This is a genomic window from Arthrobacter arnarulunnguaqae (assembly GCF_051262515.1).
Classification (GTDB): Bacteria; Actinomycetota; Actinomycetes; order Actinomycetales; family Micrococcaceae; genus Arthrobacter_N.
The window spans coordinates 1-56,540 of the sequence record NZ_JBIMER010000004.1; the positions used below are offsets into that span (position 1 = coordinate 1).

At 67.8% G+C, this 56,540-nt stretch carries 55 protein-coding genes and 1 pseudogene (1 of these 56 running past the window's edge); 31 read left to right on the top strand and 25 right to left on the bottom strand.

Translation table 11 applies throughout. The features are described from left to right. Window positions 1-381 precede the first annotated feature (381 nt). The 3 genes from ACHAAJ_RS05345 to ACHAAJ_RS05355 form a co-directional block, all read right to left on the bottom strand. The gene (locus ACHAAJ_RS05345; RefSeq protein ID WP_435726963.1) at window positions 382-591 is read right to left on the bottom strand and encodes a hypothetical protein; all 210 of its coding nucleotides are present in this window, start codon (window positions 589-591) and stop codon (window positions 382-384) included. Between the two features lie 99 nt (window positions 592-690). After that, window positions 691-3,807, bottom strand: a complete 3,117-nt coding sequence (locus ACHAAJ_RS05350) for a DEAD/DEAH box helicase (protein WP_435726964.1) — start codon at window positions 3,805-3,807, stop codon at window positions 691-693. A gap of 105 nt (window positions 3,808-3,912) precedes the next feature. Further along, the gene (locus tag ACHAAJ_RS05355; protein WP_435726965.1) at window positions 3,913-4,236 is read right to left on the bottom strand and encodes a hypothetical protein; all 324 of its coding nucleotides are present in this window, start codon (window positions 4,234-4,236) and stop codon (window positions 3,913-3,915) included. Between the two features lie 191 nt (window positions 4,237-4,427). Between ACHAAJ_RS05355 and ACHAAJ_RS05360 the strand changes: the two genes are divergently transcribed. Further along, a complete protein-coding gene (locus ACHAAJ_RS05360; RefSeq protein ID WP_435726966.1) occupies window positions 4,428-5,237 on the top strand; it encodes an IclR family transcriptional regulator in 810 nt (269 codons plus the stop codon). Here ACHAAJ_RS05360 and ACHAAJ_RS05365 read toward each other — a convergent pair. Both ACHAAJ_RS05365 and ACHAAJ_RS05370 read right to left on the bottom strand, forming a co-directional pair. Beyond that, window positions 5,234-5,862: pseudogene (locus tag ACHAAJ_RS05365) on the bottom strand (SRPBCC family protein); the annotation flags it as partial. The gene ACHAAJ_RS05360 and the pseudogene ACHAAJ_RS05365 overlap by 4 nt on opposite strands. 49 nt (window positions 5,863-5,911) lie before the next feature. Then, entirely contained in the window at window positions 5,912-6,604 is a 693-nt protein-coding gene (locus ACHAAJ_RS05370) for a BRCT domain-containing protein (RefSeq protein WP_435726967.1), read from the bottom strand. A 230-nt stretch (window positions 6,605-6,834) separates the two neighbouring features. On the opposite strand from ACHAAJ_RS05370, the gene ACHAAJ_RS05375 reads away from it, so the two are divergent. Further along, window positions 6,835-7,311, top strand: a complete 477-nt coding sequence (locus ACHAAJ_RS05375) for a DUF6650 family protein (protein ID WP_435726968.1) — start codon at window positions 6,835-6,837, stop codon at window positions 7,309-7,311. 86 nt (window positions 7,312-7,397) lie between these two features. On the opposite strand, the gene ACHAAJ_RS05380 is transcribed toward ACHAAJ_RS05375, so the two are convergent. Beyond that, window positions 7,398-8,324, bottom strand: coding sequence for a hypothetical protein (locus tag ACHAAJ_RS05380; RefSeq protein ID WP_435726969.1), 927 nt, complete (start codon window positions 8,322-8,324; stop codon window positions 7,398-7,400). Between the two features lie 309 nt (window positions 8,325-8,633). Here ACHAAJ_RS05380 and ACHAAJ_RS05385 point away from each other — a divergent pair, with 309 nt between their 5' ends. Together ACHAAJ_RS05385 and ACHAAJ_RS05390 are read left to right on the top strand one after the other, a co-directional pair. Further along, complete coding sequence (locus tag ACHAAJ_RS05385; protein ID WP_435726970.1) at window positions 8,634-8,897, top strand: hypothetical protein; 264 nt, start codon at window positions 8,634-8,636, stop codon at window positions 8,895-8,897. Window positions 8,898-9,022: 125 nt separating this feature from the next. After that, window positions 9,023-10,225: a DUF7453 family protein gene (locus ACHAAJ_RS05390; RefSeq protein WP_435726971.1), complete on the top strand. Its 1,203-nt coding sequence runs from the start codon at window positions 9,023-9,025 to the stop codon at window positions 10,223-10,225. A 32-nt stretch (window positions 10,226-10,257) separates the two neighbouring features. Here ACHAAJ_RS05390 and ACHAAJ_RS05395 read toward each other — a convergent pair whose 3' ends face one another. The 4 genes from ACHAAJ_RS05395 to ACHAAJ_RS05410 are packed head-to-tail and all read right to left on the bottom strand — an operon-like array spanning window position 10,258 to window position 13,652. Continuing rightward, complete coding sequence (locus ACHAAJ_RS05395) at window positions 10,258-10,659, bottom strand: hypothetical protein (RefSeq protein ID WP_435726972.1); 402 nt, start codon at window positions 10,657-10,659, stop codon at window positions 10,258-10,260. Continuing rightward, on the bottom strand, window positions 10,659-11,438 hold the full coding sequence (locus ACHAAJ_RS05400) for an ABC transporter permease (RefSeq protein WP_435727163.1): 780 nt from the start codon (window positions 11,436-11,438) through the stop codon (window positions 10,659-10,661). Before ACHAAJ_RS05400 ends, ACHAAJ_RS05395 begins: the two co-directional genes overlap by 1 nt. Window positions 11,439-11,463: 25 nt before the next feature. Further along, entirely contained in the window at window positions 11,464-12,417 is a 954-nt protein-coding gene (locus tag ACHAAJ_RS05405; protein ID WP_435726973.1) for an ABC transporter ATP-binding protein, read from the bottom strand. Continuing rightward, a complete protein-coding gene (locus tag ACHAAJ_RS05410) occupies window positions 12,414-13,652 on the bottom strand; it encodes a LolA family protein (protein WP_435726974.1) in 1,239 nt (412 codons plus the stop codon). Before ACHAAJ_RS05410 ends, ACHAAJ_RS05405 begins: the two co-directional genes overlap by 4 nt. Before the next feature lie 183 nt (window positions 13,653-13,835). On the opposite strand from ACHAAJ_RS05410, the gene ACHAAJ_RS05415 reads away from it, so the two are divergent. From ACHAAJ_RS05415 to ACHAAJ_RS05430, 4 genes are all read left to right on the top strand, one after another. Beyond that, entirely contained in the window at window positions 13,836-13,991 is a 156-nt protein-coding gene (locus ACHAAJ_RS05415; RefSeq protein ID WP_435726975.1) for a hypothetical protein, read from the top strand. Between the two features lie 129 nt (window positions 13,992-14,120). Continuing rightward, window positions 14,121-14,855, top strand: coding sequence for a PspA/IM30 family protein (locus tag ACHAAJ_RS05420; RefSeq protein WP_435726976.1), 735 nt, complete (start codon window positions 14,121-14,123; stop codon window positions 14,853-14,855). A 337-nt stretch (window positions 14,856-15,192) separates the two neighbouring features. After that, window positions 15,193-15,378 (top strand): hypothetical protein, encoded by a 186-nt coding sequence (locus ACHAAJ_RS05425; protein WP_435726977.1) that lies wholly within the window; start codon window positions 15,193-15,195, stop codon window positions 15,376-15,378. A 199-nt stretch (window positions 15,379-15,577) separates the two neighbouring features. After that, window positions 15,578-15,832, top strand: coding sequence for a hypothetical protein (locus tag ACHAAJ_RS05430; protein ID WP_435726978.1), 255 nt, complete (start codon window positions 15,578-15,580; stop codon window positions 15,830-15,832). Here the strand turns inward: ACHAAJ_RS05430 and ACHAAJ_RS05435 are convergent. Next, window positions 15,829-17,580: a sensor histidine kinase gene (locus tag ACHAAJ_RS05435; protein WP_435726979.1), complete on the bottom strand. Its 1,752-nt coding sequence runs from the start codon at window positions 17,578-17,580 to the stop codon at window positions 15,829-15,831. The two genes, ACHAAJ_RS05430 and ACHAAJ_RS05435, sit on opposite strands and share 4 nt — an antisense overlap. Window positions 17,581-17,767: 187 nt before the next feature. On the opposite strand from ACHAAJ_RS05435, the gene ACHAAJ_RS05440 reads away from it, so the two are divergent. Beyond that, window positions 17,768-18,526, top strand: a complete 759-nt coding sequence (locus tag ACHAAJ_RS05440) for a response regulator transcription factor (RefSeq protein ID WP_435726980.1) — start codon at window positions 17,768-17,770, stop codon at window positions 18,524-18,526. Between the two features lie 12 nt (window positions 18,527-18,538). On the opposite strand, the gene ACHAAJ_RS05445 is transcribed toward ACHAAJ_RS05440, so the two are convergent. The 5 genes from ACHAAJ_RS05445 to ACHAAJ_RS05465 all read right to left on the bottom strand — a co-directional run bounded on the left by ACHAAJ_RS05445 (window position 18,539) and on the right by ACHAAJ_RS05465 (window position 22,706). Next, entirely contained in the window at window positions 18,539-19,414 is an 876-nt protein-coding gene (locus tag ACHAAJ_RS05445) for an excisionase family DNA-binding protein (RefSeq protein ID WP_435726981.1), read from the bottom strand. 134 nt (window positions 19,415-19,548) lie between these two features. Beyond that, a complete protein-coding gene (locus tag ACHAAJ_RS05450; RefSeq protein WP_435726982.1) occupies window positions 19,549-21,069 on the bottom strand; it encodes a signal peptidase I in 1,521 nt (506 codons plus the stop codon). Between the two features lie 100 nt (window positions 21,070-21,169). Next, window positions 21,170-21,562 carry a hypothetical protein gene (locus ACHAAJ_RS05455; protein WP_435726983.1) on the bottom strand — a complete coding sequence of 131 codons (393 nt, stop codon included), beginning with the start codon at window positions 21,560-21,562 and terminating at the stop codon, window positions 21,170-21,172. 299 nt (window positions 21,563-21,861) lie between these two features. Beyond that, entirely contained in the window at window positions 21,862-22,359 is a 498-nt protein-coding gene (locus tag ACHAAJ_RS05460; RefSeq protein WP_435726984.1) for an SRPBCC family protein, read from the bottom strand. Further along, complete coding sequence (locus ACHAAJ_RS05465) at window positions 22,356-22,706, bottom strand: ArsR/SmtB family transcription factor (protein WP_435726985.1); 351 nt, start codon at window positions 22,704-22,706, stop codon at window positions 22,356-22,358. Before ACHAAJ_RS05465 ends, ACHAAJ_RS05460 begins: the two co-directional genes overlap by 4 nt. Before the next feature lie 129 nt (window positions 22,707-22,835). Between ACHAAJ_RS05465 and ACHAAJ_RS05470 the strand changes: the two genes are divergently transcribed. The 5 genes from ACHAAJ_RS05470 to ACHAAJ_RS05490 all read left to right on the top strand — a co-directional run bounded on the left by ACHAAJ_RS05470 (window position 22,836) and on the right by ACHAAJ_RS05490 (window position 27,203). After that, complete coding sequence (locus tag ACHAAJ_RS05470) at window positions 22,836-23,483, top strand: 4a-hydroxytetrahydrobiopterin dehydratase (protein WP_435726986.1); 648 nt, start codon at window positions 22,836-22,838, stop codon at window positions 23,481-23,483. 102 nt (window positions 23,484-23,585) lie between these two features. Continuing rightward, window positions 23,586-25,190 carry an HNH endonuclease signature motif containing protein gene (locus ACHAAJ_RS05475; RefSeq protein WP_435726987.1) on the top strand — a complete coding sequence of 535 codons (1,605 nt, stop codon included), beginning with the start codon at window positions 23,586-23,588 and terminating at the stop codon, window positions 25,188-25,190. Window positions 25,191-25,251: 61 nt separating this feature from the next. Then, the gene (locus tag ACHAAJ_RS05480) at window positions 25,252-25,527 is read left to right on the top strand and encodes a TetR/AcrR family transcriptional regulator (RefSeq protein WP_435726988.1); all 276 of its coding nucleotides are present in this window, start codon (window positions 25,252-25,254) and stop codon (window positions 25,525-25,527) included. A gap of 35 nt (window positions 25,528-25,562) precedes the next feature. After that, window positions 25,563-26,027 carry a GatB/YqeY domain-containing protein gene (locus ACHAAJ_RS05485; protein WP_435726989.1) on the top strand — a complete coding sequence of 155 codons (465 nt, stop codon included), beginning with the start codon at window positions 25,563-25,565 and terminating at the stop codon, window positions 26,025-26,027. A 225-nt stretch (window positions 26,028-26,252) separates the two neighbouring features. Beyond that, entirely contained in the window at window positions 26,253-27,203 is a 951-nt protein-coding gene (locus ACHAAJ_RS05490; RefSeq protein ID WP_435726990.1) for a P-loop NTPase family protein, read from the top strand. Here ACHAAJ_RS05490 and ACHAAJ_RS05495 read toward each other — a convergent pair. Beyond that, window positions 27,178-27,975: a ZIP family metal transporter gene (locus tag ACHAAJ_RS05495; protein ID WP_435726991.1), complete on the bottom strand. Its 798-nt coding sequence runs from the start codon at window positions 27,973-27,975 to the stop codon at window positions 27,178-27,180. The two genes, ACHAAJ_RS05490 and ACHAAJ_RS05495, sit on opposite strands and share 26 nt — an antisense overlap. 205 nt (window positions 27,976-28,180) lie before the next feature. Between ACHAAJ_RS05495 and ACHAAJ_RS05500 the strand changes: the two genes are divergently transcribed. Beyond that, window positions 28,181-30,487: an FdhF/YdeP family oxidoreductase gene (locus ACHAAJ_RS05500; protein WP_435726992.1), complete on the top strand. Its 2,307-nt coding sequence runs from the start codon at window positions 28,181-28,183 to the stop codon at window positions 30,485-30,487. Window positions 30,488-30,588: 101 nt separating this feature from the next. Here the strand turns inward: ACHAAJ_RS05500 and kynU are convergent, their stop codons facing one another. Beyond that, on the bottom strand, window positions 30,589-31,878 hold the full coding sequence (gene kynU, locus ACHAAJ_RS05505; protein WP_435726993.1) for a kynureninase: 1,290 nt from the start codon (window positions 31,876-31,878) through the stop codon (window positions 30,589-30,591). A gap of 4 nt (window positions 31,879-31,882) precedes the next feature. Further along, window positions 31,883-32,680 (bottom strand): TY-Chap2 family putative peptide chaperone, encoded by a 798-nt coding sequence (locus tag ACHAAJ_RS05510; RefSeq protein ID WP_435726994.1) that lies wholly within the window; start codon window positions 32,678-32,680, stop codon window positions 31,883-31,885. Between the two features lie 150 nt (window positions 32,681-32,830). On the opposite strand from ACHAAJ_RS05510, the gene ACHAAJ_RS05515 reads away from it, so the two are divergent. From ACHAAJ_RS05515 to ACHAAJ_RS05525, 3 genes are all read left to right on the top strand, one after another. Next, the gene (locus tag ACHAAJ_RS05515) at window positions 32,831-33,412 is read left to right on the top strand and encodes a hypothetical protein (protein ID WP_435726995.1); all 582 of its coding nucleotides are present in this window, start codon (window positions 32,831-32,833) and stop codon (window positions 33,410-33,412) included. Between the two features lie 99 nt (window positions 33,413-33,511). Continuing rightward, the gene (locus ACHAAJ_RS05520; RefSeq protein WP_435726996.1) at window positions 33,512-33,724 is read left to right on the top strand and encodes a hypothetical protein; all 213 of its coding nucleotides are present in this window, start codon (window positions 33,512-33,514) and stop codon (window positions 33,722-33,724) included. Between the two features lie 143 nt (window positions 33,725-33,867). Next, window positions 33,868-34,335 (top strand): DUF4383 domain-containing protein, encoded by a 468-nt coding sequence (locus tag ACHAAJ_RS05525; protein WP_435726997.1) that lies wholly within the window; start codon window positions 33,868-33,870, stop codon window positions 34,333-34,335. Window positions 34,336-34,501: 166 nt separating this feature from the next. On the opposite strand, the gene ACHAAJ_RS05530 is transcribed toward ACHAAJ_RS05525, so the two are convergent. The 4 genes from ACHAAJ_RS05530 to ACHAAJ_RS05545 form a co-directional block, all read right to left on the bottom strand. Beyond that, window positions 34,502-35,221, bottom strand: a complete 720-nt coding sequence (locus ACHAAJ_RS05530) for a transglycosylase family protein (protein WP_435726998.1) — start codon at window positions 35,219-35,221, stop codon at window positions 34,502-34,504. Window positions 35,222-35,902: 681 nt separating this feature from the next. Continuing rightward, a complete protein-coding gene (locus ACHAAJ_RS05535; RefSeq protein ID WP_435726999.1) occupies window positions 35,903-36,157 on the bottom strand; it encodes a DUF6480 family protein in 255 nt (84 codons plus the stop codon). Window positions 36,158-36,179: 22 nt separating this feature from the next. Further along, on the bottom strand, window positions 36,180-36,731 hold the full coding sequence (locus tag ACHAAJ_RS05540; protein ID WP_435727000.1) for a DJ-1/PfpI/YhbO family deglycase/protease: 552 nt from the start codon (window positions 36,729-36,731) through the stop codon (window positions 36,180-36,182). 93 nt (window positions 36,732-36,824) lie between these two features. Continuing rightward, window positions 36,825-38,531: an SDR family oxidoreductase gene (locus ACHAAJ_RS05545; RefSeq protein ID WP_435727001.1), complete on the bottom strand. Its 1,707-nt coding sequence runs from the start codon at window positions 38,529-38,531 to the stop codon at window positions 36,825-36,827. A gap of 518 nt (window positions 38,532-39,049) precedes the next feature. Here ACHAAJ_RS05545 and nhaA point away from each other — a divergent pair. Continuing rightward, complete coding sequence (gene nhaA, locus ACHAAJ_RS05550) at window positions 39,050-40,402, top strand: Na+/H+ antiporter NhaA (protein WP_435727002.1); 1,353 nt, start codon at window positions 39,050-39,052, stop codon at window positions 40,400-40,402. 39 nt (window positions 40,403-40,441) lie between these two features. Here nhaA and ACHAAJ_RS05555 read toward each other — a convergent pair whose 3' ends face one another. Next, the gene (locus ACHAAJ_RS05555) at window positions 40,442-41,230 is read right to left on the bottom strand and encodes a M50 family metallopeptidase (protein ID WP_435727003.1); all 789 of its coding nucleotides are present in this window, start codon (window positions 41,228-41,230) and stop codon (window positions 40,442-40,444) included. A 121-nt stretch (window positions 41,231-41,351) separates the two neighbouring features. On the opposite strand from ACHAAJ_RS05555, the gene ACHAAJ_RS05560 reads away from it, so the two are divergent. From ACHAAJ_RS05560 to ACHAAJ_RS05575, 4 genes are all read left to right on the top strand, one after another. Beyond that, window positions 41,352-41,732 carry a hypothetical protein gene (locus tag ACHAAJ_RS05560; RefSeq protein WP_435727004.1) on the top strand — a complete coding sequence of 127 codons (381 nt, stop codon included), beginning with the start codon at window positions 41,352-41,354 and terminating at the stop codon, window positions 41,730-41,732. 94 nt (window positions 41,733-41,826) lie between these two features. Continuing rightward, complete coding sequence (locus ACHAAJ_RS05565) at window positions 41,827-42,528, top strand: DUF305 domain-containing protein (RefSeq protein WP_435727005.1); 702 nt, start codon at window positions 41,827-41,829, stop codon at window positions 42,526-42,528. Between the two features lie 27 nt (window positions 42,529-42,555). Further along, a complete protein-coding gene (locus ACHAAJ_RS05570) occupies window positions 42,556-43,188 on the top strand; it encodes a thioredoxin-like domain-containing protein (RefSeq protein ID WP_435727006.1) in 633 nt (210 codons plus the stop codon). Window positions 43,189-43,316: 128 nt separating this feature from the next. Continuing rightward, entirely contained in the window at window positions 43,317-44,141 is an 825-nt protein-coding gene (locus ACHAAJ_RS05575; protein ID WP_435727007.1) for an SGNH/GDSL hydrolase family protein, read from the top strand. Between the two features lie 49 nt (window positions 44,142-44,190). Here the strand turns inward: ACHAAJ_RS05575 and ACHAAJ_RS05580 are convergent, their stop codons facing one another. Further along, window positions 44,191-45,597 carry a sugar porter family MFS transporter gene (locus ACHAAJ_RS05580; RefSeq protein ID WP_435727008.1) on the bottom strand — a complete coding sequence of 469 codons (1,407 nt, stop codon included), beginning with the start codon at window positions 45,595-45,597 and terminating at the stop codon, window positions 44,191-44,193. A gap of 67 nt (window positions 45,598-45,664) precedes the next feature. Between ACHAAJ_RS05580 and ACHAAJ_RS05585 the strand changes: the two genes are divergently transcribed. From ACHAAJ_RS05585 to ACHAAJ_RS05620, 8 genes are all read left to right on the top strand, one after another. Beyond that, complete coding sequence (locus ACHAAJ_RS05585) at window positions 45,665-45,967, top strand: hypothetical protein (RefSeq protein ID WP_435727009.1); 303 nt, start codon at window positions 45,665-45,667, stop codon at window positions 45,965-45,967. 362 nt (window positions 45,968-46,329) lie between these two features. Continuing rightward, window positions 46,330-48,162, top strand: a complete 1,833-nt coding sequence (gene glsA, locus ACHAAJ_RS05590) for a glutaminase A (protein WP_435727010.1) — start codon at window positions 46,330-46,332, stop codon at window positions 48,160-48,162. Between the two features lie 38 nt (window positions 48,163-48,200). Then, window positions 48,201-48,905 carry a class I SAM-dependent methyltransferase gene (locus tag ACHAAJ_RS05595; protein ID WP_435727011.1) on the top strand — a complete coding sequence of 235 codons (705 nt, stop codon included), beginning with the start codon at window positions 48,201-48,203 and terminating at the stop codon, window positions 48,903-48,905. Between the two features lie 38 nt (window positions 48,906-48,943). Continuing rightward, window positions 48,944-49,420 (top strand): DoxX family protein, encoded by a 477-nt coding sequence (locus ACHAAJ_RS05600; protein ID WP_435727012.1) that lies wholly within the window; start codon window positions 48,944-48,946, stop codon window positions 49,418-49,420. A 195-nt stretch (window positions 49,421-49,615) separates the two neighbouring features. Further along, window positions 49,616-51,307 carry a nuclease-related domain-containing DEAD/DEAH box helicase gene (locus ACHAAJ_RS05605; RefSeq protein ID WP_435727013.1) on the top strand — a complete coding sequence of 564 codons (1,692 nt, stop codon included), beginning with the start codon at window positions 49,616-49,618 and terminating at the stop codon, window positions 51,305-51,307. 92 nt (window positions 51,308-51,399) lie between these two features. Further along, on the top strand, window positions 51,400-55,065 hold the full coding sequence (locus ACHAAJ_RS05610; RefSeq protein ID WP_435727014.1) for a TM0106 family RecB-like putative nuclease: 3,666 nt from the start codon (window positions 51,400-51,402) through the stop codon (window positions 55,063-55,065). Further along, entirely contained in the window at window positions 55,062-55,964 is a 903-nt protein-coding gene (locus ACHAAJ_RS05615; RefSeq protein WP_435727015.1) for a dihydrodipicolinate synthase family protein, read from the top strand. Before ACHAAJ_RS05610 ends, ACHAAJ_RS05615 begins: the two co-directional genes overlap by 4 nt. A 33-nt stretch (window positions 55,965-55,997) precedes the next feature. After that, window positions 55,998-56,540, top strand: partial view of an aldo/keto reductase gene (locus ACHAAJ_RS05620; protein ID WP_435727016.1) — the 5' portion only. The gene runs 453 nt beyond the window's last position; only the first 543 of its 996 coding nucleotides appear in the window; the start codon lies at window positions 55,998-56,000; the stop codon falls past the right edge of the window.

A 56,540-nucleotide genomic window follows, 5' to 3' on the forward strand; every position in this document is an offset into this window, starting at 1 on the left:
TCCCCTAGCCCTTCCAACAATCACGGGCTTACCATCGGGCCATGTCTCCGCCCCCTCGATGCATACGCGAAGGCATTGGACCGGCCGAGGTACCACGCCTTCGAATGGCTCAACTCGGTGCCGCAGCGAGGCGTCGGCCCCACCGACCCGCCCGCCGTCGTCGACGAGTTGGCAGAGCTGAGCGAGCCCGGGCTGATGGCAATGCAGTCCGGCCGGTCTTTCGGCTGGGTCATCGGCGGGACCCTGCCGGCTGCGCTCGCCGCCGACTGGCTGTCAGCGCGTGGGACCAGAACGCCGGCATGCGCTTCGCCACGCCGGCCCCGACCGCAATATCGGCGGCCCCGAACGGCAATATCAGGTGGCTTCCAACCCTTCAAATACTCACCGCGCGGCCGGACGGCAGCACGTGCTGACGGCGGCGGGCTGGGATCTCGACCGGGACGTGCTGTGCGGGGCGCCGCGCGTGCGGGTCTTCGTGGGCGCGGAGGGGCACGCGGTGATGTCGATCACGGCTTGTTCGAACGCGGTCATCCGCAGCGTCGTAAACAGTGGCATGTCATCGGCAGTGAGGTGGTGGTCATGCACGGTCATGGTCGGTGTCCTTGCTGGTGACGGACGGGTCAGCGCATCGAGGTTGAATGCCTCGGCGCCGGCAAGGTGGGCGCGGCTGGAGTCGATCGGTTTTTACACCTATCGAGCAGCCGCATTCGCAGACGTGAATACGTCGACCGGCATCTCCCGTTGCAACTTCCAAGTGATTGCGATCGGCTTTTCTCCGCGATGTTGGACATAGTCGACAGCGCCAAGACAAGTGAAGGGCTGCACCATGCCCTCCGCATCCTTAGCTACGTCTCTTGTGAAGAGGATGACGTGCGAGTCGCTGGTCTTTCGGTTCAGATAGCGGCGCCCCGTTGGGCTTTCGGAAGACGTAGCGTTCTGTGATTCCCAATGGAACAGATTCGGGCTGAGCGCGTAGTCCTTATAGAGAGTGTTCGGGGTGTGCGTTTCCTCGTCTTTGTCGAGGGTCACGAAGAGAACGTCGGCCTTCGTACGTGGGCACCAGGCGACACCCTCCCGGTGACTCACGCCCTTGCCGAGTTCCAGCGAACCGTATTCTAGGGCTGCGAGTACCTCACTGCGCCAATAGGTGGCATGTGAGTAGAGCGGGATCTGCTGCAGGCCTATTCCTAGTGACTTCGGCGCATGGCCACCGTGGGCGATGGAACGATCGAATACGCCCCTCAGTTCTTTCACTAGGTATCCGCTGGAACGAATCCGATCCAAGCCGGCGTCGTAGGACCCAAATCCGCCGGCGTCGTCCCAGAATGTGTAGAACAGCATCCTCGCGAATGTCTGTTCACGAGGACCGAGGTTTGCGTAGCGCGGCGCTTCCGCGTCCAATAGCTCGCCGTAAGCGGTTGCCCGCTCGACATCGTCTACGTGCAGGAAGCGGGAAACGCGCTTGAGTAGCGCGCGCTCAGCCTCCCTCTGGGACTCAGGAATGGGCAGACCTTCCTCCCAGGGAGACCTGGCGCGAATGAGGCCAGCCTGTCGGACCAGCTCGGTCCAGGAATCCCCGCTCTTGCGGTAGACGTCTCTGAAATCACGTCCTGATTCCTCTAGGAAATCATCAAGATCAATTTGTCCGTGCGAAGCAACCTCACGAGCCAACGCCGGTCGATTCAAGCGCAACTGGTCTCGAAGGTTTGCGAGCACGATCCCACGCGACACGCGGTCGAGGACCAGCTGACACCCGGACGGCAGGCCGGGCACTTGCCCGTCGATGACTCTTGCCAGTCCCCTACGGGAGACATTGAGAAGCGCCCGGTATTTCACGTCGAATCGGAACTCTCGCCTCTGTTGGCCGATGAAGTCCAACACGGTGAGGACGGCTTTGTTGTCGGCGCGGCGCAGGCCACGGCCCAACTGCTGCAGGAACACAGTGCTGCTCTGCGTCGGCCGGAGAAGAAGAATCGTGTCCACTTCGGGAACGTCGAGCCCTTCATTGAACAGGTCCACCGCAAAGACGCAATTGAGCTCCTTAGCTCGAAGCGCTGCCAGAGCGCCCTCCCGCTCCTCCCGCGTCGAAGAACCAGAAACAGCGACGGAAGGGATCCCTGCCGCATTGAACACTTTGGCCATGTAGTTGGCGTGTTGGACGGATACGCAGAAGCCCAGTGCCCGCATCTGCCCCGTGCTCAGGACCTTGTCGCGTAGCTCATTGATGATCTTGAAGGCCCGCGCGTCATTGCCCGTATACAGATTGTCGAGCTGTTCGAGGTCGTAGTTGCCACGCTTCCACTCGATGGCGGTCAGGTCGACATCGTCCGAAACTCCGAAGTAGTGGAACGGTACGAGCAGGTCGGCGTCAAGGGCGTCCCAGAGGCGCAACTCTGACGTGATTCGGCCCGCAAAGTATGTATCTGCCACATTGACGCCGTCCCCGCGTTCGGGCGTCGCAGTCAGGCCGAGCAGTTCCATTGGGTTCAGGAAGTCGATGAGCCGCCGATAGGAGGCCGCTTCAGCATGGTGAAATTCATCGATCACGACGACGTCGAAGGCATCTGGCTGGAGCTTGTCCAGGCCTAGAGCTGCCAGCGACTGGACGCTTGCGAACACGTGCTTCCACACCGCAGGCTTTTGGCCGTCGACAAACAACTCTCCGAAGGAACCACGCCCAAGCACCTTGCGGTATGTGAATAGCGACTGTTCGAGAATCTCTTTGCGATGTGCGACGAACAGCAGGGTCAGCTCTCGTCCCGCACTTTCGCAGAGTCGCTTGTAGTCCATGGCTGCCAGGACCGTCTTGCCGGTCCCGGTAGCCGCAACCACGAGATTCCTGTGTTCGTCGCGGTTCGTTCGCGCAGCGTCCAGTTCTTCCAGCATCTCTTTCTGATGAAGAAGCGGCACGACTTCCAGCCCTGTGGCGCCCAACGTGCGGTCGGCCGTAGTTCCGCCAGCACGCTTAAGGGCGGCATCGAGCCGATCCGCGTCGGTGTCGGGGTCATAGGGAACGAAGGAATCCTGTGCCCAATAGCTGTCGAAGGTCAGGGAGAACTTCTGGAGCAATGCCGGGGTTGCGATCCCAGAAAGCCGCACGTTCCATTCCAGACCGTCAAGCAGTGCCGGCCTGCTGAGGTTTGAGCTGCCCACGTAGGCAGTGTCGAAACCCGTGTTCCGGTGGAACATCCAGGCTTTCGCGTGCAAGCGTGTTGCATTGGTTTCGTAGTTGATGCGAACTTCCGCGCCATATCTCCGGACCAGTTCGTCGATCGCATGGCGCTGCGTCGCACCCATATAGGTCGTGGTGATGACACGCAACGGCACTCCACGACCGCGGAGTTCATCCAATGCCTCCGCAAGGAGCCTGAGCCCCTCCCATTTGATGAAGGCGCATAAGAGGTCAACGCGATCGGCCGAGGCGAGTTCAGCGCGCAGTTCAGATGCAAGATGAGGGTCCTCGCCACTGTTCGTGAGGAGAGCGGCATCGCTCAGCGGAGTGGTCGGACGCGTGAACGAACGGGGGAGCACCGCCGAGTTGCGCGTCAGTGACAGGACTTGGCGTGGCCCTTCCAGCACACGGTCATCATGGTCAATCACTTCGAGCAGGCGATTCGCGACGCGGACCATCGCTTCGGGCTCAAGACTGCCCAGCTTGTCTACGACAGCCACTGACATATATCGCACCAATGCCGCGGAGGCTGCATGCCTTGGAATGTCTTCCACGGTTCGATTGAAGTCCACTAGTGCCTCGAGTCGAGCAGCTATGCCCGTGGTCAGCAACGTCTCGTAGATACCTTCGCCCAAGTCATGAGCCATTTTTCCCCCGATGAAGTCTGTGCGGCCAGGCTACGGTGACCACCCGACAAGTTGCAATGCAAACTATCGACGGCCCGTTTGCCTTGTATGTAACTACCTGTCTGTACCGGCGACTGTCCGCATCGAAGCAGTCGACGTGGAAGCAGAGCGGACTGGTTGTGTTTCAACGAGCCAGTCGATCGCCGCCGCAGCCCGGAACAGGGTCGCAAGAGTCAGCACAAGCGTGACGATGGAAAGCACTGAGATGAGCACAAGGTAGACGGAGGCGTCGCGCACACCAGACGCGTCCCCAGTCATGACGCCGATGAGGCTTCCAGCCGAAACCGCAACGGTGATGGCTGTGACGACGCCTGTAGCAAGCCAGCTAATCAACGTCCATGCAAACAGGACAACAATGGACCTCGGCCGTTCCTTCATGAATTTCCCCCAAACAGTGAACCTACAAGTTCCGTCAGCCTAGCTCCCAAGATGCCGACCGGACGAGACACAGGTGACCTGGCAGCGTGTGTTGGAGGTGCCTACGCCGATGTGCTTCCCGGCATAGGATCGACGGATAAGTCACCAACGCTTGCTTAGGATCCAGCAGCAACCAGAGAGAACACACCACCATGTCATCGAAGAACGACCCGGACCACGAGACTGACACGGACTCCGGACAGCACGGCGGCGTGCAGTCCGTGGACCGCGCCCTCGCCATCCTGGAGATCATCGCGCGCCTCGGCGACGCCGGCGTCAGCGAGATCGCCGAGGAGATCGGCATCCACAAGTCCACGGCCTCCCGGCTGCTCGGATCCCTCGTGGCCCGGGATATCGTCCAGCAGAACAGCGAACGCGGGAAGTACCAGCTCGGCTTCGGTATCCTCCGCCTCGCCAGCTCCATCCCCGGCCGCCTCAGCCTGGTCCGCGAGTCCCGCACCGTCCTGGAGGCCCTCGCGGACGAACACAAGGAAACCGTTAACCTCGCCGTCCTGCGCTCCAACTTCGCCGTCAACGTGGACCAGGCCATGGGCCCCTCCACGCTCGCCGCCTATGACTGGGTCGGCAGCCTCACCCCGCTGCACACGACGTCCAGCGGCAAGGTCCTCCTCGCCGCGCTGCCCGCCGAGGAGCGCCAGCGGATCCTGAAGGAAACCGGCATGACGGCGCGCACGCCTAAGACCATCACCAGCCGCAAGGAACTCGAGCTCCAGCTCGTGGAGGTCGCCCGCGACGGCTACGCCATCAGCGAGGAGGAGTACGAGATCGGCATCAACGCCGTCGCCGTCCCCGTGCGCAACCACCTGGGCAACGTCGTCGGATCCATCAGCATCGCCGGCCCGGCCTTCCGCTTCGACCCCGCCCAAAAGCCCGGCCTCCTCGAATCGCTCAAGGAAGCCGGGCTCCAGGCCAGCGCCAACATGGGCTACACGCCGCGCTAACCGCGCGGGACCGCGTCCCCCACCATCTCCTGCACCCAGTCGTGGAACGCGCCGATATGGTGCTCGCTCGGGACCAGCACGCCGCCCTTCGCGTAGACCTTCGAGCCCATGGCCGGCTGGCACCGCTCGCACGCGTCGAAGTCCTGCTGGTTCACGCGGTGGAACAGCTCCACGGACGCCGTGACGTCCTTCCCGCTCTCCACCACGCTGGGCAGGTACAGCCAGTCGCACTCCACGACCGTGCGGTCCACGGCCATCGGGAACATCCGGTGGATGATCACGTGGTCCGGGACCAGGTTCACGAACACCGTGGGCTTGATGGTGATGGCGTAGTAGCCCCGGTCCTGGTCCTCCCCCACCCCGGGGATCGCCTCCAGCCCCTCGGACCCGTCGATCGTGAAGCCCTTCACCTCGTCGCCGAACTCCGCGCCGTGCCCCACGAAGTACTGCGCGGCCAGGCCGTCGGCGAACTCGGGCAGCACCTCGGTCAGCTCCGGGTGGATGGTGGAGCAATGGTAGCCGGATCCGCTTGCCCAGGGCGAGGTTCGCGACGTCGTACCCCTCGATCGCCTGGACGCTCCCGAGCCGCTCCTCGATCGCCCCCCACGATGTCCTCCTCGAACGATCGGTGGTGCTGAACCGCACGATTGGGTGGTGCTCAAAACCTCAAATACTCACTCGACCAGCGCCCCGTGCCCGATCAGCCACGGCCCGACCGCCTTCAGTCCCCCGGCGATGGTCCGCACCGGGCCGTAGACGGTGAACCGTCCGTAGGGGCGCTGCTCCACGGAGAGCGCGGTGAAGGCGTCGTCGTCGGCCGGGTGTTCGGGGCCCTCGGCGAGCGCCAGCCCGCGCAGGGACTTGTCCGGCACCCCGGCGGAGGACGCGACGGGGATTCCGCCGACCGTCCAGCATTCACCGAGCGCGGAGAGGAAGGCGGGCCCGCGGACGATATAGCGGCCGTGTTCGGTGCTCTGGATGAGCGCGTGGAAGGAGGCGCCGTCGCGCAGCGCCTTGCAGGCGGTCTTGAGGGCGGGGAGGTCGCGCTTGGCGGTGCCCTCGACGGCCGCGGCGCCCGTGGGGGCGGTGGCGGCGGCCAGGTCGATGTCCGCGGTGACCGCGCCGCCGAGGTAGGTGTCGACGTATTCCTTCTCGGAGATCACGGCGATGCCGTAGTCCCGGGCCTTGCGCGCCTTGGTGGAGTCGACGTCCGGGTCGCCGGCGACGAGCAGGGCCGTCTTCTTCGAGACGCCGGGTCCGACGACGAATCCGGCCTCCGTGGTGGCCTTGGCAAGGTCGTTCTTGTCGACCAGTTCCAGGGAGGTGAAGACAATCTGGTCGCCGGGCTGAAGTTCGGGTGCACTCATGGTGGTTGAGTCTATCGGCGGGACGCTCATGGACTTCGGAAGGATCCTTCCGAAAGGAGCCTATAACCGTGCTCTGGGAGGCCAGAAGGGGACAAATCGGAAAGATGCTTCCGTCGCTCGTGGACTCGAGGTACCGGCCGCGCTAGGAAACCTGCGTCTCAACCGCCCGTGACGACTAACCACCGGCGAGGCGCTCGCAGCAGTCGAATCCCAACGCCCATAGTGTTCTCATGGATACGCAGAACTTCCTCATGGAGCTATTACTTGTTGTCATCGGCGGCCTCATCACGGTGGTGATCGCGTACTTCACATATCGATTCGAACGTCGGCGCCAGGAAGTGGCCGGACTCCAGCTGCTTCTGGATACTGTGGCGCACAAGCGCGCACTGAGGAACCTGAAAAACCCGCGGACCCTATCCGTAGCCGAGGATAATCCGGACTTCGTGGCGTGTTCCCGGTCTATCCTGAACCTTCGAGATGTCATTCAGCAGACTCGTGCGACGACTCGCTCGGAGACACGCATCCACTCCCAGCTGGATCACATGGTAAGGGCCTGCAATAAATATCTGAGTGACTCGAGGCGCGACCGCAGCCGATACGAGCAATACCTAATGGAGTTGCGTTCCACCGTCGCCGACGGGACCCGGAACATATCAGCCACGTATAAGTCATTGCGATATAACGAGCCCGGAGAACTCGGACGATAGGCCTAAGCCATGTGGCCCACAGAGAGCCGGTGGACCGTCGGCAGGTCAACGAGCGCCTTCCGAGCGCAGCTTGTCGAGCTGACGGACTAGTCACCCGCGTCGGCCCACCGCAGGACCCGGAGCGCCCGCAGCGTGTTCCAGCGGCTCGGCTCGCCCTCGGGCGCATCGACGTGGAGGTAGGTCTCGCCGGGCCACGCTATCCCCGCTGCCCACCGTCCGTCGTCGCCGCGCCGGGAAACCAGCTCCTCCAGCGCGGGCGCGAGCCGCGGATCGACCGGGCCGCCGACGCTCCGGAAGTGGTCGAGCGCGCGCAGCACGTCGTAGAACCAGTAGGGCGGGAAGGAGAAGTTCAGGTACCGGCGCTCGACTACCTCGCCCGTCGAGAGCCGCCGGAACAGCGACCTCTCGAGCAGGTACTCCTCGCCCCGCCGTCGTGCCTCGGCCGCCCGCTCCGCGCCGGTGCCCGCCGCGCACTCGTACTCGAGCAGCCCCTCGACCACGCACAACGTGGTGTCGAACGAGGAGCGCTTCGACTCCGGCGCTTCGCAGTTCCACCCGCCGTCGTCAAGTTGCTCGTCGAAAAGCCGCGCGAGGATCCGCTCGCTGCCCTCGCCCACGACGCCGAAGTAGGCGCCTTGCGCCAGGACGCCGCCGTTGATGCAGGGCTCCACCTCTCCGTGGAAGTACGGCAGGTCGTCCCAGTAGTGCCACGTGACATTGTCGCGCACCTTCCCCACCGCGCGGACGACGGCGGGGTCGCGGGGGTCCACGCCCAGGCGGCGCAGCAGCGCCAGGGTCCACATGACGCTCCGGCGGCAGCCGTCTTCGCCGTATTCGTCGTTGTTCCAGTAGCCGCGATCGTCCTGCAGGGACAGCAGCTCCGCCCCGTGCCCCTCCCGGGCGACGCGCGCCCGCTCCACCCGGAAGACATCCTCCGGCTCGTCGAGGAGGTCTTGCATGACCTGCCAGCGGAGGGAGGGATCGGCGTCGAGCAACCAGTCGGTGATCTGCATGCCCCCATGCTCGACGACGGCGCGGCGCCGCGCCAGAGCGCACGGGAACCAACCTGGATCGGCAGAACTATATTCTTTGGCCTCACACCGACTGAGCTTGTCCTACTCTTCAATTCGATGTACCCGCCCGCCACACTATGCGCATGGCCACTCGCTGGGAGGAACGTATCGACAGCGGTATTGCGTCCCTCAACTGCAAGGAAGAATTCACGGAGGCCGTGCGCTCCTGGACCGAGACCGTCTTCGGCCATCCCAGCAAGGGCGATCCTGTCAAAGAGGCATCCGTGCTCAAGTACGGTCACCCTGCACGTGATCATGATCCCGCTGGGCGTCTCACTTGTGCGCGTCGCGGAGCGGGTGGGACTGGGCCGGCATTCCGTGCCGGAGGAGAAGATCGCGACCCGGTACGAGCGGCTCTGGATACATCGCGAAGGCACGACAGTCGCGGACACAACGAAGGTGTACGACAATTCCAGCGCTCGTCACCCTTTCCGGCTCACGGCCGAATACAGCCACGGCTCCCTGGCTTTTGAGACGCGGTGGCCAGCCTGGGCACCGGCCGCCCTGCGCTGACTCGCAAACGGCGGCGCGCGCGGATGACCCAGGCAACAACCTTTTCCCAAACTGTCCGGCGCAAGCTGTGCGGTAGCACTGGGCATTCCCGGCTCGGTGCGTTTCGCACTCTTCTGGAGGTTCCGATGAAAGCGAGTAGTCCCACCCCCGTACGCAGGCACGGGCTACGCAGTTCCATAGCCGCGTTGTCGGCGGCCGCCCTCGTTGCGGTTGCCCTTCCCGCTCCCGCCGTCGCGGCGGACAGCGGATACATCTTCACGAAAGTCCTCGATAGCGCCCAGGTCTACGAACCGAATATGTTCGGCTGCGCGGCGATCAACGAACGGGGCGACATCGTCACCAAAACCGGCCGGCTCAGGGTCGCGAACGGCGAGACCAACTCCACCGAACTCATCATCCGCGCCAATGCCAACGGTGGCATCCGGCTCATGGTCAACGAAGACCTGGCCGGGTTCCGAAGCCTGGGTCGAAACCCCAAGATCAACGATTCGGGGCAGGTGTCCTTCTGGGCCAGGGGCAGCGCCTCCGGCAGCGGTGAAGTCATCGCCACCGCGGACGGCATTTCGGTCAAGGTGGTGGCCCGCACCGCGCCGGACGGCACCCACGCCGGCGAATACAGGTTCTTCGGGGTGGACACCACCATCAACAACCACGGAACCGTGGCGTTCCGGGGCGAGCTGGACAATGGCGTCTTGGGCATGTGGTCCGGCAGCGGCGGCACGACCGCCACCCACTACCTGAATTCCGAAGGCCTGTTCAGTGGTGATTTCGACGGCGTCTCCATCAACGACAGTGGCCAGATCGCGTTCGAGGAAAGGGCCAATCGTCAAAACGGGATCTTCCGCGGAGCCGTCGGCGACTTCACCACCATCGCGTCCAATGCGGGTCACTTCTACCATTCGCCCTCCGTTAACGAGTCCGGAACAGTGGCGTTCCACGACCAATATTTCGACGAGACCGGGCAGGTATTCGCCGTGGTCACAGGCTCGGGCGGCGAACTCACGACCGTTGCCGACACCAGCGGCGCATACAGCCGGTTTCCCTTCCGCGGCCCCGCCATCAACAACAACGGGAAGGTGGCGTTCAAGGCCGAGCTGGACAGCAACACGTTCCCCGAACCCAGCGGAATCTTCACCGGCCCCGATCCTGTCGCGGACCGGGTCATCGGCCCCGGAGACAGCCTGGGCGGAGAGGTGCCCACGGACATCGTCTTCTGCGAGGACGCCTACAACACCGCCGGCCAACTGGCCTTCACGGCGTACTTCGAGGATCCGGTGACCTTCGAACGACGGGCCGCGGTGTACCGGGCAACCCCTGTGGCCCCGTAGCGGTGCCGGGCTCCGGCGGACTCCCCGAGGGGCTAGTCCGCCGGCGGCCCCAGCACCACCGACCGCCCTCCGATGCGGATGGCAATGTCCGTGCCAGTGTCCAGCCCGTCCGGGGCGGCGAACTCGTAGCTCGTCGGAGCCAGATCCGCCGTACACGGCCCGCTGGATGCTTCCTTCAGCGTCATGATCAGTTTGTCCGGTTCCGCGACATCGAGCGTCGCGGGCTCCGGCGGGCAGCTGCTGCTGCCGTACAGCACCACCGCAAACAGCTCGGGGTATGCCGTCCACACGGCCGCCGGTTCGCCGATTTCGCCGCCGGTGACACCCTCCGGCAATCCCCGCTGGCTGCGCTCGTAGGGCGCGGCGCCGCAACCGCCCAGCAACAGACCGGACGCCAGACAGCCAACCACCACCGCCGCCCGGAATCGCGTCACTAGGAGAGCACGTCCTTCGTCGCGAACTTCCCGTAAGCCAGCGCGCCGAACACCAGCACGTAGCCACCCTGCAACAGCGCGTTCTCCCCGAACGACGTCCACAGGATCGGCTCCCGCAGCAGGTCCGCGAACCCGAACCAGTGGTGCGTGAACAGCCACGGATGCAGCCAGTCCAGCTGCGGCAGCTGCCCCAGGATCTGCGCGGCCACGGACAGCACAGCCGTCGCCGCCATCGCCCCCACGGGCACGTCCGTCAGCGTGGAGATGAACAGCCCCACGGCCGCGAGCCCCATCAGCGAGACGGCAACGTACGCGGCGATCAGCCCGATCCGCACGAACGACTCCCCCAGCTCCAACGTGTCCCCGGACAACAGGGTCACCGGCCCCGCGGGGAACAGCGCTAGGCCGACCAGAACACCGGACAGCGCAACGGACAGCGCGGCGGCCACGCAGAACGCCGCGGCCCCGATGTACTTCACGAGCAGCAGCCGCGCGCGCGACGCCGGGGCGATCAGCAGGTAACGCAGCGTCCCGTGCCCGGCCTCCCCCGCGATCGTGTCCCCGGACGCCACGGACACGGTCAGCGGCAGGAACAGCGGGATGCACATGAACATCCCCACGATCGCCACGTACAGCCCGTTGCCCGCCACCCGGTCCAGGAACGCGGGACCACGGCCCGACGGCGGCCCGGACGTCAGGCGCACGGCCAGCGCGATCAACACCGGCACGGCGGCGAGCGCCACCAGCATCGCCCACGTCCGGCGACGCCGGAACACCATCCCCAGCTCCGAAACCAGCAACGCGCTACTGCGCAAGATCGAACCCCTCCCCCGTCAGTTCCACGAAACGCTCCTCCAGACTGGGCCGCTCCACCGAGAACCCGCGCACGGGAACCCCGGCGGCGACGAGCTCGGCGACAATGCGCTCGGGCTCCGGTCCGCCGTCGGGCAGGGGTGCCCGCACGACGCCCTCGATAACACCCGGCACCAAACCGAGCCGGGCCAGGACGGCGCGGGCACCGGCGTCGTCCGGTGTCTTGACGCTGACGTGGCCGACTCCGCCGGCGCGGAGGTCCGCGAGCGTGCCCTGCGCGACCTTGTTGCCGACACTCATGACCGCCGCGTGCGTGCACATCTGCTCGATCTCGCTGAGCAGGTGGCTGGAGACGAACACCGTGGTGCCGGCCCCGGCGAGCGAGGCGATGAGGTGCCGCACCTCGCGGGTGCCCTGCGGGTCCAGTCCGTTGGTTGGCTCGTCCAAAACCAGCAGCTCGTGGTCCGACGCCAGCGCGTTGGCGATGCCGAGCCGCTGCTTCATGCCCAGCGAGTACGCGTGGACGGCCAGGCGCGCGGCCTTGGCCAGGCCCACCGTCTCCAGCGCCCGGTCCACGCGCTTCCTGCGCGTGGCGGGGTCGGCGCGGCGGTCGGCGGCGTCCAGCCGCAGCAGGTTGGCGCGGCCGGAAAGATAGGGGTAGAACGCGGGCCCCTCCACCAGCGCGCCCACCCGCGGCAACACGTCCATGGCCCGCTCCGGCATGGACCGGCCGAGCACCTTGATGCTGCCGCTGGACGGGGTCGCCAGGCCCAGCAGCATGCGGATGGTGGTGGTCTTGCCGGACCCGTTGGGCCCGAGGAAACCGAACACGGAGCCGTGCGGCACGGCCAGATCCAGGTTGTTGACCGCGTGGCGCTTGCCGAACCGCTTGCTCAGCCCCGTGGTCTCGATCGCGAGGTCCCCGGTGGGGGCCGCCCCGCTCACTCGGCGTCGGCCGCGGCCTGGAGCCGCTCCACGGGCACCGACCCGGCGAACACGCGGCCGTCGTCGGTGATCAGCACGTTGACCAGCGAGGTGTGGAGGAGGCGTCCGCCGTCGACCTCCGTGGCGAGCTGATCCAGCAGCGCGGAATCGGTCAGCTCCGCCGGGACCTGCTCGGCGGGAACCCGCACGACGGCATCCCAGCCGTCGCCGTCGACGGCGTCCTCGAGCGTCTTTCGGTGTTCGGCGCCGTGGTTGGTCTTGCGTTCGGCGCGGTCCTCGGGCGAGCCCTTGCCCTTGTGGTTTTCGCCGCCCTTGCCGCGCTGCTTGTCGCCGCCGGGTGCCTTCTTCTCCTCGACGGTGGCGCCGGCCGGTGGCTCGAACTCGAACAGGTCGGCGTCCGGGGTCTCCGGCGTGAACCGGGTGAACGCCGCCGAGATGGCGGGCTCCTCCTGGTCGACCGCGTCGACGGTGACGGCCAGCGGGACGCCGGTCTCGGCGTCGACCCCGATGGTCACGTCCTCGACGAGCGTCTGGTCCGTCTGCGGGGTAAGCACCAGGTTGTAGACGTCGCGGCCGGCGACGGACGAACCCTCTTCGACGGTGACGTCGGTGGACTCGCCCGCGTGGTCCAGGAAGCGTTCGGCGAGCTGGTCCGGCGTCGTCGGAATGTCCGCGTGGGTCTTGTCCCGGCCGTGGTCCTGGTGGCCCTTGCCGCCCTTGTGGCCCGGCAGCGTGGTGTGGACGGCGCTGTTGTCCTCGGAGTCGTAGATCCAGACGCTGGCGCCCTTGCGGATAATGTTGCGCTCTTCCATGCCGTCCATGACCTGGAGGCGCGACTTGTTCTTCCCGTCGACGAACACGCGGGCCTCGTTCGTTCCGGAGACGAGGTTGAGCAGCTCCGCGACCCGGGAGTCGAGCTCGGGACCGGCGGCGCCGTCCTCTGCCCCGCCGTCGTCCACTGGCGATTCGGCCCCGGGCGATCCGCCGTGCGACGGGCCGAACGAGGAGGAGGCTCCGGCGTCGGGCAGTGCGGGGATGCCGAGGCTGGTGGAGGTGCGGAACTCGCCGGAGAACGCCTTGACGTCCGCGTCGGCGACCATTTGGAGCACCTGCTCCGGCGTCTTCGGCTCCAGCGCGACCTCCGCGTTGGCCGACATCGTGGCACCCAAGGCCAGCGCGGCGATCGTGGCGGGCACGACTGCCGCCGGCATCCACTTCTTCACAACAGGTTTCATGGCACTTCCCCAGTCCAAACTCTCGGTACTCACACCGTACGCCGGTGGGCGTGGACGGGCGAGCCGTGCCGGCTGGGAGTTCGCGGCGAGTCCGGAACGGCCGCCCACGGAGGTCTGTTGGGGGTGTGCGTCTGCGAGTAGCATCGGGCCACTTAACCCGAGTCTCGACAACGAGGAGCAACAGTGGAACACAAGCCTGGGGAATCGAATCGTGGCCCCGAAGACGTCGGAGCGAACGACACCATGCCGAAGTCGGACGAAGGGGTCGGCGCGACGAGCACCGACGAATCCAATACCTTCGAGCCGGAGGAAGTCGAAGAGGTGGACGGGGAACAGTAACCCCGCAAATCCCGATGGCCGGAATGTGAGGGTCGGACCGGTTGTGGCCGCGTGCTGCCGTGGCGTCGAATGCACGATACTGGTCCTTGACGAACACCACCGAAGCACCGACCCACGCAGGAAGGCACCATGTCCAAGAAGCTGTCCATATTCGGTCGTATCGCCCAGCTCGGCAAGGCCAACGTGAACTCCGCAATCGACTCGGCGGAGGATCCGCAGAAGATGCTGGACCAGATGGTCCGCGACTTCACGAACAACATCGCCGAGGCAGAGCAGTCCGTCGCCCAGACCATCGGCAACCTGCGCATGATCGAAACCGACCAGAAGGCCGACCTGCAGGACGCGGCCGACTGGGGCCGCAAGGCCCTCGCGGCCTCCAGCAAGGCCGAGGAATTTCGTGCGGCCGGCAACGCGGCCAACGCCGCGAAGTTCGACAACCTCGCCAAGGTCGCCATCCAGAATCAGATCCGCGAAGAGAGCGAAGCGAAGGCCCTGGAGGCCACGATCGCCTCCCAGACCCAAATCGTGGAGAAGCTCAAGACCGGCCTCGAGAGCATGAAGCGCAAGCGCACCGAACTGGTCGCCCAACGCAACCAACTGGTCGCGCGCTCCCGCAACGCCGACGCGCAGAACAAAATGATGGACGCCGTGAAGTCGATCGACATCATGGACCCGTCCAGCGAAGTCGGACGATTCGAGGAAAAAATCCGGCGCGAGGAAGCCCGCGCGCTCGGTGCCGCCGAGCTGGCGTCGTCGTCCCTCGACTCGCAGTTCGAGGAGCTCGAGGACCTCGGCGAGGTCTCCGAGGTGGAGGCCCGGCTCGCGGCCCTCAAATCGAAGAGCAATCCGGCGATCGAAGGCTAACGACGTCGTTGACAGGCCCCGCCCGGTGGACCGGGCGGGGCTACTGTTTTCTGCGCGCGTCGCACGCCTCCACGGGGTACTGCAGCACAGCGCCCCATCCAGCCCCGCGTGGGCCTCAATCGCAGCCGTAACGGCCCGGTCCGTTCCCCGCGGACGCAGACGCCCCGCCCTGCCGTCGCTGCCAGGTCACATTCGTCACTTCCTCCCCTTGACCTCACAGCTGTACCGCTGTTCCCTGAACTTGAGGGGCACGGTCGCCTACACAGCGACGCTGAGCACGGTGTGCCCCCGTCACCAACACACCGGTGGGAACATCGCTCCCTTAAGAAAGGGTCAGGTGAGCATCATGCGCAAGACGACGACAACGGTTATGGCGGGCACGTTGCTGGTACTGGGCAGCATCGCGGCCGCAGGCCCCGCGGCCGCCGAGCCTCCGGGTCCGGGCAGCAAGCAGTGCGCGCCGGGGCAGCACGGCAACGCGCATCCGGGTTTCAAGGCCGGAGCATGCACGAACGGCAAGTAGCTTCGCGGACCATACCCACCTGCAAAGCAGGGTGTGGATGATTTCCAGAAATTAGAAATCTGGCGAAACTCGCCTCGCGGGACCGGACCACCGACCATGTGGACCGGTCCTGGACCTTTGAGAACACGGAATACCTGCGGACGACCTGAGTCTTGGAGCATTTGCGGCGGACGGCGAGCCGGCCCCTGATTCCAGGGGCGTGGAATTCTTGCGTCGAAACCTGCTTCCTGGCGCACTCCAGTGGCATGACAGAGGGCTACAGGGCATCGGCGAAGACGACGGCCGCCAGCGGGACTTGCAGTATGCGCCGGGCGATCCCGATCAGCACGGCGTCGACCGGCGCAAGCTATACGCCCACTACCACGCTCGGGAGTCGGATGCGGGTGCGGCGATGGCAGCGTACTTGCCGCAGCAGATGATCGGACTCGTGCCCGCGCTGGAGTATTGCGCCTAGTCGGTCATGCGGTTCCGGGGCAACAACTGCATTTCCGTTGAGTCCCCGGGACAAGGTAGGACAACCGTGAAGACAGTTCCCTCACCGGCCGCGCTGGTGCACCCAATGCATCCGCCGTGGTCTTCAACAATGTTCTTGGTTATGGCCAGCCCGAGTCCCGCCCCGGGTATGCCCGATTCGCGCGCCCCGCCGGTTCGGTAGAAGCGAGTAAAGACCCGGGCCGTTTCCGATGGTTCCATACCCATTCCGACGTCTGCCACGCGCAGGGTCACGGCGTCACCCCCGCCATGAACCGTGACCTTCACCGTCCCACCGGCTGGGGAATACTTGATTGCGTTGGAAAGTAGGTTGTCCACTACCTGGCCTATCCGGATGGGGTCGATCAGGGTCCATATGGGCCCGGGGACGTCCCGCTGCAAAACAATCCCAACAGCCCTTGCCTGCGCCTCGGCGGAGTCCATCCTGGACTCGACGAGAGCCCCCAGGTCGCTCGGCCGGGCGGTCATGTGACTGGGCGCAGAGGCCGCATAGAGAAGATCGGATACGAGAGTGAGTAACCGTTCCGCGTTTCTGCGCACAATGTCCAAGTGCTCATACGTGTGGGCAGGCAGGTTTGGTGCGCGATCTAGGACAAGATCGAGGTTGCCGACGATGGATGTCAGCGGCGTGCGAAATTCGTGGGACACATTGGAAACCAGGTCTTCTTGTGCGGCTACGGCCTCGACCAGGGAAGTGACGTCGCTGTAGACGAGGACCGAGCCCCTGAAGGAGCCTTCTTCGTCCGTTATGGACCGGGCCGAGGCGGTTACCGCGCGTTCCGGGGCGCTCTTCCCAATCCACACGGTCTGGTCCGCGAATGTTTCGCCGTTGGCCGCCCGACGAAGAGGATCCCGGGATGGTTTTAGGGGGAATTTTTGGCCCAAGGACCAGAGCGAGAATTCAGCGTCTTCCAAAGAATCCCCCGCGACGGTTCTGCCGGGGCTCGAGCTCTGTCCACCCTCCTGCGACGGCAACCCAAGCAACGTTCTCATCGAGCTGTTCGTCAAGACCACCTCGCCATGACGATCAGTCGCGGCGATGCCGACATCGACGGTCTCCAGGATGGTCGCCAAGAGCCGCTCCCTTTCCTCGGAGGTCCGAAGAAGACACCGGAGTTCCGCGTCCTTGCGCTCCAACCTTCCCTGTTGTAGCCGTCCGTTCACGCTGGCAAAATGCACTGCCGCCCACACGGCCACCATCACTACGGGCAGCAACAACATCGACAAACTGGTGGAACCCATATTCGGAAGGTTCAGAAACGGGGGCAATACGATGAAAAGCGGACCCACGAAGCTGGCAGGCAGGCTGTACAGCGGCCGCATGCCGGAGGCGGACAACCAAATGACAGGGAAGACGCTCAGCGCCCCGAGTCCCGACAGGAGGTCCGGTGCGGAGTTTCTGGTGAAACCGATGGCGACTAGGTCCAGCAACGGGACAGCCAGGTACGCGTTGGCCCCCAGTCGTTCCCACGGCACCAGGAAACATCCAAGAAACAGCGCGGCATGGAACGCCAGTCCAACGAGGAACGAGGTTTCGCCGATTAGCCCCGGCCACCGGGCCAAGGAGATGCCGATGACTATCGAGACCAGAATGGCTAGTGGTAGCTGGCAGAGCACCACCCGGGCTCTGGGTCCGAGGCGGTGGAACCGGCTATTTAGGCCGTTGATTCCGGGCGCTTCAGCCGCAGTGTCCATGCTTGACGTGTTCACGGGCGATAGCTCCCGGGTGGAATGTCGAACCAATCATTTCGTTTATTGATATTTGCAGGATAAGTCACAGTCTCCCGTATCCGAGTTGAGGTGCCCCTGTGTTACCCGTTGCGCATGTTGCGTATAGGTTGGAAAGTGACTTTCTTAGAAGGGACCTTGGAGGGGAAGAAGACGAAGAGGAGGGACCGTGCACGAGCAGGGAACGGCAGTCGTTATCGAGGACGATGCCGACGTCAGATTTCTCATCGGAGCCGTGCTCAGAGAGGCGGGATTCGACGTGGTTGTGGCATCCACCGGCAGGGACGGGGTCAAACTGGTGCGGTTACAGCAGCCGAGCGTCGTCACACTGGATGTCGGCCTTCCAGACGTCGACGGCCACGAAGTGCTCCGCCAAATTCGACTCATGAGCGACTGCTATGTGGTCATGCTCACGGCCCGCGCGGAGGAGATGGACACGCTTACCGCCCTTCAGGCCGGAGCGGACGACTACATCACCAAGCCGTTCCGTCCGCGCGAATTGCGGGCTAGAATCGCCGCCATGTTACGGCGGCCTCGCTCGGCCTCCATGGGCAATTCGGCGGTCTCCACCAAGAGCGCTCGCCCGACGAAGACGGGGGATACCATTTCCCACAACGGGCTGACCGTAGACAGGGAGGCGCGTACGGCCCACCTAGACGGCAGGGGGATAGAGCTCACCAAGAGCGAGTTCGACATTCTGTTTGAACTCCTGAGGGCGGGGGGCGTGCGGACCAAGGCCGACCTCGTGCGCGTGGTTCGCGGAGAATACCTCAGGAGGGACTCCCATATCAGCGAGGCCGACGAGCGGGCCGTCGAGGTGCATGTCGGCAATATCCGCCGAAAACTGGGCGAAGACCTGGCCTCGCCAAGATGGTTCCAAACAGTGCGCGGCGTCGGCTACCGGTTGGTACCGGCACGCCAAAGCTAACGAATCCCGACCTCAGGTCCCGGTCCTATGGATTCTCCTGAGCTCGCGCACCGTAAGATCTCCACAAAAATGAATGGAAGCAAGCGGTTTTACCATCGAAACCGGCCATGACCGATTGATGTTTTCCTCGAAGTTCTCAGTGAGCCGCCTTAGCCGGACGGCGCCAACCATGGTGGACGTTACCTTCAGGCTCAGAACGGCATCGTGCAACGATTCGCGGTTCTGTCGTTCGGCGGACCGCAACAACCGTTCAAATCTCGCCGGCCACATTGCCGCGAAGTCATAGACGAACCTGTCCGCCGCATCGGGGATGTGCAGATCTTCTCTCAGCTCACGGATGACGTTCGGGTCGATGAGTGGATCACACTGCGCCGAATCGCCCAGCATGTGGTCATCCCCAAGAGCCGAATGCCCCACAGGGCATGCTCCGCCGTCTTCGCGGAATCGCCCACCTATATTGACCATCTTCCAAGCGTAGGTAGCCGACAGCGCCTGGGATCCGTCGCCAGGCGGATCCTGCGGAAACACTGCGTCTTCGGACGGCACTTGGCACGAAACCGGATCGTCAATCCGCAGCGGAGGCGTAACGGGCCGGGAAATTTCCCGGTCTTGGAATCCGCCCTCCTGACCCGATTGGCTTGCAGGTTGCGCGGTCCTGGTATCCGTCAGGAGAACAAGGTCGAGCGCTAGTCCGACCGCACTCCGCGCGTGCACGAAGTACGAATGCATGACTTCTTCGGGCACGCGGTACGTTCTTCCGAAGCGCACGGCGGGCAGTTCCCCGGCCCGCAAGAGACGGTAGACGTTCATTTTCGACACACGAGTCGCAAGCGCGCCCTCGGACACCGGGAGGTTCTGAGCGTTCTCGAACCGCTGCGGATCGACCATCGCGACTCCATTCGTTTGTCCATCAACCGCGGGCTTCTTGCACCTGTTGGATGCAAACCGTCCCGTCCTTCAGAGTCGCCAAGATCCGACGACAACCCGATACAAAGATCGGTTCCGGGGAGCAACGGGGAACTTCAAGACTGGATTGGAGCGGTTTGGGCCCTGGGATAGTCGGCGTGTTTTGGTCCGTCGCCGGTGCGATAGCGGTACGTGATGTTCTCGTCTTGGACGATGAAGGTCTCCACCTCGCTGCGGGACCAGTGCAACACCAGCAGTCCGTACCGTTCCGCGAGTTTCGCCAGCGTCGGGAAGGTGGCCACGTCGATGACCGGACGTCCCTCCGGGGCGCTTACCGGCCGGACGCGGATGAGTAGCTGGGCGTACCGGCGCCGGATCGCCTCGGCCTCGTCGCCGGGCGTTTCGCGGCGGGCGCGCAGGAGTAGGGCGGCACCGGCCAACAGTGCGGCGGCCAAAAGAACGGCGGATACGGCGCGGGCTGTTTCCGCGGTGAAGTTCCAGGCCTGGGGTCCGATCGTGCGGTCGGTTTGGCCGGGAGTCCCGGCGTCGGTGACGGTCAGGTCCGTCGGTTCGCCGGTCATGGCCAGCTGCAGGGGCGAGAGCACCAGGCTCAGCGCGGGTTCGAAATCCAGTCCGGCGGGGTTGGTCACGTGTGGCACGACGCTGACGCTCACGGCTCCGGCCGGGTGTCCAGTGGCTTCCGCCGCGGCGTGGGCCTTGGCCTCGAGGGCCTTGAGGTCAAGCTTGATGTCGGCTTCGTAGCGGTCGCCCGTGAACGTCGTCGGTTCCGCGAGCGGCATGGTCGAGTGCCAGCCCTCGGGGGTGGAGAGTTCCGCGGCCACCCTAATCGTGCCCGGTTCGCCCCGGTAGGCGAGGTGCACGTCGACGGTGTCGGCGAGTTTCCGGAAGACCGGGTCCGGCGATTCGGCCGTGGTCCCGTCGTAGGCGGGGCTTTGGCCGACGTCCGCGCTGTAGGAGAAGACCATGCGGGTATTCTCCGCAGGCGCGGCCTCCGTTGTCAGCGGGGCGGTCCAGGCCAGCCCGGCGAGGAGCACACCGACAATTCCTGCCAGTCCCGCGGCCGCGGCCGCGCCCGTCGTGGCCGGTGTCAGACCCGCAACCTGCGGGAGGATGCGGTTGCTGGTTTGCGGGGACATGGCTGCTCTCTTTCGTCTGCGGTTGCGGCGGGTGGCGGCGACTCCGCCACTGGTGACCAGGCCGAAGGCCACCAATGCGAGCATGGGCGGGCTGGTCAGCCGTGCGAGCCAGTAGCCGCCTTGCGGAACGTGGAGGACCGCGCGGCCCATGATGTTCTCGGCCGTCGGCCGGGCCGGATCGATGGATTCGTTGTTGTCGCCCTTGAACACGAATCCGTCGGCGTCGCCGTCGATGATGCGGTGCAGGGCGACTTCCCGACCCTCCGCGAACCGGAAGGCCGCTATCTGTCCCACGTCGTAGGACGGCGCACGGGCAATCACCACGAGGTCCCCCTCGTGGTAGACGGGGTTCATGCTGGTTCCCTCGGTGGTCACAACGGCGGCCTGTCCGGACGCCAACGCCACCCCGGCCAGCGACATTAGAAGGCACAAGAACGCAAGCATCGCCGTTTTCAGGCGGCGAGGGATGCGGTTCGTCATGCTGGCCTCGGCAAAAGGTAGTGGGGAAGAACGGTGGAGGAAACCTTGAAGGAGGCGGCCCACCCCCGCGAACGGGTGCGGGCCGCCTCCTACGCGGCTACTAGCTGACGGTGACGGCCAGCGAGGTGAGGCCGGTGTAGCCCGTCTCGGTCGTGGCGGGGGTGAACGCGCAGGTCGAGGCGTTGTTCAAGACGGCGCCGCAGGAGAACGTGCCGCCGGATCCGCCGCTCGGCACGGCGGCGACGGTGCGGCCGTCGGCGGTGTCGGCGAAGGCCAGCGTGATTTCGTTGACCAGGGTGTTGGTCCCGGCGTCCGCGAAACCATACGTGACCCCGGCCAGCGTTGCCCCGGTGACACTCTGACTGACCGTACCGCCGATGAACTGGGTGGCCGGTGCGGTGTTGGAGAGGCCGGTGCCGGTGAAGGCGGAGCCGCCGGCAAAGGCGAGTCCTGCGACGGCGAGGGCGGTTACGATCTTGGCTGGCTTGCGCATGGTGATTTCTGCTTTCCTGAGTGGGGTGCCCGGCGGGCCCTGAGCGGCTGCCGGCGACGCGTCCCGGTCGTAGCGCCGGGTCGTGCTGGACGATGGTGCCCCGGGGAGGCCTTCGCCCCGCCCTGCACCTACATTCAAAAAGTTATCCGCCCGGAACGGCCCCGGGAACCCACCTTCCGGTATCCTGCGGACAAACTTCGCCAAAGCTTAAGAAGCAACGAAAACAAGCGGAAAAACTGCGCAAAAACCGGACGAGGCAGCTTAACCACGAAACCCCAGAAGCAGTCCCTCACAGGCCGCTACTGCACGCGCTGCTCCGCGAGGATAGCGTCGATCTGGCCGACGGCCTCGCGCATTCCCTCCTCCATGCCCATGTGCGCCATTTCCTCCAGCTGCTCGAGGCTGACGAAGCTGGACACCATCTTCATTCGGGTCTTCTTGTCGTCGCCATCGAGGGTGACGATGCAGTGGGTCACGCCCAGAAAGCCGCTCGGCTCGCCGTCGTCGCCGGCGAATCCGTCGTCGAACTCCAGGCGTCCGGTGGGGTCGACGTCGGTGATCTTCCACCAGCCGTACGCCTTGGTGCCGTCCGGGCCCGTCATGAAATAGCGGACTTCGCCATCCATGACGAACTCGAAGCGCTGGAACTTGGCCGGCCACGTCGGCGGACCCCACCAGCGCTCGAGCTGACGCGGATCCTCCCAGACCTGCCACACCCTCTCCACGCTGGCATCGAACTCGGAGACGAGCTCGAGGGTGAGCTTCTCCGCGTCTTTGGTGGAACTGATAACCGTCATTTTCCCTGTCCCTTCACTTGTTCGGAGAGAATGTCCCCGATCCGATCGACGCGTCCGCGCCACGACTCCTCGTACGCCGCGAGCAGGTGCGCCGCCCGGCGAATCGCCTCCGGATTTCCGTGCACCATCTGCTCCCTCCCCCGCCGTTTCTTGCTGACGAGCGTGGCCCGCTCGAGGACCGCCACGTGCTTCTGCACCGCGGAGAAGCTCATCTCATAGTTCCGCGCCAATTCCGACACCGACCGCTCCTGGAGCATCGACTGCCGAAGGATGTCGCGTCGGGTCGCATCCGCCAGTGCCTGGAAGATGCGGTCGGTCTCCGTCTCACTCAATTCAAGTACAACCATTTGGTTGTAGATTAGGTGCTTCCGATGCCAACCACAAGGGTGTGGGGCTAGCAACTTCCACCCGCTTTGAATCCCGGCCAAACCGGCCCGAGCTCTGGACACGACATGTCAGCGGACCATACTGGGCAGATGGACAAGCTCACGACAGCCCAGATCCTCGACGCGGCCCTCGACGACTGGAGGCTCCTCGCCCAAGCCCTCCACGGACGCTTCCGCACCAAGAACTTCGCCGGAGGCCTGCGCTTCGTCAACGCCGTCGGCGAGGCCGCCGAGGAGGCCAACCACCATCCCGACCTGACGCTCACCTACCCCCGCGTGGACATCAAGCTGCTCAGCCACGACGCCTCCGGCATCACCGAACGCGACGTGGACCTCGCACGGACGATCAGCGACATCGCCCGCGAACAGGGCATCATCGCGGACCCCGTGGCCCTGGCCGAAATCGAACTGGCGCTCGACACCGCGGACCTCGCCGCCGTCGGGCCGTTCTGGGCCGCGCTTCTGACCGGAAGCACCGACGCCCTGCACGGGGACGACGTCGTGGACCCCAACGGCCGGGTCCCGCTCCTGTGGTTCCAACACACCGACGCGCACGAAACCCCGCGCCAGCGCTTCCACATCGACGTCTGGGTCCCCCACGACGTCGCCGAGCAGCGCATCGAGGCGGCCCTCGTCGCGGGTGGGCGCGTGGTCGACGAGAAGCAGGCGCCGTCCTTCACCCTCCTGGAGGACGCCGAGGGAAACCGCGCCTGTGTCTGCAACTCCTTGGACCGCTGACCGGCCGCGCACTCTTCCCCCACAGCCCTTGGCGCGACCTGCCCTGTCCACTTTCGCGCGGTCCCAGAAGACAGCCCGCTGGCGCGGCGGAAGAGTAGATGCATGACCATCGCATGGGCGGGAACGACGACGGCGGGGCCGGACTTTTCGGGCCTCGCGGAACAGTTGCGCGCCGCCGTCGATGAATTCAGCGGCCAGGTCATCGAGGCGCGAGAGGCTGTCGAACTCCTGCGCGGAGTGGAAACCCTCGCGCGGATGGTCGGGCTCGCCCAGATGTCCGCCGCCCAGGTCGCGGAGCGTTCGAATGTCGCCGGGCTGGGAATGTCCGGCACTGGGGCGGGCAACAAGTCCGAATACCGGTCCACTGCCGACTTTCTCTCCAAGACGCTGATGATCCCCTTTGGCGACGCGAAGCGGCGCCTGGAAGCGGCGGAACAACTGCTGCCGCGGCAATCCATCACGGGCGAATCGCTTGCTCCGATGTACCCGACGCTCGCCGGTGCCGTACGCGACGGCTGGATCTCCACCAACACGGCACAACTCATCAGCAGGCAATTGCATGGCGTTGCCTCGGTCGCCGCCCAGCTCCCCGGAGGCGGCGCCCGCCAGCTGGCCGCCATGGAAGAAAACCTCACCCAGACCGCGCTCCAGTCCACGCCGGAAACCGTTCGGAAGGCCGCCCAGAAGTGGGTTCAGGCCTTCGATCAGGACGGGATGGAGCCGTCGGAGCAGACCAAACGGCAACACCTCGGACTCGTGGACCTGGGCAGGAAGTTCGGGCTTCGGCACTTCGAACTCTTCACGGACGACATGCAGGCCGAGAAGCTCCTGGCCGCCTGCCTCCCAGCCGCCAATCCGCGGACCGGACCACGGACCCCGGCGCCGCCAGCGCCGCCAGCGTGTCCGGCGCGTCCGGAGCCGGACGCGGACGCGGGTGAGCACACGGATGCGGGTGGACACGCGGACGCACGAGCAAGCGAAGCCTCGGCCGGGAGAGCCGTCGGAACCGCCGTCGACATCGCGGGCAACACCATTCCGGCGGCGTTCGCAGCGGCCACGCCAGACGGTGAGCCCGCAGAGGCCCCCGAAGACCCACGCTCTCGGCCCGAGAAGTTGCTCGACGGCCTGATCATGGCCATCGACGCCGGCCTGATCTCCGGCAAGCTGCCCCGAAACGGCGGCCACCGCCCTCAGGTCATGGTGACCATCGACTACCAGACGCTCCTCGACCAACTCGACGAGCTGGACCCCGGGCACCTGCCCACCTCGGAGACCGCGATCGGTGGTCGCATCCACCCCGCGCACATCCGACAGGCGGCCTGCGGCGCCGAGATCATCCCGGTGGTCATGGGAGGCGAGGGCCAGGTGCTCGAGGTCGGCCGCGGAGAACGCCTCTTCACCCCGGAGCAACTCAAGATCCTCTACGCACGAGACCGTGGCTGCAGTTTCCCGGGATGCACCGTGCACGCTTTCATGACCGAGGCGCACCACATACTCCCCTGGTCCCACGGCGGCCCGACAGACGTCGACAACGGGGTCCTCGCTTGCTCGTTCCACCACCACCTCGCACATGCGGGCGACTGGACCATCGTCGTTGCCGCAGGCGTTCCGTACTGGGTGCCGCCGCCGTGGGTGGATCCCGCACAACCCCGTTTGCGGAACACCTATTTCCATCCCGACGTCGGAACGGCGCTCGCCGGATTGTGACACCTGCGGTGGTGGGCACTTCGTCGACACCGACGTGCCGAACCGGGTTACCCTTATCCGGATGGCCACACTCCGCGAAGCCCAAAAAACGATGACGAAACGGCTCCTGCTCGACGGGGCGCCGGGACTTTTCGAAACCAAGGGCTACGCCGCGACCACCATCGACGACCCTGCCGTCGGCGCGGGCACCTCGCGGACGACGTTCTACACGCACTTTCCGTCCAAGACCGTGCTGGTGGCGGACCTGATCATCCGCCTCGGCAAGATCCCGACGGATCACGACGAGCCGGCGCTGGCCACGACCGGGTCCGCGTGCCGCCTGCTCACCGAACAGTAGAAACCTCCCCCACTCCCTTACCGAAAGGCACCGCCGTGAGCTCGCTCAAGGACCAACTCCGCGCAGACATGACCGCCCACCTGAAGTCCGGCAACAAGTTGGCCCTGATGACCCTGAGGAACCTGCTCGGCGAGATCAACACCAAGGAAAAGGGCGGCAAGACGCCGATCGAGCTCGACGACGCGCAGGTCACGTCGCTGCTCCAAAAGGAGGCGGCCCGCCGCCGCGAAACCGCGCAGACCTACACCGACGCCGGCCAGGACGACCGCGCCGCACAGGAAAGCTCCGAGGCGGACTTCATCGAGACGTACCTCCCCGCCGCGCTGACGGAGGACGACGTCGCCGCGATCGTCGACCGCGCCATCGCCACTCTCACGTCCGGCGGCGAGGCTCCGGGCATGCGCCAGATGGGCCAGGTCATGAAGCTGGTCTCCGCCGAGGTGGCGGGCCGCTACGACGGCAAGGCCACCAGCGAGATGGTCAAGGCCCGCCTCGCCTAGGCAGCCTTATACATTCCGGCGCTCCCCGTGACGGACCCATCGTTGCGGCGGCACCCCGTTTCGAACCTCCCCGCGCCGGGTCGCGCTAAATAGGGGGTCCCGGACCCTTTTGGCCTTGGCCCGCCGGGGCTACATTGGTTCCATTGGGGAACAGCCCACGCGTTTTCTTGGGGAACACGCGTTTTTGGGGAGAATCCGGGCTGTTCGGGGGAACAGGGGGACACCATGTCCGTGCACGCACTGGACCATACGGATTACGGCACCGCAGACGTCGCCGGGTGGGACACGGGCGCCGCCGTCGGGACGGACACCACGCACGTGGCCCTGCGCAAGGCCCAACAACTGTGCGCGTTCCGGCTGAAGGTCGGACTGTTCTGCCGCAGCATGGGTCTGGCCACCTACTGGCGGGACGAGGTAATGGACTGGCGCCAGGCCGTGCCGGTGCACACGGGCCGGTTCTCCGACTACGCGCTCCGGCTCGGCACCCACGACCCCGACCGCCTGCTGCGCGCCGTCCACAGGCTTCCCGAACACCGCAAACTCGACGCCATCGTGGTGCACGAGGCGCCCGACTTCACCGACCTCGAGTGGCGAATCCTGCGGGCCTCGCTCCGGACCCCCGTCTGCCCCGAAAACCACGTCGCCGGGCGCGTGTTCGCGTACTCGGACGTCGCGCAGGCCGACGCCGTGGCCGCCCCGTCCGTTCCCGCCAGCTTCCAGCCATGCTTCACGGACGACGCCGAGGACCTCGCCATGGACTGTGTCGTCGCGCTGCGGCGCGAGGGCTGGCGGAAGAGCGAGATCGCCGTCCTCACCACGGGACGGCGCCACCCGTACCACGAGGCGAACCTCCTGGACGCGGCCTCGCCGACCGCATACTGGGCCTCCTGCCACGCCGGCGACGAGGAGTTCTACGGACAGGTGCGCGAATTTCGCGGACTCGAGCGCCCCGCCGTCGTGCTGTGCGTGAACGGCTTCGACGACTCGGCCACCGCCGCCGAGCAGATGCGCGTCGGACTGTCCCGCGCGCGGAACCGCCTGGTCGTCGTCGGCAACCCCGCCGTCATCGACGCGGCCGCCGGCCGGGGAACGACGTCGGTGCTCGCCCGCGCGCTGCCGACCCGGGCGGCGCTCGCCCGGAGGCTGCCCCCTACGACAGCGACAGCGCGAAGCTGAGGACGAAACCCGCCGTCGTGCTCAGGGCCACCGCGGGGCCGCCGTGCTCGTAGGCCTCCGGCATGAGGGTGTCGGCGAGCGAGGCGATCACGGCCCCGGCGGCGAACGCCAACGGCAGCGAAATGGTCTCCGGGTCGCTGCCGGAGAGCGGGCCGGCGCCGACCACGACCGCGGCGACCAGCAGCACCGCGCACACGGACCACAGGCCGACGACGCGTCCCGCCGATTTCCCCTGACTGCGCATCGAGGCCGCCCCGACGAGCGCCTCGGGCAGGTTGGAAACGAAGATGGCGGCCAGCAGGGCCAGTCCGCCGGTCCCCTCGGTCAGCGAGACGCCGAGCGCGATGTTCTCCGGGACGCCGTCCAGGGTCACGGCCGCGAGCAACGCCATGCCGGCCGCCCCGTGCGTGGACGCCTTGCCCGGGGCCTTCTCCTGGGCCGCCGCGTCCGTGTCCAGCTTCGCGCTGCCGTCGAACTCGTCGACGGGCGCGCCCTCGGTGGCCTCGCCGGGCTGCGCCAGCCGGTCCAGGAAGGCACTCAGAGCCGTGAACACCGCGGCGCCGGCCAGCAGGCCCAAGGCCGCCCGCCACATGCCGCCCTTCTCGTAGGCGTCGAGGAACAGTTCGAAGGTCAGCGCCGTAATCAGGGCACCGGCCGCGAACGCCAGCAGCATCGCCAACACGCGCTTGGGCAGCTCGAACCGGACACCAACCAGCGCCCCCAGCACTAACGCGCTGGAGGCGACCGCACCGAAAATCAGAGAGGATCCCACGGCGCCCAGTATTAACCGGAGCGGTTGCCGGCCGCAATGGGTGGACTGTTGCCGGCCGCCGTGGATGGACGATCGCCTGCCGGATGGGTGGACTGGACGCCCCTCTTCCCTTGCGGGACCACCCCCACGACTGTTAGGCCTAGTAGAAGGGCCGAAACAGCAACTACGCGGGAGCGCGGCGCTCTCCCCCGACCAAGGAGCAACCGTGACCAGAAGCGACCCGTCCGTCGAGGAACCCGACGAGAGGAACATCGAGGTCGAGGACCACCCCAAATCATGGGTGGCGGGACTGCCGGGCGTCTACCACTCCATGCAGCCGGCCCTGAAGCACATGGGCCCGGTGCGCACGGCGAAGACCGTCATGAAGATGAACCAGAAGGACGGCTTCGACTGCCCCAGCTGCGCCTGGCCCGACCCCCACAAACGCAAGGCGTTCGAGTTCTGCGAGAACGGTGCCAAGGCCGTCACCTGGGAGGCCACGCCCGTGGTCATCGACTCGGACTTCTGGGCCGAACACCCCGTGAGCGAACTCCGGCAACGCTCCGAATACTGGCTTGGCATGCAGGGCCGGCTCACCGAGCCCGTGCACAAGCCGGCCGGGGAAGACCATTACCGGCCGATCTCCTGGGACGGCGCCATCCGCATTCTGGCGGACAAGCTCAAGTCCCTGGACTCCCCCGATCAGGCCGCGTTCTACACGAGCGGCCGCACCTCCAACGAGGCCGCCTTCCTCTGGCAGCTGTTCGTCCGCGGCTACGGCACCAACAACCTGCCGGACTGCTCCAACATGTGCCACGAATCCTCCGGAGTCGGCATGGGAGAGACCATCGGCGTCGGCAAGGCCACGGTCACGTTCGAGGACTTCGCCAACGCGGACCTCATCATCGTCATGGGCCAGAACCCGGGCACCAACCACCCGCGGATGCTCACCGAGCTGGAAGCCTGCAAGGAGAACGGCGGGAGCATCGTCGCGGTCAACCCGATGCCCGAGGCCGGCCTGCGCCGGTACAAGAACCCGCAGAAGGTCAAGGGCATCATCGGCCACGGCACCGACCTGGCCGACCAGTTCCTGCACATCCGGCTCGGCGGAGACATTGCCCTGCTGCAGGCCGTCACCAAGCGCGTATTCGACGCCGAGGACCGCAACCCCGGGACCGTCCTGGACCACGCGTTCCTGGCCGAACACTGCGAGGGGCTCGAGGAGCTCCGGGCGCACCTCGCCAACGTCGACGAGGCCGAGGTCCTGCGCGCCACCGGGTTGCGGGCCTGGGAAATCGACGAACTCGCCGAGCGTTACATCGCCTCGGAGAAGACCATCATCACGTGGGCCATGGGCATCACCCAGCAGAAGCAGGGGGTCGCGACCATCAAGGAGATGATCAACCTGCTCCTGCTGCGCGGAAACATCGGAAAGCCGGGCGCCGGCGCGTCTCCGATCCGCGGCCACAGCAACGTCCAGGGCGACCGCACCATGGGCATCTGGGAGCAGATGCCGCCCGCGTTCATGGATGCCCTCGGCCGTGAATTCGCGTTCGATCCGCCCCGGGAACACGGCGCCGACTCCATCGCCACGATCCGCGGCATGCGCGACGGGAAGATCAAGGTCCTGGCCGCGCTCGGCGGCAACCTGGTCGCCGCCATCTCCGACACCCACGTGGCCGAGGCCGCCGTGGAGCAGACCGAGCTGACGGTCCAGATCTCCACCAAGCTCAACCGCTCGCACACCGTCGTCGGCGACGAGGCGCTGATCCTCCCGACCATGGGCCGCACGGAGATCGACGTCCAGGAGTCCGGACCGCAGTTCGTGTCCGTCGAGGACACGGTCTGCGCCGTCCACCCCTCGGCCGGAAGCGTCGAACCGGTCTCCCACAAGCTCCTGTCCGAACCGGCCATCGTCAGCCGCATCGCAGACGCCGTTCTGGGCGACAAGATCGCCGCGGACTGGCGGGGCTTCGAGAAGAACTACGACCGCATCCGAGACCATATCTCCCGCGTGGTGCCCGGCTGTGAGAACTACAACACCCGGATCCGCCAGGAGGGTGGCTTCATCCTGGCGCACGGACCCCGTGACTCGCGCACGTTCCCCACGCCCTCGGGCAAGGCCATCCTGACGGTCAACCACCTCGAACCCCTCGAGGCGCCGCCGGGCACGCTGATCCTGCAGACACTGCGCTCACACGACCAGTTCAACACCACGATCTACGGCCACAACGACCGCTACCGCGGCGTCCGGAAGGGCCGCGACGTCGTCTTCGTCAACCCCGCGGACATGGCCGAGCTGCGCCTCGTGGACGGCGGCTTCGTGGACGTGCGCGGAGTCCACGACGACGGCGTCGAGCGAGTCCTGCCCGCGTACCGGGTCGTCGCGTATCCGACGGCGCGCGGCTGCGTGGCGGCCTACTACCCCGAGGCGAACGCCCTGGTGCCCCTCGACGCCGTCGTCGACGGCAGCAACACGCCCGTCTCGAAGGCAGTGATCGTGAAGTTGGAGCCCGTGGAGGCGCCGGCGTAGGCGCGCGACTCCAAGCTCCCCTCCCCAACCACGCGAAGTGGACATTTCCTCGCTTTATAACGGTAGGAAATGTCCACTTCGCGTGGTGTGGGTGGGGGTGGCTAGGTCACCGCGTGGCGGGTCCGGAACTCCTCGGCGTCCCAGGCCCGCGTGTCCAAGACATCGCGCAGGGCCTCGACCGCGTCCCACACGTCCACGTGGGACGTGTACAGCGGCGTCACGCCGAAGCGGAGCACCTCCGGCTCGCGGTAGTCCCCGATCACGCCGCGGGCGATCAGCGCGCTCATCACCGCGTACCCCTCGGGGTGCCGGAAGCTGACGTGGCTGCCGCGCTCGGCGTGGGAGCGCGGGGTCACCAGCTCCAGCGGATGCGCCGCGCAGCGCGCCTCGACGAGTCCGATGAACAGGTCGGTCAGCGCCAGCGACTTCGCCCGGACCTGGCCCATGTCCGCGTCCAGCGAGACGTCCAGCCCGGTCTCGACCATGGCCAGGCTCGTCACGGGCTGGGTTCCGCACAGAAAACGGTTGATGTTCGACGCCGGTGCGTACGCGTCCGCCATGGCGAACGGCTTCGCGTGCGACCACCACCCGGACAAGGGCTGCCAGAACCGCTCCTGGTGCCGGGCGTTGACCCAAATGAATGCTGGCGAGCCCGGCCCACCATTGAGGTACTTGTACGTGCAGCCGACCGCGAAATCGGCCTCGGCCGCGTTCAGGTCCACCGGAACGGCGCCAGCCGCGTGGGCGAGGTCCCAGATCACCAGCGCACCGGCGTCGTTCGCCTGGCGGGTGACCGCCGGCAAGTCCCACATGGAACCGGTGCGGTAGTTCACGTGCGAGAGGGAGACGACGGCGACGGAACCGTCCAGCGCCGCCTCCAACGGGAGTGCGTCGTCGACCAGGCGGACCTCGTAGCGGGTCCCCGTCTCCTCGGCCACGGAGTTGAGGAAGTCGCTGATGCCCTCGGCGATGTAGATGTCCGTCGGGAAGTTGTCGCGCTCGGTAAGGATGACCCTGCGCTGCGGCGCGTCCACCTGCTGGATGCGCACGGCGGAGGCGAGCGCCTTGAAGAGGTTCAGGCTGGTGGTGTCCGTGACCACGGTTTCGCCGTCGCGACCGCCGATCAGACGGGCGAGCTTGTCACCCAGGCGCGCGGGGAGGTCGAACCAGCCGGCCGTGTTCCAGCTGCGGATCAGGCCCTTGCCCCAGTCCTCGGCGACGATTTGCGTGGCGCGCTCCAGCGCCCCGACCGGGAGCGCGCCGAGCGAGTTCCCGTCCAAATACACGACGCCGTCCGGCAACACGAAGCGCTCCCGAAACGCGCGCAGCGGATCCGTCCGGTCGGCGGCCTCGCAGGCCGTGCGGTCGGTGGGCCGAATCGTCTTCGTCATGTGCTCAGTCAACCAGCCCCGCGAACTCGTCGGCGACCAACCTGCCGATCTTCCGTCCGGCGGCATCGAACGCCGGGTGCAGGTCCACGGGTGCCTCGTCGCGGCGGTACACGCGGCCGGCGTCGTCCAGCAGGCACGCCACCTCGCCGTTGCGCTGGACCGCCCAGAAGCGGTGCGCGGCGTCGTCCGGCTGGCCGCCGCTCCCGCCGCCGTCCTCGCCGTCGGGGTGGTTGCCGGGCTGGCCGCCGCCGGGGTGGTTGCCGGGCTGGCCGCCGCCGAGGCTCCGGCGTCGTTCCTCCGCGCCGGGAAAGTCGGCGAAGAGGTGCTCGGCGGGTCGGTGGCCCGGCCCGATGGCCAGGGCCGAGCGCACCTCGCACGGCCGCGTGGACGTCGATCCGCCCGCGACCAGCGCGGTAACGATCCGGTAGGTCAACAGCGGCCCGGCGGTGCGCAACGACCGCTGCGGGGCGGGCAGCCCCGCGGCCTGCTCGAGTTCCAGGACGGTCCCCAGCGCCGGCGACGTGAAGACGCGCGACCACTCGACGCTGAGGTCGGGAGCGCTGCCGTCCTCCCCGACGGTCAGGTCCCCCGCCCGGTTAATGTCGATCGTGCGGACGCCACGAACCTCGTCGAAGAGGCCGAGACTGTCCCGGGGACCGTCGCCGGAGGCTCGCGGGCCGTCACGCCACTCGTGGATCGCCAGTCTGGCGTGCCGGCGGCACAGCTCCGTGGCGATCCACCAGCTCCGGGCGTTGACCAGCCAATAGTCGTACGTCTTGCTGTTTTCGGTATGCGTCGCCATGAAACCATCCTGCCTCTCATCACGGACGGGCGATAGGAAAAACTTGTTCGGCGCATCGAACCGGTCGGGCTCGCCACGCGTCCTAGTGAGTGACACGAGAACTAGGCGCTCAAGGGGCGGGGTGCGCGGGCGAGGAGACCGGAGTACACCATGCACACCACCATCACCGAGCGGGCGTCGTTCCTCGACCGTCCCATGTCCGAACAGTCCACCCGGAAGTTCGTCGGTGGGCTGGTTCTGGTGGCCCTGACCGCCTGGGGCCTCACCGTTTACCTTTCGACCCAGGTCGCGGTCGACAACACGACCCATCTCGTGGCGCTGGCGGTCCACATCGTGTCCATGGCCGCGGCCTTCGGCGTGGTCCTGCTGGTGGACTGGCACGGGTTCCTCTGGCTGCTGCGCCGGCGGCGGCTCAGCGAAACCATACGGCTGGACGGCGCCGCCACCCCGCTGATCTGGGGCGGGCTGGGCGGCATGATGGTCAGCGGCGTTTTCCTCAGCCCCGACCTGACGTCCGGGCTGACGGTGACCAAGCTGGCCGCCGTACTGATTCTGACGGTCAACGGGATCCTGCTCATTCCCCTGATGCGGCGGCTGGTGCAACTCCCGCCGACGACGACGTTCGGCGGCCTCCCTATGGGTCAGCGCATCCACATGCTGCTCGGGGCGTCCATTTCGCAGGCCGCCTGGTGGACGGCCATCCTCGTGGGGTTCGTGAACGCGTCCTCGTAGGGCCAAACTGTCCCCGGCCCGTGGTGTTCTGGTGGTGTCGCCACGAAAGGGGGACACGAGATGCCGCCGCAAGGGCGCCCGGGCGAGCGTTCCCGTCCCATGCCCGCCCCGTCCGGTCGCGGGACCGGAGCACTGCCGGCCCACGCGCCCACTCCGCAAGCCCACGCAAGGGTGCTGCCGGCGCACGCGACGCTCATGGAGCTGCGGACCGCCGGCTGGACCCTTGCGGACGTTGCCGACACCTACCTGGTGTCCGCGGAGGAGGTACGGAATGCGCTGGTCGCCGGCCATCCGCGCCAGCCGGCGACGTAGCGTCGCAGCGGGCATAAGCACTTGTCAAACCGCAACAATCAACCTCTCGATATTCCGCTCCGATGCTCCTACCATGCAGCTATAGGTCGATTTCGCTCGACAGTCGGCCCCCGCCGGGGGCGGATATTGATGAGGAGAGCACGATGACAACGGCAGGTCACATCAGCGGCCGCACGGCCCACAGGTCAAACGTTCAGACGGCCTCCCTCGCCGTCGGCGCCGTATTCCTTTTGGTTGGTCTCCTGGGCTTCATCCCGGGCGTCACCACCAACTACGACCAGCTCTCCGTGGCTGGCCACACCTCGGAGGCCATGCTCTTCGGGGTCTTCCAGGTTTCGATCCTCCACAACATCGTTCACCTGTTGTTCGGTGCGGCGGGCGTGGCGATGGCCAAGACGGACTCGGGGTCGCGCAACTTCCTCATTTGGGGCGGCGCCGTCTACCTGGTCCTGTGGATCTACGGCTTGGTTGTCCCGCATGAGAGCGCCGCGAACTTCGTTCCCGTGAACATGGCGGACAACTGGCTGCATCTGGTCCTCGGTGTCGGCATGATCGCGCTGGGTGTCGTGTTGACGCGCGACCACACGTCGCACCGGCACAGCAAAACCTGAGGCCGTTCGACCTGACGCCAAGGAACACCCATACGCCCATCGCTTGACGCGCTAGCGTTAACGCGCCAAGTGGCGGACCACCGTTCGCGTGGTCCGCCACTTGGTTGCATGAGGGGCTCGTTTCACCCCTTTGCGTGGGGCTTGAATGCCCCAGCGTGAAGGGCTATTAGCCGGGGAGGTCCAGCTTGTCGCCCACGAAGATCAGGTTGGCGTCCGCGACGACATCCTGATTGACGGCGAAGACGGCCTTCCAGCTGTCGATCCCGTGGTCCTCGGCGATCGTGGCCAAGGTGTCGCCGGCCTGAACCGTGTGGTCCGCTCCGGAGTCCTTGACGTCGGTGGCCACGTGCTTGCCATGTCCTGCGGCCTGCTTGGCCGGCTCGGCGACCTCTGCCTGCGGGGCTTCGGCCTGCGGAGCCTCGGCCTTGGGGGCTTCGGCACGGTGCTTCGGCGCGGCCTCCGCCTGGACCTCGGTCTCCGCGGAGGCGTCGACCTCGGCCGCGGCGCCGGAGATGGAGCCCTCCTTGCCGGACAGCCCCAGTTCGGCCGAGCATGCCGGCCAGGCGCCCCAGCCCTGACCCGCCAGGACCTTCTCGGCAACGGCGATCTGGGTGGACTTGCTGGCGTTGGCCGCGCTACCGGTGCCGCCGAACGCCTCCCAGGTGCTCTGGCTGAACTGCAGGCCGCCGTAGTAGCCGTTGCCCGTGTTGATGCTCCAGTCGCCGCTGGACTCGCACTGCGCGAGCGCGTCCCAGGTTGCGGTGGACGCGGCGGAGGCGGGCGCCGCCCCCAGGCCCGCGGCCGCACCGGTCAGTGCCAGTGCCGCGACGCCACCGGCGACGCCGGCGCGGGTGAAACGGGAAGTTTTATTGGACTTCTGGTTCACGATTCTCCGGGTGCCATCCCACGCTCGGACCGTCCCCGGCCTTCGGTGCGCCATCGTCCGGCGTCGAATTGGTTTCAAGGCATGTGCCGTCCGGTGGACGATGGTGGATACCGGACGGGCTGGCCAGCTTCGATCGTCCCGAACGAGGGGCGTTATCAAAACGTGACTATTCGACAATAGGTGAAACACCCTCCCCCGCGTCAAACCAAAATCGTCCTTCCCAGTGGTTTAACAGTTTTTACACAAGCTTCGCGGTGCCCACGCCAGCCCCTGAGCATCACCGTTCCCGAGGGAACGCCGTTCATCGACTACGAGCGGGAATTCGACTTCCCCGTCGGCGACGTCTTCCGCCCACGCCAAACCGGACCTGATCAAAGAGTGGCTCAGGCCGCGCCGCCTGACGATCGAGATACCACTTCGACGTCCACTCCGGCGGCGCCTACAGGTATGAGCACATCGGACTGGACTGTGACCGCTGCCGGCTCCGCGGCCGCGCCGTCTACCCGGACGTGGAGTCGCGCAACGGCATGGCGGCCTCCGGCATGGAGTCCGGAATGACCGAGGGGTACGAGCGGCTCGACGAGCTTCTGGGCGGAGAGCCCGGCGACCCAACCCCCTGAGCCGACCCCCTGAGCCGACGCCGAGCCGCGCCACGCGGGCGCGTCTAATCGTCGGGCGCGTCTATTCGTCGTGGCCCTGGTCACCGCTCATGGAGCCCTCGGCGGGCGGTGTCTCGCCCGGCGGCACGCCGCCACCGGGCTCCAGCCCGGTGATCGTCTGCGACAGCGGATCCGGGTTCGGCCCGCTCCCCTGCTCCGTTGAGCCCTGGTCACCCTCGTTACCGGCCTCGTTCTCCTCGTCGGAGTATTTGCCGGTCCCGGCGATCAGATCGTCGAAGGTGTCGCCGTCGTTGGTGGTTCGATCCTGGTCAGACATGGTTTTGCCTTTCGTTGGGCGCCTACGCGGCGAGGACGGCCTTGATCTCTCGGACGAACGCCTCGAGGTCGGCCGGCGTCCTGGACGTGATGAGGGTGAACGCGCCGTCGCTGTCGACGACGACCTCGTCGTCGCTCCATTCGGCGCCCGCGTTGACCGTGTCGGTCCGTACGGACTTGAACGACGTCAGCTTCCGTCCCTTCACGAGATCGGTCTCGACGAGCAACCACGGAGCGTGGCAGATGGCGGCAACCGGACGACCGGAGGCGGCAAACGCGTTGACGATCCGCTGCGCATCCGGATCCAGCCGCAGGGAGTCGGAGTTCCCGGTCCCGCCCGGGACCACCAGCAAATCGTAGGCGGCATCGTCCACGTCCGACATCGCCGCGTCGGCGCTTTGTTCGGTGCCCGGCTCGCCACCCGACGTCGTCGCGACCGCCCCTGCCTCGACGGCGGCAACGGTCACCTCGGCACCGGCGGCCCGCAGCTCCTCCACCGGAACCGCGAGCTCGTCCTGCTCCACGCCAGCGTTCGTCGATACGACCAGAACCTTCTTGCCTGAAAGATCGGACATGCAAACCATCCCTTCCGTTGAAGTCGGTGTTCGGTGCCCACGCTGGCACTCAACACCGGCCCATGCAAGCCCTGAGCCGTTCGCCCGGCTCGGCTAAGCCTTCCCCAGCACGTGCCGCAACGCCGCTTCCAGGGTCCGGTGGCGGAACTCGTAGCCCCACGATTCGGACTTCGCCGCGGACACGCGCTGGTCCGCCCCGGTCAGCTCCCGCGCGCCCTGTTCGCCCAGCAACAGCCGCGGCCCGAACGCGGGGACGGGCACCGCGGCGGGACGGCGGAGCACCCGAGCCAGGGTTTTGGCGTAGTCGCGGGCCGTGACGGGAACGGGCGCGACCGCGTTCACCGGCCCGGCCGCGGCATCTTCCCCGTCCTCGAGCACGGCGAACGCGTACAGGCCCACGATGTCGTCGATGCCGATCCAGCTCTGCCACTGATCGCCGCCCAGCGGCCCGCCGACCCCCGCCACGTACAGCGGCAAAAGCCGCTGCAGGATGCCGCCCGACGGCGACTGCACCAGACCCGTACGCAGGTTCACGACGCGCACACCGGCCTCGCGCGCCGGATCGCACGCCTTCTCCCAGGCACCGCAGACCTGCGCCAGGAAGCCGTCGCCCTCGGCCGCATCCTCCGTCAACGGTGTCGGCCACGACGGGCTCGGTCCCGCGTCGTCGGCCGCGGTTTCCTCGGCGACTTCCCCAGCGCCGTCCAGCCCAGCGCCGTCCAGCCCCGTGCGGTGCAGCCCCGCGCCGGGCGGCCCCGTGCGATGCGACTGCGTGCCGTAGTAGCCGATTCCCGACGCCCCCACCAGGGTCCGACGCCGGCCATCCCCCGCCAGTTCGGCCAGCGTACGCGCGATGAGGGACGTGCCTGCCGTTCGGCTGGACATGACCTTCTGTTTCATTTCCGGCGTGAAGCGCCCGCCGATGGACTGGCCGGCGAGATGTACGACCGCATCGCACGAGCGCAACGCCTCGGCGTCGAGCACGCCCCGCTCCGGATCCCACCGGACCTCGTCCGGGCCACGCGGCGCACGGCGCACCAGACGGATCACGCGGTGCCCTCCCCCTGCCAACAGCGCGCACAGCTGCGTGCCGATCAGTCCCGAGGCCCCCGTGACGGCCACGGTCCGGGGCGCGCCCGAATGCAGGGAGTGGAACCGCAGGTCGGCCAGTAGTTGGCGCTCCCGGTACGCGAAGATGCGCCGCAGCTCGCGGGCGAACAGCTCCTCCGACCATCGCGCGGCGCGGCCCCAGGGAAGCTTGGACAGCAGGGGCAGTTCGGAAACAACCGGAAGCTTCGACGCCAGCGGCAGCTCGAACTCGATGCGGTCGCGCATCACGGTCCCGGGCCGCCCGCCCGCGCCGGCGTCGCCGTCCGCGCCGACAGGGCCGGCCAGGCTGTCCGCAGCGCCCGCTCCAGCCGCGTCGCCGGCGTCGTCCTCGAACGTGTGCGTATGCTCCCAGCGCTCCAGCGGGCCGGAGTCCATGACGTCCGTGAAGGACCGCCCCGGGTCCAGGCGGGTGTGCCGCGCGTGCCACGGGATCTCGGGGCGGGCCCACCCGGGCAGCGGAAGCAGTCCCGCCGCCACGCCGGCCACGGAGCCGGCTCCGATGCCCAGGACGCCGGGCGCGCCCACGCCGATCACCGCCGTCGAACCGACCTCGATGCCCTCGGTCGGTTCCTGCCGGACGCTGCCGGAGAACGGCGGGCTCAGCCTGACCAGCGCGCCGGGGCGGGCGAACCAGGCGAAGACCTCGTCGCGGGGATGGGGAATAACGGTGGTGTACTCGAAAACGGCCATGGTCCCACTATTGCCGACGCGGCGGACCGTGGATACCCGCACGCCCTTCCGCGCACCACCACGGGCCGGTAGCGTGGCGCCCGAAACCACAGGAGACCCCGACCCCAGGAGACCCGCCATGGACTACACGCTCACCATCGCCACGCCGCGACCTTCACCCAGAAGCTCGGCCAGGACGCCGGCGACGCCCTCGGAGGCTACATCATCCTCGGCGCCTGCAACCCGCAGCTGGCCCAGCGCGGCATCACGGCCGAACCGGAGCTCGGCGCCACCGAGACCACCATCGAGTCGATCGATCCCCAAGCCATGGTCAAGCTGAGCTCCAGCGACGCCACCCGCGAGATCGCCGACGACGCGGGAAACCGCCTGCAGGCTGCGCTGGACGGGATCGCGGGCGGGTAACGCCGCATTTCGCACCGGTGGAACCACGGGTCCAGCCGTCGACTAGGCTGGGTAGAAGGTGAGCCGGGAAGTCTGGTCGGCAGATTGCACAGTCGACCCCTTTTTCAGGAGATCCCGTGGAAAACCCCACACCCCCATCCGAACGCGCCACCCCCGGCCGCCGACCGCTGATCGGGCGAGGCAGCTACGCCGAAGCCCTGCGCATCGGCGAGATCCTGCGCATGGAGACCGTCGGAGGGGCGCTGCTCGTCGCCGCCGCCGTGATCGCGCTCATCTGGGCCAACTCCCCGGCGTCGGACAGCTACTTCGCCCTGCGCGACTTCAAGATCGGCTACGAACCGTGGCACCTGGACCTGAGCCTGGGCGCCTGGGCGGCCGACGGCCTGCTCGCCGTCTTCTTCTTCCTCGTGGGGCTGGAACTCAAGCGCGAGGTCGTCGCCGGGGACCTGCGCAACATCAGCAAGGCGATCGTGCCCGTCGCCGCGGCCGTGGGCGGCGTCGTGATTCCGGCGCTGGTCTACGCGGCGATCAACTGGGGAAACCCCGAAACCATCCGTGGCTGGGCCATTCCCACGGCCACGGACATCGCCTTCGCCGTCGCGGTGCTGGCCGTCATCGGCTCCCACCTGCCCACCCCGCTGCGCATCTTCCTGCTCACGCTCGCCGTCGTGGACGACCTCATCGCGATCGCGATCATCGCTTTCTTCTACACCAGCGACATCAATACGACGGCGTTGCTCCTCACCCTCGTGCCCATGGCCCTCTACGCACTCCTGGCGCAGCGCTTCCGCCGCTTCTTCGGGCTGAAGCCGGCCGCCGCCTGGCTGATCCTGCTGCCGCTCGGCATCGTCGCATGGGCCCTGCTCCACGCCTCGGGCGTCCACGCGACCATCGCCGGCGTGGTGCTGGGCTTCGCCATCCCGGTCCTGCGGAGCAAGGCCGAGGGCGGTCCCGAGGCCGGCCCCGGACTCGCGGAGATCTTCGAGCACCGGTTCCGTCCCGTCTCCGCCGGATTCGCCGTGCCCATCTTCGCGTTCTTCTCCGCCGGCGTCGCCGTGGGCGGCCTCGAGGGACTCGGCTCGGCCCTTACCGACACCGTCACCCTCGGCATCGTCGCCGGCCTGGTGCTCGGCAAGCCGGTCGGCATCCTGCTGTTCACCTGGATCATGGCGAAGTTCACCCGTGCCACGCTTGACCCGCAACTCAAATGGGTGGACCTCACCGGCGTCGGGCTGCTCGCCGGCATCGGGTTCACGGTCTCGCTGCTGGTCGCGGAGCTCAGCTTCGGGCTCGGCGACCCGGCGAACGACCACGCCAAGGTCGCCATCCTGCTGGCTTCGGTACTTGCCGCGCTGTTGGCCGCCGTGCTGCTCGGCGCGCGCAACAAGGCCTACCGCAAACTCGAGGCCGAGGAGCGGGTGGACGCCGACCACGACGGGATCCCGGACGTCTACCAGCGAGGCGAGTAGAGCATCGAGTAGCGCGGGTCGCCTGGTCCCCCGGAGGGCTCAGGCGACCGCCCCGCCGAGCAACGCGAACGACGCCGCCACGGACCCGCCGATGACGGCCGCGAACCCTGCCAGCCACACCACGGACGGCACCCCGGTGGCGCGCGCCAGGATGAACGCGTCGGACGACCACGCCTGGCCCGGCCGGGCGTGGACCCGGGCCACCTTGAACCAGTCCTTCACGGAGCCGACCACCAACGCGATCCCGAGCGACACGGCCACATAGGCGACGGCCTCCGCCGGCGTGAACACGACCAGCGCCTGTGCGATGGCCGCGCAGACGACGGCCACCAGCATCCCCATGGGGTTGCGGATGAAGAGCAGCGCCACTAGTAGCAGTAGCGCGCCGACGGACAGCGCGGCGCCGGCCCAACCCCCGCACGCGGACCAGATCAGCAGCATCCCCGCGACCGCGGGGGCCGGGTAGCCCCAGAACCCGGCCCAGGCGGCTCCGGCTTTGCCGCGGCCGTGGCTGACCATCTCCCCCGAGTGGTCCAGCCGCAGCCGGATGCCCCGGACGATCCGTCCGGTGCTCATCGCCGCGAGCGCGTGGCCGAGTTCGTGGGTGAACGTGACGAACAGCCCGAACCACCTCCAACTGGCCCGCGGGACGGACAACGCGATCGCCGCCGCGATGATCAGAACCAAGGTGATGGCGGGGGCATTCAGGGGCACGCCGCGGGTGAAACCGGCCACCACGGCGTCCCACCAGCCGTTCCACGAGGCCGTCCACCAGCCGGGATCGGCGGTCGTGGCGGCGTTTGCCGGGAGATGTCGCAGAATATTCACGGATCGAGGCTATGCGACCATTCTGTGAGGGCCGTCCAAAGTTTCGGCGGTTACCCTTGTATGGTCAATCTTTTTCGGGCCGCATCCATGCGCCGCCCGCCGCCGGGAGGAAGGAGGCACAGTGCTCGGAGCAGCCGCCGCGCGCCTCTCCGCGGTACTGGCCGCCGTCGTCGGGCTTCCCCTGATCCTGGCCGCCGCTCTGGCCGGGGGCGGTGCACCGGCTACGGGCGCGTCCCCCACCGCACCGGACCTAAACGCCGTGGTGTCCGTCGCGGCGGACCAGCCGGACTACGAGGACGTGCGGTGCCCCGACGGCACCCCGGACCCCGCCTGCGCACCCGCCAACGAGTCGAGCCCGACGATGCCCACGGTCTCGCCGCGCCCCGATTCCGACTCCCTGTGGGGGGCGCGGCGCCACGACGGTACCGCCGCTGAACTGCGCGGCCGCGGGGCGGCGGCGCGGGCGCCCAACCTCGTGGAACTCTCCATCAGCCGGACGTAGGGCACCCGCGCCCGCCTTCCGCCGCTACCATGGCGGTGGGTTGCCCCCGCGTCCGCCCCGGACGCAACCTGCGACCACGCACTACGGAGACGCCATGCCCCAACCACACGAACCCGCCCCCCGGGACGACGCCGACGCGCCGGTTGCCCGCGGCCCACGCCGCGCGCTGGTCGCGGCGATCGCCGCACTCGTCGTCGCGGTCGGCGTCGGCGGCTGGCTGCTCGGCACGCTGACGACGGGCACCGACTACCCGTCCGAGATGTCCACCGACGCGGGGTTCGCCCGCGACATGCAGACCCACCACAACCAGGCCGTTCAGCTCTCGCTGATGGTGCGCGACCGCTCGGAGAACGAGGCGGTCCGCTCCATCGCATACGACATCGCGACCACGCAGGCCCAGCAGTCCGGCCAGATGTTCGCCTGGCTCCAGATCTGGGAACTGCCGCAGACCGGCGACCGCCCCGCCATGGCCTGGATGGAGGACTTCGTCTCCGAGGACGGGGAAGGCCACGCGAGCCACTCCGCCGACTCGGCAGAGCCCTCCGGCCACACGATGGCGTCCATGGGCATGGCCTCCGCGGAGGACCTGGAGAAACTGTCCTCGGCCACCGGCGCGGAAGCGGACCGCCTGTTCCTGCAACTGATGCTCGAACACCACAAGGGCGGGGTGGCCATGGCAGAGGCCGCCATCGACAGCGCCGAGAAACCCGTGGTGCTCGATTTCGCCCGCAAGACGATCACCGCCCAGTCATCGGAGATCAACGCCCTCAACGACCTGCTCGCCAAACTCGGCTGAGCGACGACCAAAGATACGGACACCACCATGGAAAACACCCCCCGCACGCCATCCAAGCGCGAGCACGCCCAGCAAATGGTCGCCCAACAGCAGGCGAAGGCCAAGCGCACGCGGCTGATCACCATCGCGATCGCGGTCGCCGCGATCCTCGCGATCGCCATCCCGACCACGATCGTCATCACCAAGGAGGCCGCTGAGAAGGACGCGTTGGCCGCCGAGGCCGCCAAGCCGATCGAGGGCGTCCAGGAGTTCGAGATCGCCAGCTCCAACCACACCGAGGCTCCGGTGGAATACGAACAGAGCCCCGGAGTCGGCGGCGACCACTTCCCCGGCTGGGCGAACTGCGGCATCTACAACACGGAGGTCGTCGAGACGCACGCCGTCCATTCCCTGGAGCACGGGGCCGTCTGGATCACCTACAACGAGGACGCCACCGAGGCCGACGTCACCGCGCTGAAGGAACTCGTCGGCGAACGCACCTACATGTTGCTGACCCCGTTCGCCGCGCAGGAGGAGCCCATCAAGCTCAGCGCCTGGGGCGTCCAGATGGTCGCCGACTCCCCGTCGGACCCGCGCGTGGAGACGTTCATCCAGAAGTACCGCCAGGGCGCGCAGACCCCCGAGCCCGGCGCGGCCTGCACCGGCGGCATCGACGGCTAACGCGCGGACGGTTCCCCGGCTGACCGCCGGGGAATCGTCATCGGATCGTCACCGCTGGACGGCACCCCTGACCCGGGTTGCTCCCTACGCTTAACGGAGTCCGTTTCGTCAGGAAGTAGTAGCGCCCCGTGCCGTCGTCGCCGTCCCGCAAATTGTCCGTTCTTCTCGCCACCGCCGCCCTGCTGGTCCTCGTGGCGGCGTCGTTCGTGTTCCTTCCCGGCCGTTCCGGCTCGACCGCGGGCGACGCCACCCCGCGCATGGCGGACCCGGCCCTGGCCGTGGCCGCCGGTGCGGACGTGGTGCGGTTCGCCGTCGTCGGGGACTCGATCACCGCGGACCACGCGTACCCGCGCGACGTCGCGCGCCGCGTCGTCGGCCAGCGGTCCTGGGTCAACTTCGCCCAGGGCGACGCGACCGCGTTCGTCGGCGGCTGGGCCGTCGGCGGCGCCACCACCGCGCAGATGGCCGACGGAGCTTCCCCGATCGCCGCGGACGTGCTGGTCATGATCGCGGGCACCAACGACATCCACGCCGGCGTTCCGTTCGTGGAGATCGGCTCCAATCTGGAGCGGATCGTGGAGACGGTCGGCGTCCCCCGCGTGCTGGTGTCCTCCGTGCCGCCGCGCGACGCGTTCGCGCCCCGGACGCTCGCCTACAACGCCTGGCTGGAGCGTTTCGTCTCCGACCACGGCTGGGACTGGGTGGACGCCTCCGCGGGCCTGCGCTCCGCGGACCCGGGGCGCTACGCCGAGGGACTCGCCTACGACGGCGTCCATCCGTCCCGCGCGGGCGCCCGGGAGATCGGCACCGCCATCCGGGCCGAACTGCGCGAACAGCCCACCGCGGTGGACGCCCCGGCCCCGGTGGTCCCGGACTCCGAAGCGGTCCCGGACGCCGAGGTGGTTCCGGACACCGAGGTGGTTCCGATGCCGGGCGCCACCGAGGAGTCCTAGTCAAGCGAGGCCTCCGCCGCGGGTCACTTGTTCCGGTGGCCCCCGGCGGCTACCGCATCGACTCGAGTTCCTTGCCCTTGGTCTCCTCGACGAACTTCCACACGAAGAACAGCGACAGCAGCGCGAACGAAGCGTAGAGGCCGTAGGCGAGGACCAGCCCGATCTCGGCCAGGTACGGGAACGACGTGGTGATGACGAAGTTGGCGAGCCACTGGGCGGCCGCCGCTACGGACAGGGCGATCGCGCGGATCTTGTTGGAGAACATCTCTCCCAGCAGGACCCAAACCACCGGGCCCCAGGTGGCTCCGAAGGAAACCACGAACAGGTTGGCGGCGATAAGCGCCACGACGCCCCACGGCTGCGGCAGCGAAACGTCGTCGCCGGCTCCCGTGGACTGGCTGAAGCACACCGCCATCAGGCCCAGGGACAGCGTCATGCCCGCGGAACCGGCCAGGAGCATCGGACGGCGCCCCACCTTGTCCACGAGGGCGATGGCCAGGATCGTCACCGCGATGTTGGTGATGGAGGTGATCACCGTGACGGTCAGCGAGTTCGACTCGGTGAACCCGACCGAGCGCCAAAGGCTGGTCGAGTAGTAGAAGATCACGTTGATGCCGACGAACTGCTGAAAGACGGAGAGCGCGATGCCGACCCAGACGATCGGTAGCAGGCGGCCCTTGCCGCCGAACAGCGAGCCCAGACTCTGGCGCGTTTCCATGTTGATGGTGGCCTTGATGGCGGCCAGCTTCTCCTCCACCGCCTCCTTGGTGCGCAGTCCCACGACGTCGCCGAGGACGACGCCGGCCTCCGCGAACCGGTTCTTGGACACGAGGTAGCGCGGCGACTCGGGCAGGCGCCAGGCGAGCGCGCCGTAGAGGATCGCCGGGACGATCTCCGTCAGGAACATCCACCGCCACGCCTCGAGTCCCAACCAGGTGACCTCGCTGGCGCCCCCGGCGACGGAGGCGATCAGGGCGTCCGAGAGCAGCGCGACGAAGATGCCGGTGACGATCGCCAGCTGCTGCAGCGAGCCCAGCCGGCCGCGGCTGTGCGCCGGGGAGACCTCGGCGATGTAGGCGGGGGCCAGCACGGAGGCCATTCCGACGCCGATGCCGCCGATGAAGCGCCACGCGATGAGGTCCCCGACGCCGAAGGCCAGGCCGGAGCCGACGGCCGAGACGGTGAACAGGACGGCTGCCAGCAGCATCGCCCGCACACGGCCCTTCCGATCGGCCAGGGGTCCGGCGATCCAGGCGCCGGCCATCGCGCCGAGGAGGGCGCAGGAGACCGTGAAGCCCAGCAGCACGCTGCCCAGGCCGAACTCCTCCTGTATGGCGTCCACCGCCCCGTTGATGACGGCGCTGTCGAATCCGAAGAGGAAGCCACCGAGGGCCGCCACCCCGGCGACCATCACGACCTTCCGCGGCGTGGTTTGTGCTGTGGTGTTTGCTGGCATATGTCCATGCTAACCGTCATGGCCGTGCCCGGGACTAGGCTGGAAGCCCCACAACTTCAGGAGAACCATGGCCAACCTCGTGCCCCCGCTTTTGACCACCGCCGGACTCGTCGGCGGATTCCAGACCGCTCGCTCCACGGGCAACCGTCCGCTCGGCGGCGCCGTGTTGGCCGCCGCCGGGACCGCGGCGTTCATTCTCTGGAAGCGCGACGCCGGAACCGGCCGGGCCGCGGCGCTGACGGCGCTCTACGTGCTGGCCTTCGGTGGATCGCACCCGCTGGCCAAGCGGATCGGCGCCTGGCCGGCAGTGTATTCGGTGGCCGGCGCGACCGCCGCCGCGTCCCTCGTTTTCGGATCCCGGCGGGCCTAACGCGCCCCGGTTCCGGCCGGCGCGTTCCAAACTGTCGGAGGCCCGCTGTGTACTGGAGACGTTCAGCAAACGCAGCGGTGCGGAGCGGTTGGCGGCCAGTTGGGGGACGGCCGCCGGTGCACGGGAGAAACGTGCACGGGGGAACCCGCGCCACACCGCGGTCCGTGGGCTGGGCATCCCATCGGGAGCCTGGCCGGACAACGTCCGGCGCGGGGGCACCGCACAGGTGTCCGGCCAGGTTCCCACCTTCCCTGGCGGGAGGCACCGACGCCGGGGCCAGGCACACCAGCCCGGCCCCGGCGTCGTACTGATTGCGCGGTGACGTTCCGGTTTCATGTCTTCCGTGTCGATAGGCTGGCGGCATGCGATCCCCCATCGAGAGCTATCTGCGCGAGCTCCACGCCGACCTGTCCAAGAACAAGGACGGCGTCCCGTTCCAGGGGATCCCGGCCATGGCCGCCGTCGACCCGGACAACTTCGCCATCGCGCTGGCCACCGTGGACGGCTACGTCTACGAGGTCGGCGACGCGGACACGGAGTTCACCATCCAGTCGATTTCCAAGCCCTTCACCTACGGGCTCGCGCTCGAGGACCTCGGCCTGGAGGCGGTGGACGAGAAGGTCGACGTCGAACCGTCGGGCGACGCCTTCAACGAGATCTCCCTCTCGCGCGAGACCGGACGCCCGGCGAACGCCATGATCAACGCCGGCGCCATCACGGCAACCTCCCTGATCAAAGGCTCCGGCGGACGCGACCGGTTCGCGCGGATCCTCTCCACCTACTCCGACTTCGCCGGACGCCCGCTGCGCGTCAGCGAACAGGTCCACCGCTCCGAGGCCAAGACCGGACACCGCAACCGCGCCCTGGCGTACCTGCTGCGCAGCTTCGGGATCATCGAATCCGAACCCGACGCGCACGTCGACGACTACTTCCGCCAGTGCTCGGTGCTGGTGACCACGCGGGACCTCGCGGTGATGGCCGCGACCCTGGCCAACGGCGGCACCAACCCAGTGACCGGCAAGGCCGCGCTCGGGATCGAGGCCGTCCAGCGGGTGCTCTCCGTGATGACCACCTGCGGGATGTACGACGACGCCGGGTCCTGGACCTCCGCCGTCGGAATGCCGGCCAAGTCCGGGGTCGGCGGCGGGCTCATCGCCGTGCAGCCCGGGCAGGTGGGGCTCGCCGTCTACTCTCCCCCGCTGAACGCGCACGGGTCCTCCGTGCGGGGCATCGCGACGTCCGAACGGATGGCCGAGGACATGGAGCTGCACTTCGTGCGCGCGGCCCGGATCGGAAAGTCCGCGATCCGCGACAGCTACGACATCACCGATTCCCCCTCCGGCGTCCGCCGCAACGACGAGGCGGCCGAGGTGCTGGGAGCCCACGGCCACCGCGCCCGCGTGGTCGAGTTGAACGGCGACCTGCTCTTCGCCGGAACCGAGTCCATGGTGCGCGCCGTCAGTGCGCTCGAGGACACGGTCGAGCTCGTGATCCTCGACGTGCGGCGCGTGGACGAGGTCAGCCCGGTGTCCATGCGCATGATCGCCGAGCTCCGCGACGGGCTCGCCGCGGCCGGTCGGCGGCTGGCGCTGATCGAGGCCGAGGGCCCGATCGCCGACGCCGTCGACGCCTGCGACCCCGCCGGCGCGGGCACGGAGGACGTCCCGCTGTTCGCGACCCGAAACGACGCGGTGGAATGGGCGGAGGAACGGCTCATCACGGGGCACGGGGACCCGGGCCTGGTTCCGGACAGGGTCGATATCCCCGACTTCCCCGCCCTGGCCTCGCTGCCGCCGGAGGACATCGCGGCGCTCGAGAAGCGGATGGAGCCGAGCACCGTCGACGACGGCGGGGTGATCCGCCGGGTCGGCCAGAAGTTCGGCGGCGTGTACTTCATCCTCTCCGGAAAGGTCGCCACCAGCAGCAGGCACAACGGCCACCGCTTCCGGCACTCGACGCTGGGCGCCGGGATGACGTTCGGCGAGATCGCCCTCGGCGGCGCGACCAGCGGCCAGTCCGTCCGCGTCACCGCCGAGGGCCGGGTGCGCCTGATGGTCCTGAGCGCCGAGGCCATCGCCGTCCTGGAGACCGAAGAGCCCCGCCTGGCGCTGGACTTCTGGAAGGCCGTGGCGCGGGACGCATACACGCGCGTAGAGCAGAACCTCAAGGAGGCCGCGGTGCGCATCCGCGACTAGCGCTCGCTTTTCATTCACAAGATCCGGAGGCATGGCAGATGACGCGGGACACCGACTACGACGACTTCGCCGAGGCGTACTCGGCCGAAAACGAAACCAGCCTGCTCAACGGCTTCTACGAACGGCCGGCGATGATCAACCTCGCGGGCGATGTCCGTGGTCGTCGGGTTCTGGACGCCGGGTGCGGTTCCGGGCCGCTCGCGCAAGCCCTCGGCGACCGCGGCGCCCGCGTGACGGGATTCGACTCCAGCGATGCGATGATCGCCCTGGCCCGGAAGAGGTTGGGCGCCGAGGCGGAGCTGCTGCTGGCCGACCTGGGGCGGCCGCTTCCCTTCGGCGACGACGCGTTCGACGATGTGGTCGCTTCGCTGGTTTTCCACTATCTGGAGGACTGGCTGGGCCCGTTGCGCGAGGTACGGCGCGTCCTGCGGCCGGGCGGCAGGCTCATCATGTCCGTCAACCATCCGATCCTCTATCCCTGGACCAATCCCGGCTCCGACTACTTCAAGCCCACGAGGTATTCCGATGAACTCGTCTTCGATGGCCAACCGGCGATCCTCACGTATTGGCATCGACCGTTGCACGCGATGACGGACGCGTTCGCGGAGGCCGGCTTCCAGATCGAGGTGGTCGGCGAGCCGCCGTTCTCCGCGGAGGCGCCCCCGGAACTCATCCCGCCGCAGTGCGAGGGCAGGGACTCGTTCTTGAGTTTCATCTTCTTCGTTCTGCGAGTGAAACCGTAATAGTTTACATTTCAATTGAAGTTTGGCACCCTAGAGGTATGAACACCACTCCGAACCAGACCACCTTGACCGCCGCACAGACCGTCCTGCGGGTCGTCATCGGCCTCCTCTTCGTCGCCCACGGGGCGCAGAAGTACTTCGAATGGACCATCGCCGGCACCCAGGGCGCCTTCGCCCAGATGGGCATCCCCCTCGCCTCGATGACCGCCCCCGCCGTCGCCACGCTCGAACTCGTCGGCGGCCTCCTGCTCGTCCTCGGACTGTTCACCCGTCCCGTCGCGGCCCTGCTGGTGCTGAACATGCTCGGCGCGATCTTCCTGGTCCACGTCGCTGCCGGCGTGTACGTCGAAAACGGCGGCTACGAGCTGGTGCTCGCCTTCGGTGCGGGCGCAGCCGCCATCGCGCTGCTCGGCGCCGGCCGCCTCTCACTGGACCACGTCCTCTTCGGCCGCCGCCGCGCCGCCGCGGACCAGACCGTCGTCGCCGAGAAGCAGAAAGTCGACGCCGGAGCCTAGCCTCCGCAGCACACCACAACAGTTCCGGGCGGGCACTTCGGTGCCCGCCCGGAACTTTTCTGTCCACGGCCCCTTGCGCCCGGCGAGACTTCGTCCCGAAGGTTCGGCGTCCAGAAATTCGGCGTCCAGAAATTCGGCGTCCCCTAGGCTGATGGCATCCGGATCGGACCGGACGGCGACGGCGGGGGGAAACGCATGGCACGGTGCATTCCGGAAGAACCGGAGTTCTCGGACGGACAATCGGCCGAGCGCGCGGTTTGGGCGCGGCTGCGCTCCGAACTGCCCGACGACGCCATCCTCGCCCATTCGGTGCAGGTCCGGCACGGCAACAACGAACACGAGATCGACCTACTCGTCCTGTGGCCCGGCGTCGGCCTGGCCGCGATCGAGGTCAAGGGCGGGCGCGTGACCACGTCCGGCGGCGCCTGGCGGCAGTCGGACGCCAAGGGCGCCCACCGCATGAAGGATCCGCTGGCCCAATCGCAGGGCTCCATGCACGCATTCAAGACCTGGATCGAGGAGCGCACCGGCGGGCGGCTTTCCAGCCGCTTCGCCTATCTGGCGTGCCTGCCCTACACCGACATCCCCGCGGACTGGGACGCCGCCGGCCATCCGCGCGGCCTCATCCTCGACGCCGGCGACCTCGCCGGGCCCCTCGCCCAGACCCTGCGGCGGGTCATCGAAACGGAGGGATCGGGCACCATGGCGCTCGCGTCCACGTTCGCCGACCGCATCGCCAAACACCTCGCCCCCACGCTCGACGCCGGGGAGTCGCCCCGGGGCACCGCGCGCGAGGTCGAGGACCAGCAGGACCACCTCACCGAGAGCCAGAAGGTGCTGCTCTCCGCCACCCGCTCCCTCCCCCGCGTCCGGTTCGTGGGCGGGGCGGGCAGCGGCAAGACCTGGCTGGCGCTGCAGAAGACGAAGTCGCTGTGCAGGGACGGAAAGCGCGTGGGCCTCTTCTGCTACAACAAGGGACTCGGCGAATACCTGAGGCGCGAGGTGCGCACCTGGAAGCACGCGCGCCCCGTGTTCACCGGCGAGTTCCACGAATACGCCAAGGCGCTCGGCGTTCCGGACGGCACCGGCCAGGACTATTTCGACGCCGACATGCCCGCCCTGTTGCGCCGGAAGGCCGGCGGCCTCGCCGACGGGGAGCGGCTCGACGCCGTCGTCGTCGACGAGGCACAGGATTTCGCACCGCTGTGGTGGGACGCGCTGCTGGCCTGCACGCGGGATCCCGATTCCGGGGAGGTCTACGCCTTCATGGACGACCGGCAGGACGTCTACAGCCGCTGGGACGGCGGCGTCCCCGGCACCGGGACCGGCGGTTCGCCGCCGGCGCAGCTCGCCACCATCCACGTGGACGACAACCTCCGGAACACGCGCCAGATCGCCGGGATCTTCAAGCCGCTGGCCCCGGAGATGTTCACGCCGCGCGGCGGAAGCGGACCGGCCGTGCGCCTCGTTGAGTGCACCACGCCGGACGCCCTCGGGCTCGCGGGCGATTGCGTCGACGCCCTGATCGGCGAGGGCTGGGCGAACAACCAGATGGCGCTGCTGACCACACACCATCGGCACCCCGTCCACCAGGAACACCACGACGCCGGGACCACAGACGCGTACTGGCGGGAGTTCCACGACAACGAGGCGGAGTTCTACGGCCACGTCCTCGGGTTCAAGGGGCTGGAACGGTCCGTGGTGGTCTTGTGCGTGGACGGGTTCAAGGACCCCGCGCGCGCCAGGGAACAGCTGTACGTCGGGCTCTCGCGGGCACGCTCCCTGCTGGTCGTCGTGGGCGACCCGGACCTGCTGGCCGAAGTCGGGGGCCGCGGACTCGCCACCGCGCTCGGATCGACCCGGAAATGGGCGCCGGACGCCCCGTAGCGGTCGCGGTCCGGGGCCAAAGTGTCGGGGCCGGCTGTTAGATTCGGGACAAGGCCGGGGAACCCCTCCCGGGCCAGTTTGGGGAGGCACGCGTGCAGCTGTTCGAATCGGAGACCGCCGGCGATCCGCAGACCCTGGTGTACTCGGCGAGCGATCTGGTGACCGCCAGCGAGTGCGAGTACAGGACGCTGCACCGCCTTGACGAGAAGCTGGGGCGGGTCGCGAAACCTGCCATCGAGGAGGACGCGATGCTCGCCCGCGCCTCCGAACTCGGGACCGCCCACGAGAAGAAGGTCCTCGCGGACCTCGTCGCCCGCTACGGAGAATGGGATCCCGCACGCGGGACGGGCGTGGTGCGCATCGAGGCGCCCGCGGCGGGCTCCTACAACCCGGCCGGGTTTGCCGCCCGCCACGCCGAGACCGTGGCCGCGTTGCGGAACGGCGCCGACGTCGTCTTCCAGGCCACGTTCTTCGACGGCGAATTCCTGGGCTTCGCCGACTTCGTCGTCAAGCAGCCCGACGGCCGCTACGCCGTGTGGGACTCCAAGCTCGCGCGCCACGCCAAGGTCAGCGCCCTGCTCCAGCTGGCCGCCTACGGCGACCAGCTCCTCGAGGCCGGATTCGAGCCGCACCCGCAGGTCACGCTGGTGTTGGGCGACATGGAGGAAAGCGTCCACTCGCTGGCCGACCTGCTCCCGGTCTACCGCGAGCGGCGGGACCGCTTCCTGCAGCAGGTGGCCGAACACCGCGCCGCCGGTAGCGCCGTCCGGTGGGGCGAGGACTGCGTCTCGGCCTGCGGCCGCTGCGACTACTGCGCCATCCAGGTCGCCGAACGCCGCGACCTGCTGCTGGTGGCAGGCATGACGGTGGCCCGGCGCAAGAAGCTGATCGAGGACGGCATCGACACCATCGACGCGCTGGCCGAACTCGACGACTCCCGCGCCGTGGGACCGCTGGAGCGGATGCGCGACCAGGCCCGCATGCAGACGGGCCGGGGACCGGTCGACGGAGAAGCCGTGGCGGGCAAGGACGACGAGCAACACCCGGTGGCGTTCCGCGTCCTCGACGACCACACCATCGACGCACTGCCGCCGGCGAGCCCCGGGGACATCTTCTTCGACTTCGAGGGCGATCCGCTGTGGCAGGACCCGGCGAACGGCTCGTGGGGCCTGGAGTACCTGTTCGGCGTCGTCGAGGCGGACGGCCAAGATCCGGCGTTCAGGCCTTTCTGGGCGCATACCCGCGCCGAGGAAAAGCGGGCGTTCCTCGACTTCCTGGATTACGTGGAGGACCGCCGGAAAACCTGGCCGGACCTGCACGTCTACCACTACGCGGCCTACGAGAAATCGGCCCTGCGCAACCTCTCCGTCCGGCACACCGCCGGCGAGGACACGGTGGACAACTGGCTGCGCGAAGGCCTGCTCGTGGACCTCTACGAGACGGTCCGCCATTCCCTGCGCATCTCCGAGAACTCCTATTCGATCAAGAAACTCGAACCGTTCTACATGGGTGCCGAGGCGCCTCGCACGGGGGTGACTGACGCGGGGGCGTCCGTCGTTGCCTACGCCGCGTACTGTGCCGCGCGCGACTCGGGCGACTCGGCGGAGGAGGCAGAGGTGTACGCATCGATCTCCGCGTACAACGAATACGACTGCCTCTCCACGCTGCGGCTGCGGGACTGGCTCGTGGGACTCGCGAAGCTGCATCCCGCGCGCGCCGGCGGGCGGGACGCAGGTCCGGATTTCGGGCAGTCCGTGGGGGACGGCGCCTCCGGAGGCGGACGCGAACCGGAGGAGCCGACGCCGGAGGAGCTCAAGCTCCGCGACTTCCTCGACGCGCTTCCGGCCACGGGCGAAGCGACGCCGCTGGAGCAGGCCGTCGCCATGGTCGCGGCGGCCACCGGGTACCACCGCCGGGAGGACAAGCAGTACTGGTGGGACCTGTTCGACTCCATGGACTCGTTGCCGGACGGCCTCTCGGAACGGCGCAACACGTTCACCGTCCACACCTCCGCCGTGCGGACCGACTGGCACCCGCCGACAACCGGCAAGGGAAAAATGCAGTCGCGCGTCGTCGAGCTGACCGGCACGGCGGCACCCGCGTCCGATTTCGCGGAGGGGACCACATGGCACCAGGTGCTGCCCGGACCGGCTCCGGAGACGTACGGCTTCCCCGTGTCGGAGAAAACCGGACGCTACGCGGTGCCCGGCGCCGTCGTGGTGGGCGTCGAGCAGCTGCCGGATGCGGCGTCATCCGTGGACGGCGACGCGTACCGGATCCTGCTGCGGGAAAAGGAAACCGGGAAGCTTCCCGCGGGCGCCCAACTCCCCGTTGCGTTACTGCCCGGTCCGCCCATCGCGACCGTCTCGCTCAAGGCGTCCCTGGCGGAACTGGCACGTACCGTCGGCGGTTCCCTCCCCTCGTTGCCGCGCGACCCCGGCATCGACATCCTGCTCAGGCACGCTCCGCGGCTCGCCACACTGGCGACGCTTCCGCCGGTCGAGACCGGACCGGACGGCCTGGGCGACTACATCGGCGCGATCACGGCCGCCGCCGCCGACCTGGACCGCTCCTACCTGGCGGTGCAGGGCCCCCCGGGCACCGGCAAGACCCATGTTGGATCGCACGTCATCGCACGGCTGGTCGAACGGGGCTGGAAGGTCGGAGTCGTCTCCCAGGGACACGCCGCGGTGGAGCACCTGTTGGGCAAGGCGGTGCAGGCCGGCGTCGATCCGGACGTGATTGCCAAGGAGCCGAAGGCCGGCGACAAGAAACCCAAATCCTGGAACCTCACCGCCAAGGGCGCGGTTCCGGAGGCCCTCGGACGCCCCGGCGGATGCCTCGTCGGCGGAACCGCGTGGACCATGACCGGAGCGGGCGTCCCGCCCCACTCGCTGGACCTGCTGGTCATCGACGAGGCGGGGCAGTTCTCCCTCGCCAACACGCTGGCCGTCGCCCGGTCCGCCCGGCGCCTGCTGCTGCTGGGCGATCCGCAGCAGCTCCCGCAGGTCACCCAGGGAACCCACCCCGAGCCGGTCGACCAGTCCGCGCTCGGATGGCTTTCCCGGGGCCACGCCACGCTGCCCGGGACGCTGGGGTACTTCCTCGCCGATTCGTGGCGCATGCACCCCACGCTGTGCTCCCGCGTTTCGCGACTCAGCTACGACGGCAAGCTCGAGTCCGCCCCGGCCGCCCGACTGCGGGAACTCGAGGGTGCGCCCGCCGGCGTCGAAACGGTCATGGTGGAGCACACCGGCCGCACCACCCACTCCCCCGAGGAGGCCGCCGAGGTCGTCCGGCAGGTCCGCCGGCACCTCGGCTTGGCCTGGAACGACGGCGAGCGCACCCGCCCGCTCGTGGAGGCGGACGTCATGGTGGTCGCCGCCTACAACGCCCAGGTCAACACGGTCCGCGCCGCGCTGGAGGATGCGGGCCTGGGTGGCGTCGGCGTGGGAACCGTGGACAAGTTCCAGGGCCAGCAGGCACCCGTGGTCATCCTGTCGATGGCGTGCTCGGCCGCTTCGGAGGCGCCGCGCGGCATGGACTTCCTGCTGAACCGCAACCGGATCAACGTGGCCGTGTCGCGCGGACAGTGGCGGGCCGTCGTGGTGCGCTCGCCCGCCCTGACGCACCACATGCCGACCCGTCCCTCGGGCCTGGAGGAGCTCGGTGCGTTCGTGGGGCTCTGCGCCGCGGAGCCTGGCCCCGTGGCGTCCGCCGCCGCGCCCGGCGCGGCATGGCCTAGCATGGCCCAATGACAGCGTTCCGAGGACTCATCGCCTATCCGGTCACCCCCTTCGACGAATCAGGCGCGGTGGACCACGCCGAGCTCGGGCGGCATCTGGCCTCCCTCGCCGTGTCCGGCGTGGACGCCGTCACCGTGCTGGGCAGTTCGGGCAGCTTCGCCTACCTCGACGCGGACGAACGCAGCGCCGTGGTCCGCACCGCCGTGCGGGCCGTGCGGGACGCCAACCCGGACCTGCCGGTCTACGCGGGGGTCAGCGCGGTCGCCACCGGGGAACTGCTGGAGAACGTCGCCGACGTCGTGGGCGCGGGCGTCGACGGGTTGCTGGTCTCCACCGTCTCCTACGTCCCGCTGACCGAGGACGAGGTGGCCCACCAGTGCCGGCGCGTCGCCGAGGCCTCCGACCTCCCCATCTGCCTCTATTCCAACCCCGGCACCACGAACTTCTCCTTCCCGCTGGAACTGGTCGCCCAACTGTCCAAGGAGCCGACCATCCGCGGTCTGAAGGAATCGACCCCGGACGCGGCGTCGTTCGCCCAGCGGCACGAAACCCTGCGGTCCATGGTGTCCGGCGGCTTCAGCCACGGCCTCAGCGGGGACGCGCTCATTGCCGACGCCGGTTTCGCGGGAGACGCCTGGCACAGCGGGCCGGCGTCCGTCCTGCCCCGCCACTTCGCGGCGCTGCGGGCCGCCGCCGAGGCCGGGGACGCGGTCCAGACCGCCAAACTCCGGGACGAACTGGCTCCGCTCATGCACGAATTCAACGGCCTGCGGAAGCTGAGCAACCTCTACGCGCTGGCCCGCGCGGCCGGCATCGAAGCCGGGGAACCGCGGCTGCCGCTCCTGCCCATCCCCGGCAGCAACCGCAGGGACCTCGCCCGCCTGCTCGAGGAGCTCGGCGAAACGCTTTAGCGCGGCGTCCGGCGGGCGTGCTAGACAAGAATCATGGAACCACGCACGCTCGCCGGCACGCCCGTCCGTCCCATCGGCCTGGGTTGCATGAACCTCAGCCACGGCTACTCCAACTTCCCCACGGACCAGGACGCCGCGAGGCTCCTGCACCACGCCCTGGACTCCGGCGTGGACCACCTGGACACCGCGACCCTCTACGGCGGCGGCAGGAACGAGGAGCTGGTCGGGGCCGCGCTGGCGAACCGCCGCGACGAGTTCTTCCTGGCGAGCAAGTGCGGACTGGAGCTCGTTGACGGCCGCGCCCGCGTGGACGGCCGGCCCTCCACCGTCCGGCGCCACGCCGAGAGGTCGCTGCGCCACCTGCGCACCGACTACATCGACCTGTACTACCTGCACCGGTTGGACAAGAACGTTCCCGTCGAGGAATCCGTCGGGGCGCTGGCCGACCTCGTGCACGAGGGGTACGTCGGCGCGATTGGCCTTTCGGAGGTCTCCGCCGAGACCCTGCGCCGGGCCAACGCCGTGCACCCCATCGCCGCGGTCCAGACCGAGTACTCCCCGTGGACGCGCAACCCG

Bases quoted from the DNA above. Each gene is read 5' to 3' on its own strand.
- ACHAAJ_RS05345 (WP_435726963.1), bottom strand. From the start codon at position 591: ATGACCGTGCATGACCACCACCTCACTGCCGATGACATGCCACTGTTT.
- ACHAAJ_RS05355 (WP_435726965.1), bottom strand. From the start codon at position 4,236: ATGAAGGAACGGCCGAGGTCCATTGTTGTCCTGTTTGCATGGACGTTG.
- ACHAAJ_RS05360 (WP_435726966.1), top strand. From the start codon at position 4,428: ATGTCATCGAAGAACGACCCGGACCACGAGACTGACACGGACTCCGGA.
- ACHAAJ_RS05370 (WP_435726967.1), bottom strand. From the start codon at position 6,604: ATGAGTGCACCCGAACTTCAGCCCGGCGACCAGATTGTCTTCACCTCC.
- ACHAAJ_RS05375 (WP_435726968.1), top strand. From the start codon at position 6,835: ATGGATACGCAGAACTTCCTCATGGAGCTATTACTTGTTGTCATCGGC.
- ACHAAJ_RS05380 (WP_435726969.1), bottom strand. From the start codon at position 8,324: ATGCAGATCACCGACTGGTTGCTCGACGCCGATCCCTCCCTCCGCTGG.
- ACHAAJ_RS05390 (WP_435726971.1), top strand. From the start codon at position 9,023: ATGAAAGCGAGTAGTCCCACCCCCGTACGCAGGCACGGGCTACGCAGT.
- ACHAAJ_RS05400 (WP_435727163.1), bottom strand. From the start codon at position 11,438: ATGGTGTTCCGGCGTCGCCGGACGTGGGCGATGCTGGTGGCGCTCGCC.
- ACHAAJ_RS05410 (WP_435726974.1), bottom strand. From the start codon at position 13,652: ATGAAACCTGTTGTGAAGAAGTGGATGCCGGCGGCAGTCGTGCCCGCC.
- ACHAAJ_RS05420 (WP_435726976.1), top strand. From the start codon at position 14,121: ATGTCCAAGAAGCTGTCCATATTCGGTCGTATCGCCCAGCTCGGCAAG.
- ACHAAJ_RS05445 (WP_435726981.1), bottom strand. From the start codon at position 19,414: ATGGTCGATCCGCAGCGGTTCGAGAACGCTCAGAACCTCCCGGTGTCC.
- ACHAAJ_RS05450 (WP_435726982.1), bottom strand. From the start codon at position 21,069: ATGACGAACCGCATCCCTCGCCGCCTGAAAACGGCGATGCTTGCGTTC.
- ACHAAJ_RS05455 (WP_435726983.1), bottom strand. From the start codon at position 21,562: ATGCGCAAGCCAGCCAAGATCGTAACCGCCCTCGCCGTCGCAGGACTC.
- ACHAAJ_RS05460 (WP_435726984.1), bottom strand. From the start codon at position 22,359: ATGACGGTTATCAGTTCCACCAAAGACGCGGAGAAGCTCACCCTCGAG.
- ACHAAJ_RS05465 (WP_435726985.1), bottom strand. From the start codon at position 22,706: ATGGTTGTACTTGAATTGAGTGAGACGGAGACCGACCGCATCTTCCAG.
- ACHAAJ_RS05470 (WP_435726986.1), top strand. From the start codon at position 22,836: ATGGACAAGCTCACGACAGCCCAGATCCTCGACGCGGCCCTCGACGAC.
- ACHAAJ_RS05475 (WP_435726987.1), top strand. From the start codon at position 23,586: ATGACCATCGCATGGGCGGGAACGACGACGGCGGGGCCGGACTTTTCG.
- ACHAAJ_RS05480 (WP_435726988.1), top strand. From the start codon at position 25,252: ATGGCCACACTCCGCGAAGCCCAAAAAACGATGACGAAACGGCTCCTG.
- ACHAAJ_RS05490 (WP_435726990.1), top strand. From the start codon at position 26,253: ATGTCCGTGCACGCACTGGACCATACGGATTACGGCACCGCAGACGTC.
- kynU (WP_435726993.1), bottom strand. From the start codon at position 31,878: ATGACGAAGACGATTCGGCCCACCGACCGCACGGCCTGCGAGGCCGCC.
- ACHAAJ_RS05510 (WP_435726994.1), bottom strand. From the start codon at position 32,680: ATGGCGACGCATACCGAAAACAGCAAGACGTACGACTATTGGCTGGTC.
- ACHAAJ_RS05515 (WP_435726995.1), top strand. From the start codon at position 32,831: ATGCACACCACCATCACCGAGCGGGCGTCGTTCCTCGACCGTCCCATG.
- ACHAAJ_RS05520 (WP_435726996.1), top strand. From the start codon at position 33,512: ATGCCCGCCCCGTCCGGTCGCGGGACCGGAGCACTGCCGGCCCACGCG.
- ACHAAJ_RS05525 (WP_435726997.1), top strand. From the start codon at position 33,868: ATGACAACGGCAGGTCACATCAGCGGCCGCACGGCCCACAGGTCAAAC.
- ACHAAJ_RS05535 (WP_435726999.1), bottom strand. From the start codon at position 36,157: ATGTCTGACCAGGATCGAACCACCAACGACGGCGACACCTTCGACGAT.
- ACHAAJ_RS05540 (WP_435727000.1), bottom strand. From the start codon at position 36,731: ATGTCCGATCTTTCAGGCAAGAAGGTTCTGGTCGTATCGACGAACGCT.
- ACHAAJ_RS05545 (WP_435727001.1), bottom strand. From the start codon at position 38,531: ATGGCCGTTTTCGAGTACACCACCGTTATTCCCCATCCCCGCGACGAG.
- ACHAAJ_RS05565 (WP_435727005.1), top strand. From the start codon at position 41,827: ATGCCCCAACCACACGAACCCGCCCCCCGGGACGACGCCGACGCGCCG.
- ACHAAJ_RS05570 (WP_435727006.1), top strand. From the start codon at position 42,556: ATGGAAAACACCCCCCGCACGCCATCCAAGCGCGAGCACGCCCAGCAA.
- ACHAAJ_RS05580 (WP_435727008.1), bottom strand. From the start codon at position 45,597: ATGCCAGCAAACACCACAGCACAAACCACGCCGCGGAAGGTCGTGATG.
- ACHAAJ_RS05585 (WP_435727009.1), top strand. From the start codon at position 45,665: ATGGCCAACCTCGTGCCCCCGCTTTTGACCACCGCCGGACTCGTCGGC.
- glsA (WP_435727010.1), top strand. From the start codon at position 46,330: ATGCGATCCCCCATCGAGAGCTATCTGCGCGAGCTCCACGCCGACCTG.
- ACHAAJ_RS05595 (WP_435727011.1), top strand. From the start codon at position 48,201: ATGACGCGGGACACCGACTACGACGACTTCGCCGAGGCGTACTCGGCC.
- ACHAAJ_RS05600 (WP_435727012.1), top strand. From the start codon at position 48,944: ATGAACACCACTCCGAACCAGACCACCTTGACCGCCGCACAGACCGTC.
- ACHAAJ_RS05605 (WP_435727013.1), top strand. From the start codon at position 49,616: ATGGCACGGTGCATTCCGGAAGAACCGGAGTTCTCGGACGGACAATCG.
- ACHAAJ_RS05615 (WP_435727015.1), top strand. From the start codon at position 55,062: ATGACAGCGTTCCGAGGACTCATCGCCTATCCGGTCACCCCCTTCGAC.